General features: G+C 63.4%; 38 protein-coding genes and 1 tRNA gene. 15 read left to right on the forward strand and 24 right to left on the reverse strand.

What is annotated here, in order from left to right:
- The first annotated feature begins 479 nt into the window (after nt 1-479).
- The 3 genes from AB4Z38_RS20830 (at nt 480) to AB4Z38_RS20840 (ending at nt 3,683) form a co-directional block, all read left to right on the forward strand.
- Complete coding sequence (locus AB4Z38_RS20830) at nt 480-2,048, forward strand: NCS1 family nucleobase:cation symporter-1 (RefSeq protein ID WP_441431464.1); 1,569 nt, start codon at nt 480-482, stop codon at nt 2,046-2,048.
- Between the two features lie 90 nt (nt 2,049-2,138).
- On the forward strand, nt 2,139-2,897 hold the full coding sequence (locus tag AB4Z38_RS20835) for an aspartate/glutamate racemase family protein (protein ID WP_441431465.1): 759 nt from the start codon (nt 2,139-2,141) through the stop codon (nt 2,895-2,897).
- Nucleotides 2,898-2,918: 21 nt separating this feature from the next.
- The gene (locus AB4Z38_RS20840) at nt 2,919-3,683 is read left to right on the forward strand and encodes an SDR family oxidoreductase (protein ID WP_441431466.1); all 765 of its coding nucleotides are present in this window, start codon (nt 2,919-2,921) and stop codon (nt 3,681-3,683) included.
- Between the two features lie 40 nt (nt 3,684-3,723).
- Here the strand turns inward: AB4Z38_RS20840 and AB4Z38_RS20845 are convergent, their stop codons facing one another.
- Together AB4Z38_RS20845 and AB4Z38_RS20850 are read right to left on the reverse strand one after the other, a co-directional pair.
- Nucleotides 3,724-4,635 carry a glutaminase gene (locus AB4Z38_RS20845; RefSeq protein WP_441431467.1) on the reverse strand — a complete coding sequence of 304 codons (912 nt, stop codon included), beginning with the start codon at nt 4,633-4,635 and terminating at the stop codon, nt 3,724-3,726.
- 4 nt (nt 4,636-4,639) lie between these two features.
- Entirely contained in the window at nt 4,640-6,256 is a 1,617-nt protein-coding gene (locus AB4Z38_RS20850) for a PucR family transcriptional regulator (protein WP_441431468.1), read from the reverse strand.
- Between the two features lie 274 nt (nt 6,257-6,530).
- Here AB4Z38_RS20850 and AB4Z38_RS20855 point away from each other — a divergent pair, with 274 nt between their 5' ends.
- Nucleotides 6,531-8,126 (forward strand): amino acid permease, encoded by a 1,596-nt coding sequence (locus AB4Z38_RS20855; protein WP_441431469.1) that lies wholly within the window; start codon nt 6,531-6,533, stop codon nt 8,124-8,126.
- Nucleotides 8,126-10,951 carry an aminotransferase class I/II-fold pyridoxal phosphate-dependent enzyme gene (locus AB4Z38_RS20860; protein WP_441431470.1) on the forward strand — a complete coding sequence of 942 codons (2,826 nt, stop codon included), beginning with the start codon at nt 8,126-8,128 and terminating at the stop codon, nt 10,949-10,951. Before AB4Z38_RS20855 ends, AB4Z38_RS20860 begins: the two co-directional genes overlap by 1 nt.
- Here AB4Z38_RS20860 and AB4Z38_RS20865 read toward each other — a convergent pair.
- Entirely contained in the window at nt 10,941-11,339 is a 399-nt protein-coding gene (locus AB4Z38_RS20865) for a nuclear transport factor 2 family protein (protein ID WP_441431471.1), read from the reverse strand. The two genes, AB4Z38_RS20860 and AB4Z38_RS20865, sit on opposite strands and share 11 nt — an antisense overlap.
- 189 nt (nt 11,340-11,528) lie before the next feature.
- Between AB4Z38_RS20865 and AB4Z38_RS20870 the strand changes: the two genes are divergently transcribed.
- A complete protein-coding gene (locus tag AB4Z38_RS20870) occupies nt 11,529-13,019 on the forward strand; it encodes a cation:dicarboxylate symporter family transporter (protein ID WP_441431472.1) in 1,491 nt (496 codons plus the stop codon).
- A 307-nt stretch (nt 13,020-13,326) separates the two neighbouring features.
- Here the strand turns inward: AB4Z38_RS20870 and AB4Z38_RS20875 are convergent, their stop codons facing one another.
- Genes AB4Z38_RS20875 through AB4Z38_RS20885 form a run of 3 tightly spaced genes read right to left on the reverse strand, consistent with a single transcriptional unit; the run spans nt 13,327 to nt 16,384 of the window.
- Nucleotides 13,327-13,725 (reverse strand): sterol carrier family protein, encoded by a 399-nt coding sequence (locus tag AB4Z38_RS20875; RefSeq protein WP_441431473.1) that lies wholly within the window; start codon nt 13,723-13,725, stop codon nt 13,327-13,329.
- A 16-nt stretch (nt 13,726-13,741) separates the two neighbouring features.
- Nucleotides 13,742-14,758 carry an asparaginase gene (locus AB4Z38_RS20880; RefSeq protein WP_441431474.1) on the reverse strand — a complete coding sequence of 339 codons (1,017 nt, stop codon included), beginning with the start codon at nt 14,756-14,758 and terminating at the stop codon, nt 13,742-13,744.
- 36 nt (nt 14,759-14,794) lie between these two features.
- Nucleotides 14,795-16,384 (reverse strand): molybdopterin-dependent oxidoreductase, encoded by a 1,590-nt coding sequence (locus AB4Z38_RS20885; RefSeq protein ID WP_441431475.1) that lies wholly within the window; start codon nt 16,382-16,384, stop codon nt 14,795-14,797.
- Between the two features lie 137 nt (nt 16,385-16,521).
- Between AB4Z38_RS20885 and purD the strand changes: the two genes are divergently transcribed.
- A complete protein-coding gene (purD, locus tag AB4Z38_RS20890) occupies nt 16,522-17,832 on the forward strand; it encodes a phosphoribosylamine--glycine ligase (protein ID WP_441431495.1) in 1,311 nt (436 codons plus the stop codon).
- A 3-nt stretch (nt 17,833-17,835) separates the two neighbouring features.
- The gene (locus AB4Z38_RS20895; RefSeq protein WP_441431476.1) at nt 17,836-18,771 is read left to right on the forward strand and encodes a phosphoribosylaminoimidazolesuccinocarboxamide synthase; all 936 of its coding nucleotides are present in this window, start codon (nt 17,836-17,838) and stop codon (nt 18,769-18,771) included.
- A 62-nt stretch (nt 18,772-18,833) separates the two neighbouring features.
- Here AB4Z38_RS20895 and AB4Z38_RS20900 read toward each other — a convergent pair whose 3' ends face one another.
- Nucleotides 18,834-20,120 carry a helix-turn-helix domain-containing protein gene (locus tag AB4Z38_RS20900; RefSeq protein ID WP_441431477.1) on the reverse strand — a complete coding sequence of 429 codons (1,287 nt, stop codon included), beginning with the start codon at nt 20,118-20,120 and terminating at the stop codon, nt 18,834-18,836.
- 138 nt (nt 20,121-20,258) lie between these two features.
- Here AB4Z38_RS20900 and AB4Z38_RS20905 point away from each other — a divergent pair, with 138 nt between their 5' ends.
- Nucleotides 20,259-20,522 (forward strand): hypothetical protein, encoded by a 264-nt coding sequence (locus AB4Z38_RS20905; protein ID WP_059389476.1) that lies wholly within the window; start codon nt 20,259-20,261, stop codon nt 20,520-20,522.
- 280 nt (nt 20,523-20,802) lie between these two features.
- On the opposite strand, the gene AB4Z38_RS20910 is transcribed toward AB4Z38_RS20905, so the two are convergent.
- The 5 genes from AB4Z38_RS20910 to AB4Z38_RS20930 form a co-directional block, all read right to left on the reverse strand.
- Nucleotides 20,803-20,879 (reverse strand) — tRNA-Pro (locus AB4Z38_RS20910).
- Nucleotides 20,880-20,963: 84 nt separating this feature from the next.
- Nucleotides 20,964-22,781 (reverse strand): ABC transporter ATP-binding protein, encoded by a 1,818-nt coding sequence (locus tag AB4Z38_RS20915; RefSeq protein ID WP_441431478.1) that lies wholly within the window; start codon nt 22,779-22,781, stop codon nt 20,964-20,966.
- Nucleotides 22,778-24,607, reverse strand: a complete 1,830-nt coding sequence (locus tag AB4Z38_RS20920) for an ABC transporter ATP-binding protein (RefSeq protein WP_441431479.1) — start codon at nt 24,605-24,607, stop codon at nt 22,778-22,780. The genes AB4Z38_RS20915 and AB4Z38_RS20920 overlap by 4 nt, the downstream gene beginning before the upstream one ends.
- A 211-nt stretch (nt 24,608-24,818) precedes the next feature.
- Nucleotides 24,819-25,781 (reverse strand): metallophosphoesterase, encoded by a 963-nt coding sequence (locus AB4Z38_RS20925; protein ID WP_441431480.1) that lies wholly within the window; start codon nt 25,779-25,781, stop codon nt 24,819-24,821.
- Nucleotides 25,774-28,056, reverse strand: coding sequence for a transglycosylase domain-containing protein (locus AB4Z38_RS20930; RefSeq protein WP_441431481.1), 2,283 nt, complete (start codon nt 28,054-28,056; stop codon nt 25,774-25,776). The genes AB4Z38_RS20925 and AB4Z38_RS20930 overlap by 8 nt, the downstream gene beginning before the upstream one ends.
- A gap of 37 nt (nt 28,057-28,093) precedes the next feature.
- On the opposite strand from AB4Z38_RS20930, the gene AB4Z38_RS20935 reads away from it, so the two are divergent.
- The 3 genes from AB4Z38_RS20935 to AB4Z38_RS20945 are packed head-to-tail and all read left to right on the forward strand — an operon-like array spanning nt 28,094 to nt 29,717.
- Nucleotides 28,094-28,249 carry a DUF4177 domain-containing protein gene (locus AB4Z38_RS20935; RefSeq protein WP_009359196.1) on the forward strand — a complete coding sequence of 52 codons (156 nt, stop codon included), beginning with the start codon at nt 28,094-28,096 and terminating at the stop codon, nt 28,247-28,249.
- Between the two features lie 2 nt (nt 28,250-28,251).
- Entirely contained in the window at nt 28,252-28,788 is a 537-nt protein-coding gene (locus AB4Z38_RS20940) for a RidA family protein (RefSeq protein ID WP_234748685.1), read from the forward strand.
- A gap of 17 nt (nt 28,789-28,805) precedes the next feature.
- A complete protein-coding gene (locus AB4Z38_RS20945) occupies nt 28,806-29,717 on the forward strand; it encodes an NUDIX hydrolase (RefSeq protein WP_441431482.1) in 912 nt (303 codons plus the stop codon).
- 83 nt (nt 29,718-29,800) lie between these two features.
- Here AB4Z38_RS20945 and AB4Z38_RS20950 read toward each other — a convergent pair whose 3' ends face one another.
- Nucleotides 29,801-30,478, reverse strand: a complete 678-nt coding sequence (locus AB4Z38_RS20950) for a Crp/Fnr family transcriptional regulator (protein ID WP_011775987.1) — start codon at nt 30,476-30,478, stop codon at nt 29,801-29,803.
- Between the two features lie 247 nt (nt 30,479-30,725).
- Between AB4Z38_RS20950 and AB4Z38_RS20955 the strand changes: the two genes are divergently transcribed.
- The gene (locus AB4Z38_RS20955; RefSeq protein ID WP_441431483.1) at nt 30,726-31,910 is read left to right on the forward strand and encodes a MarP family serine protease; all 1,185 of its coding nucleotides are present in this window, start codon (nt 30,726-30,728) and stop codon (nt 31,908-31,910) included.
- An 84-nt stretch (nt 31,911-31,994) separates the two neighbouring features.
- On the opposite strand, the gene aroQ is transcribed toward AB4Z38_RS20955, so the two are convergent.
- The 5 genes from aroQ to AB4Z38_RS20980 all read right to left on the reverse strand — a co-directional run bounded on the left by aroQ (nt 31,995) and on the right by AB4Z38_RS20980 (nt 38,160).
- Nucleotides 31,995-32,459 (reverse strand): type II 3-dehydroquinate dehydratase, encoded by a 465-nt coding sequence (gene aroQ, locus AB4Z38_RS20960; RefSeq protein WP_441431484.1) that lies wholly within the window; start codon nt 32,457-32,459, stop codon nt 31,995-31,997.
- An 81-nt stretch (nt 32,460-32,540) separates the two neighbouring features.
- On the reverse strand, nt 32,541-34,730 hold the full coding sequence (locus AB4Z38_RS20965; protein WP_441431485.1) for an alpha-galactosidase: 2,190 nt from the start codon (nt 34,728-34,730) through the stop codon (nt 32,541-32,543).
- A 110-nt stretch (nt 34,731-34,840) separates the two neighbouring features.
- The gene (locus AB4Z38_RS20970) at nt 34,841-36,193 is read right to left on the reverse strand and encodes an ABC transporter substrate-binding protein (protein ID WP_284754116.1); all 1,353 of its coding nucleotides are present in this window, start codon (nt 36,191-36,193) and stop codon (nt 34,841-34,843) included.
- 53 nt (nt 36,194-36,246) lie between these two features.
- A complete protein-coding gene (locus AB4Z38_RS20975; RefSeq protein WP_441431486.1) occupies nt 36,247-37,206 on the reverse strand; it encodes a carbohydrate ABC transporter permease in 960 nt (319 codons plus the stop codon).
- A 12-nt stretch (nt 37,207-37,218) separates the two neighbouring features.
- A complete protein-coding gene (locus AB4Z38_RS20980) occupies nt 37,219-38,160 on the reverse strand; it encodes a carbohydrate ABC transporter permease (protein ID WP_234748694.1) in 942 nt (313 codons plus the stop codon).
- Between the two features lie 227 nt (nt 38,161-38,387).
- Between AB4Z38_RS20980 and AB4Z38_RS20985 the strand changes: the two genes are divergently transcribed.
- Together AB4Z38_RS20985 and AB4Z38_RS20990 are read left to right on the forward strand one after the other, a co-directional pair.
- Nucleotides 38,388-39,590: a Gfo/Idh/MocA family protein gene (locus tag AB4Z38_RS20985; protein ID WP_441431487.1), complete on the forward strand. Its 1,203-nt coding sequence runs from the start codon at nt 38,388-38,390 to the stop codon at nt 39,588-39,590.
- 14 nt (nt 39,591-39,604) lie between these two features.
- The gene (locus AB4Z38_RS20990; RefSeq protein ID WP_441431488.1) at nt 39,605-40,624 is read left to right on the forward strand and encodes a LacI family DNA-binding transcriptional regulator; all 1,020 of its coding nucleotides are present in this window, start codon (nt 39,605-39,607) and stop codon (nt 40,622-40,624) included.
- Nucleotides 40,625-40,816: 192 nt separating this feature from the next.
- On the opposite strand, the gene AB4Z38_RS20995 is transcribed toward AB4Z38_RS20990, so the two are convergent.
- From AB4Z38_RS20995 to AB4Z38_RS21020, 6 genes are all read right to left on the reverse strand, one after another.
- Nucleotides 40,817-41,596 carry a DeoR/GlpR family DNA-binding transcription regulator gene (locus tag AB4Z38_RS20995; protein WP_441431489.1) on the reverse strand — a complete coding sequence of 260 codons (780 nt, stop codon included), beginning with the start codon at nt 41,594-41,596 and terminating at the stop codon, nt 40,817-40,819.
- A gap of 29 nt (nt 41,597-41,625) precedes the next feature.
- Complete coding sequence (locus AB4Z38_RS21000; RefSeq protein WP_441431490.1) at nt 41,626-43,746, reverse strand: beta-galactosidase; 2,121 nt, start codon at nt 43,744-43,746, stop codon at nt 41,626-41,628.
- A 5-nt stretch (nt 43,747-43,751) separates the two neighbouring features.
- Nucleotides 43,752-44,663: a carbohydrate ABC transporter permease gene (locus tag AB4Z38_RS21005; RefSeq protein ID WP_441431491.1), complete on the reverse strand. Its 912-nt coding sequence runs from the start codon at nt 44,661-44,663 to the stop codon at nt 43,752-43,754.
- Nucleotides 44,660-45,664: a carbohydrate ABC transporter permease gene (locus AB4Z38_RS21010; RefSeq protein ID WP_441431492.1), complete on the reverse strand. Its 1,005-nt coding sequence runs from the start codon at nt 45,662-45,664 to the stop codon at nt 44,660-44,662. The genes AB4Z38_RS21005 and AB4Z38_RS21010 overlap by 4 nt, the downstream gene beginning before the upstream one ends.
- Nucleotides 45,665-45,678: 14 nt before the next feature.
- On the reverse strand, nt 45,679-46,995 hold the full coding sequence (locus AB4Z38_RS21015; protein WP_441431493.1) for an ABC transporter substrate-binding protein: 1,317 nt from the start codon (nt 46,993-46,995) through the stop codon (nt 45,679-45,681).
- Between the two features lie 198 nt (nt 46,996-47,193).
- The coding region (locus tag AB4Z38_RS21020) for an AMP-binding enzyme (RefSeq protein ID WP_441431494.1) at nt 47,194-48,024 on the reverse strand (831 nt) is incomplete at its 5' end.

Below are 48,024 nucleotides of genomic sequence, written 5' to 3' on the forward strand. Positions count from 1 at the left end.
CGCCCGCTCCGTGCCCTGCTCCCTGATCAACGCATCCAAAGACTCAACCCACTCGGCAGTCTCTTCCGGATCACGATCAGGCAGCTGGGAAGTCAACCCGCTAAGGATGTGTGAGGTCTCTTCTCCTGCAGCCACGTCCAACCTCTCTTCATTGAATGTCTGGGCGCTTGCACTGTAGTGCGCGCTGAAACGTGCATAGAAATTTCGTATTGTGAGAATAAAATTCTGTAATTCGAGATTAGCGACGCCTTCGCCAAGCGTCAATCCAGCAGGGCGGAGATTAGCTCCCACAAGGCCTCTCGGCCCCGATGCTGCCGTTTGTGACCGCCGTCGGGAGTGTAGGCCTTGACCAAAGGTGACCTAGCTCATACAGTTATTTCACTATTCAATAACTAGATTCCACGATGCGAAAAGCTTCAACTCCTCTCACAGCGTCTCGGAAGCCTAGTTGCAGCACCACAAAGAAGTGGAGATCCACGATGCAATCGACTCCCCCAGTCGGCGTCACAACGGCTCCGGAGCAGACCACGCTGCCAGGCAGTTCGGTCCATCCGTCAGTAGGAAATGAAACCCTCTGCGATGTAGCGTCCGATGCAGCAGGCCGCACCATCAGCCCCAGCCTCTATAACCTCGACCTCGCCCCCACCAAGAAAGAGGGTAGGCGCTGGACCAGCTACAGCATCTTCACCCTCTGGGCCAACGACGTCCACAGCCTTGGCAACTACGCTTTCGCCATCGGACTCTTTTCGCTTGGCCTGGGCGGGTGGCAAATCCTCGTGGCCCTTGGCATCGGCGCGGTCTTGCTGTTCACCCTCTTGACCTTCTCCGGATTCATGGGCCAGAAGACCGGCGTCCCCTTCCCTGTGATGAGCCGGATCAGCTTCGGTATCCGGGGCGCCCAGCTGGCCAGCCTGGTCCGTGGCGCGGTGGCCATCGCCTGGTTCGGAATTCAGACATACCTTGCCTCCGTGGTGCTCCGCGTCATGCTTGTCGCCATGTTCCCCGGACTCAAGGACATGGACGCCAACTCGATCCTGGGCCTGTCCACCCTTGGGTGGATCGCTTTCGTATCGCTCTGGATTGTCCAGTTGGTCATCGTCAGCTTCGGCATGGAAATGATCCGCAAGTATGAGGCCTTCGCCGGCCCCATCATTCTTGCCACCATGCTGGCCATTGCCATCTGGGTCTTCATGGAGGCCGGGGGAGCCATCCAGTGGTCCGGCATCAAGGGCCTCGAAGGAGGGGAGATGTGGCGCACGATCTTTGCCGGCGGCGCGCTCTGGGTCTCCATCTACGGCACTTTCGTCCTGAACTTCTGCGACTTCACCCGTTCCTCGGTGTCCAAGAAATCCATTGTCCGCGGCAACTTCTGGGGCATCCCCATCAACATGCTCTTGTTCGGCGCAATCGTGGTCATCATGGCAGGCGGCCAGTACAAGATCAACGGCAAGATCATTGAAAGCCCCTCGGACATCGTGCAGAGCATCCCCAACACGCTCTTCCTCGTCCTGGCTTGCCTTGCCTTGCTGATCCTGACCATCGCAGTGAACCTCATGGCGAACTTCGTGGCGCCCGTCTACGCGCTGACCAACCTCTTCCCCAAGCACTTGAACTTCCGCAAGGCGGCCTGGGTCAGCGGTACCATCGGTCTGGTCATCCTGCCGTGGAACCTCTACAACAACCCCTTGGTGATCGTGTACTTCCTGGGCGGACTCGGCGCGCTGCTCGGCCCGCTGTTCGGCGTCGTCATGGCCGACTACTGGCTCCTGCGCCGCGGCAAGGTCAACGTCCTTGACCTCTACACGGACCACCCTTCGGGCACCTATTTCTACAAGCGCGGCGTCAACCCCCGGGCGATCGCCGCAATGGTTCCGGCCGCCGTCGTCGCCATCCTCATCGCGTTCGTTCCCGCTCTGGAGGCCGCGGCACCGTTCGCCTGGTTCTTCGGCGCAGGCATCGGGGCGTTGTGCTACTACTTGTTCGCGGACAAGAAGCAGCAGCACACCGACGTCTCCGGCGAGCCGATCGCCGTCGTCAGCAACCACTAATATTCAAGTCACTCGCAGTTGTTGTCGTTTTCGCCCGTCAAAACGACAACAACTGCGAGCCAGTTGGGCGTACCAACCCAGGAGGAACACATGCGCATCCTCGTCGCAAACGTCAACACCACCCAATCCATGACCGACTCCATCGCAGCCCAGGCGCGAAGCGTCGCGGCTCCTGGCACCGAGATCATCGGCATCACCCCGCGGTTCGGCGCCGATTCCTGCGAAGGAAACTTTGAAAGCTACCTCGCCGCCATCGCCGTGATGGACCGCGTGGTCAACTACCCGGAACCGTTCGACGCCGTCATCCAGGCCGGCTATGGCGAGCACGGCCGCGAGGGGCTACAGGAGCTCCTTGACGTTCCGGTGGTCGACATCACCGAGGCCGCGGCCAGCACCGCGATGTTCCTCGGCCACAAATACTCCGTCGTCACCACTTTGGACCGCGCGGTCCCGCTCATCGAAGACCGCCTCAAGCTCGCCGGGCTCGACGCCCGCTGCGCCTCCGTCCGTGCGAGCGGCATGGCCGTCCTGGAACTTGAGGAGTACCCGGACCGCGCAGTCGAAGCCATCGTGGAACAAGCTGAACGCGCCGTGCGTGACGACAAGGCGGAAGTCATCGTCCTCGGCTGCGGCGGCATGGCCGGCCTCGACGAACAGATCCGCCAACGCTGCGGCGTTCCGGTGGTGGATGGGGTCGCCGCCGCGGTGACCATCGCCGAGTCGCTCGTCCGCCTGGGACTGTCCACGTCCAAGGTCCGGACCTACGCCACTCCGCGCCCCAAGACCGTCATAGGCTGGCCCCTGACCACAACGGATACGACGACGGCGGATGCTCCCGCCGCGCACTAACTCAACAAACAGGAGAACCGCGTGAGCGAAACCATCCCCACCCGGCCCCGGGTCGCCGTCGTCACCGGAGCCGGTTCCGGGATCGGGCGCGCGGTTGCCCGCCTTCTGTTGGCGGAAGGCTACCGAGTTACCCTCGCCGGACGGCGGGAAGCGCAGCTTCTCGAGACCGCCGACGGCCACCCCGAGGCGCTCGTGGTGCCGTGCGACGTGACGGTGCCCGACGACGTCGCGCGCCTTTTCGCGGCGGGCCGCCACCGTTGGGGGAGGGTAGATGTCCTGTTCAACAATGCTGGCATCTTCGGTCCTTCCGGCGGCGTGGACGAGATCAGCGTGGCCGATTGGAATGCCACCCTGGCCGTGAACGTCACCGGATCCATGCTGTGCGCGGCCGAGGCCGTGCGCACCATGAAGTCGCAGGAACCGCAAGGCGGACGCATCATCAACAACGGCTCCATCTCCGCCCATTCGCCGCGGCCATTGTCCGTCGCGTACACCGTGAGCAAGCACGCCATGAGCGGCCTGACCAAGAGCATTGAACTGGACGGGCGCCCGTTCGGAATCACTTGCGGTCAGATCGATATCGGCAACACCCGCACCGAAATCATGGACACCATCGGCGTGGGCTCGGGGGCGCTCCAGGCCGATGGCAGCAGGCGCGTGGAGCCCATGTTTCCCGTGGAGGACGCCGCCCGCGCAGTGTTGATGATGGCGAACATGCCGGCGTCGGCGAACGTTGGTTCGGTGGTGGTGACCGCTGCCGGGATGCCGTTCGTGGGCCGCGGCTAGCTGGCTGCGGCTAGCTCGCCGCAGCTAGAAGCCCAGCCACCTAGAAAATCGACCAGCCCGTGCGGGTGGTGAATTCATCGAGGGCGGCCACGCCTGCCAGCGAATTCCCGGATCGGCCCAGGCCGGGGCTCCAGACACAGATGGTGCATTTGTTGGGCACGACGGCCACAATGCCGCCACCCACCCCGCTCTTTCCAGGGAGTCCCACGCGGTAGGCGAATTCCCCTGCGGCGTCGTATGTGCCGCACGTGAGCATCACGGCGTTGATTCTCTTGGTCTGGGACGGGGACAGCAGCGCCGTGCCGTTCCCGCGCAGCCCGTTGTTGGCCAGGAACCTGCTCGCGAGGGCCAAATCAGTGCAGCTCATTTCAAGCGCGCACTGGTTGATGTATGCCTCGAGGACTGAGTCCACGGGGTTTTCGAGGTTTCCGTAGCTGGCCAGGAAGTGCGCCAGCGAGGCGTTGCGGTGGCTGTTCGCCGCCTCTGAAGCGGCCACTACAGGGTCGGTATCAACGGAGCTATTGCCGCTTTCTTGCCGGAGCAATTCCTGGACGGGAGATGGTGAGTTGCCCGCGATGCTGAGCAGCCTGTCGGTGACAACCAGGGCGCCGGCATTGATGAACGGATTCCGCGGAATTCCGTCTTCGTGTTCCAGCTGCACCAGGGAATTGAACGGATTGCCGGAGGGCTCCCGGAACACGCGCTTCCAGATCCGGTCGCCATCCCCGGCCAGCACCAGGGCTAGGGCGTAGACCTTCGAAATGCTTTGGATGGAGAAGGGCACGTCGGCGTCTCCGGAGGAGAACACGTCACCGTTGGCGGTTGCCACGGACATGCCGAATTGCTTGGTATCCACCGCCGCCAGGCTCGGAATGTAGTCCGCAGGCGCTCCCTGACCGAGCAAGGGCTGAACGGTGCCGACGATGTCGTCAAGGAGATTCTGGAGGTCCATGGTCTTAGCGCCGTCCTTCGGAGTGGGTCCACAGCCTGAGCTGAAGATGCGCGAGCAGCCGCTGCTCTGCGGAGTAGAGGTCGATGCCGGCCACTTCGCAGGCCCGCCGCAGCCGGTAATGGACCGTATTCCGGTGGACGGCCAGTTCTTCCGCGCACCGGTTCACATCACCGAAGAATTCAAGGTAGGTCAGCAGCGTACTGGCGAACTCCGGGTACTTGCTGCAAAGCACGGTGATGCCTCCGTGCCGAAGGTCGGTCCTCGACGCCAGAAGCTCCAGCAATTCCTGCGTCAGAACGGTCGTTTCCACATCTGCGTAGGACGCCACGTGGATCGAGGGCGTGCTTTCCAGGACCCTTAGTACGCTGCGGACGTGCTCGAGTGTGCCATGCAATGCGTCCAGGCGTTCGACGACGGGCCCGACGGCGGCCTGCACCTGGCAGTGCAGGTGCACCCTTGCGTCCCGGACAATGACGTTGATGAGGCGGTTGATGGCCGGCGGGGACTTTATGGGGTCAAGGTCAGGAAGAATCATGGCTATTTCCAAGCCGATGGCTCCCACCACGGCGCCGGGACGGTAGGCGGCCGCATGGATCGATGCCACATTGGCCAGCTCGCCACGCCGCAGTTGCAAGCCCGCTGCCGTCTCGTCGTCGCCCTGGGCTGAAATGAGGACGAGGGCTGCCGGCTTGGAGGGATCGATACCCGCGGACTGAGCCTGGGAGTGGATCTGGGGAGTGCCGCTCAGCAGGCTGGAGATCCTGTCGCGCCGCAGTGCCTGGGACTGCTCGTTGCGGTGCCGGACCAGTTCTATGGCTGCGTGCCGTGCCGCTCCAACCATGAGCTTGTCCGTGTTGGGAGCGAGGGGTTCCTTCCCTTCCTGAAGCCAGATGTACCCCAGGATCCGGTTGCCCGCGTGGATACCGATCGCCACCCGTTCCCGGAGACCTTCCGCCGGGTTGGCTTCCATGTGGATGGGAGCCTCGGCCGCCTGCAGGTGCTTGTAGACCCCCGACTCCTTCAACAGTTTTTGGTAACGCTCCGGTCCGCGCCGGGCCAGGATGGAGAGCCTGCGGAGTTCGTCGACGTCGTTGGAGGCCGGCGAGTATGCCAGGACGCGGTTTGCCGGATCCTCAATGACCACGTGGCCGTTGGCCAGGGTCGCGGTGGTCTGGGCGATCGCAAAAAGATCCCGGTGAATGATCGTGGACGCGTCGGTGGAAAGTGCAGGCTCCTGGATGCGGTTATTGGCGATGCCCGCCAGGGTGCCCCAGTTCATTGCCGGAGACACTGCGATCAGGGCGATTCCGGTGGGAAGCAGCACTTCCCGTACGGCGTCCAGTTCCTCCTCGTTCCCTTTCACCGCAACGGCGGCGGGGTAGTCCGGAATCAGCTTCCGGATGCCGGGTAATGCCGCGCGACCCCGGACTCCGATCAGCAGGACCAAGCTCCCGCGTTGGACCGGCGCCTCATCCTCGGCGTCCACGATCACCGTTTCACGAACCGTGCCGTTGTCCGTTCCGGGAGGAACCAGCAGTTGCCCGTTGTCGACGCCAATGTCTTCAAGTATGTCGCTGAGCATGGCGCCAATGACATGCTCGGCAGATTCCTGGGGTGCCACCCGTATTCACTTCCTCTAAGCGGCTTAGCCGCGCTCACAGCCATGAACACTACTCGCACTCTGGCGGAACGGAGTTGTCCTTCAAGCACAACGGGGATCGGACGAATTTAGCTGGCCAGACAATTCGCTCTGTTCCGCAGGAACCTAGAGTTGTTTCCCGTCCCCTTCGCTGACAATCCAGCAGTGCAGCTGGTGATTCCACAGGTCAGCAGGGGGACAAGTTCTGGAGTATGCAGCCGCACCCGCGGAACCGGAGTCAAAGGAGACCCCTGGAATGAAACGCACACTGAACCGGCCTGCGCCGGGCCCTGCACCGCTTACGGTCGCCGGGCTTGATCCCGCTGATTCGCTGGAAAGCAACCGGGAGCTTCTTGGCGACCGATCTGCGGCTGCGCAGGATTTTTCAAGCGAGGACGCCGGCTACCACAAGACCCTCAAACCCCGGCAGATCCAAATGATAGCGATCGGGGGCGCGATCGGAACGGGCCTCTTCATGGGAGCGGGTGGCCGATTGAACGGTTCCGGTCCGGCCTTGATCTTCGTCTACGCCCTTTGCGGCTTCTTTGCGTTCCTGATTCTGCGGGCCCTTGGCGAACTGGTTCTCCACAGGCCGTCCTCCGGCTCGTTCGTGTCCTATGCCAGGGAGTTCTACGGCGAGAAGCTGGCCTATGCCGCCGGTTGGTTGTACTTCCTGAACTGGGCCATGACGTCGATCGTGGACGTCACCGCCGTCGCGCTGTACGTCAAATTCTGGGGACAATTCTGGGAGCCGCTGCAAACAATCCCACAGTGGCTTATCGCACTCTGCGCCCTCGTCATTGTCCTGGCCCTGAACCTCGTCTCCGTGAAGATCTTCGGCGAGATGGAATTCTGGTTCGCACTGATCAAGGTGACCGCGCTGGTGGCCTTCCTCGTCGTCGGGGTCTGCTTCATCGTCTTTGGCGGGAAGACCGACATCGGCGTTCCAGGGCTGGGCGTGATCCTGGACCACGGCGGAGCCTTCCCGACGGGAGCCGTGGCGCCCCTGCTCGCGATCAGCGGCGTCGTGTTCGCGTATGCGGCGATTGAACTTGTTGGTACGGCTGCAGGCGAAACTGCCAACCCGGAAAAAGTGATGCCCAAAGCCGTCAACACGGTAATCTTCCGGATCGCACTCTTCTATGTCGGTTCCGTGCTGCTCCTCTCGTTGCTCTTGCCGTTCACGGCGTACAAATCCGGCGAATCGCCCTTCGTCACCTTCTTCTCCCATCTCGGAGATCCCCATGCCGCGGCTGTTTCGGCATCAGTGATGAACTTCGTTGTCCTGACCGCGGCTTTGTCGAGCCTCAACGCCGGCCTCTATTCCACGGGCCGGATCTTGAGGTCCATGGCGGTCAATGGCTCGGCGCCACGGTTCACCGCAAGGATGAGCAAATCGGGGGTGCCGTACGGCGGCATCCTGCTGACAGCGGTGATCACTCTGCTTGGCGTCGGCCTGAATGCCCTGGTGCCGTCCCAAGTGTTCGAGATTGTTCTCGAGGTGTCCGCCATCGGGATCATCGGCGGCTGGGCAACCATCATCCTGTGCCACATCAAGCTTCAGGCCTGGATCAGGCTCGGGAAGGCAGTCCGTCCGTCATTCCGGCTCTTCGGAGCCCCCTTCACCTCGTACCTCACGCTCGCCTTCCTTGCCTTCGTTCTCGTCACGATGGGCTTCTCGGAGACCGGGCGCTGGGTGCTCGCTTCCCTGCTGCTCCTGATACCCCTGCTCATTGCCGGCTGGTTCGCTTGCCGTAAACGCATCCTGGAGGCAGCAGAGGCCCGACGCGGCCACACTGGCGACCTGCCCGTCGTCGCAGGCTCCTTCTCCCAGGGCGGCCAACGCTCCTGATGCACAACGAATTGATGGAAAGCGGAACCACCTTGCCCGGCATGACGTCCCGAAACAACAGCGACACCCTGACCAAGGAAACCACCCTGACCAAGCGAAGCCAGCGGGACATCGGCACGCCCAGCAGCGCATGGCGTTCGCGCGCCGATGCGTGGGAGTTTCTCGGGTACGCGTTCAAGCAGCTGGCAAAGGGCCGCCCGGGAACGCCGTCGCGTTCCGGACTGCAGGACCAAGCCGTTCAGGCGCTGCGCCTGCTTCAGGCCATGGAACTGTATTGGGCGGCGCCGGGGCTCGCCTCGGTGGCGCGGCTACTCGGCTGCGTGGATTCCGGTGATTACGACGCCGGACTGGAGATGATCCGCGGAATGTCCCACCTGATGCCTTCCGCCAGTCCGGGACCAGCCAGTCCGGCGCCAGCCTATCCGGGCCGAGTGGGCCCGGAACCAGGGCAGCCCGGGGCCGGGCGCTCCATTTCGGGTCTTCCGGACGAAGGCTCCAGGGAGCCGCAGCCGGCGAGCGAGCGGCCCCGGTTCGAGGTCCTGTTTGTCGACGACATCACCGAACAAGAAGCCGAGACCCTGAAAGCGGAAATGCTGGCCCAGCGGAGGCCATCCGATGCCTTCGCCTATGAACTCATCGTGGTTCCCAGCTACGAGGATGCACTGGTTGCCTTGGTCCTGAACCCTGCCATCCAGGCGTGCATTCTCCGCCCGGGATTCACCATCGGCAGCAGCCAGCCGCTTGGCCGCGACCTGAAGAAATACCTTGGCGGCCTAGTGAGCCCCGAACTTGCCGGAATGCCGCCGCTGGGCAGGTTCCTTAGCCTGGCCGAGCAGATCTCCGAGTTACGCCCCGAACTGGACGTGTACCTGGTGGCCGGTGTCGCCATGGAGAGCCTCGCGGGTTCACTGACGAAGCGGTTCCGGAGGATTTTCCGCAGGCAAGACAATCTCGACCTGCACCTATCGCTGCTGTCGGGTGTCGCTGAGCGGTACAGGACACCGTTTTTTGCCGCGCTACAGGAATACAGCCGGCGGCCGGCCAGCGTCTTCCACGCCTTGCCGATCTCTCGCGGCGGCTCGGTGGGCAATTCGCCCTGGATCCGCGACATGGTTGATTTCTACGGGATGAACCTTCTCTTGGCCGAGACGTCCGCGACGTCGGGAGGCCTCGATTCGCTGTTGGACCCGCACGGATCGCTCAAGGAGGCCCAGGACTTGGCGGCGCGGGCTTTCGGTTCCCAGAAAACCTTCTTCGTCACCAATGGAACATCCACCGCCAACAAGATCGTTCATCAGTCCATCCTTGCTCCGGGGAATGTGGTCCTCGTCGACCGCAACTGCCACAAATCCCACCACTACGCTTTCGTCCTCGCCGGAGCCCAGGTTTCCTACCTGGACGCCTACCCGCTGGACAAGTTCGCGTTCTACGGCGCTGTACCCTTGGCCACCATCAAGGCCCGATTGCTGGCCTACCGACGTGCCGGGCGCCTGGACGAAGTCAAGATGATCACGCTGACCAACTGCACCTTCGACGGCATCGTCTATGACGTGGAACGCGTCATGGAAGAATGCCTGGCCATCAAACCGGACCTCGTCTTCCTTTGGGACGAAGCCTGGTTCGCCTTCGCCCGGTCCCACCCCGTCTTCCGGCGCAGGACGGCCATGGCCGCAGCGAGGAAGCTTGAGGCCTCCTTCACTGATCCCGGCTATGTCGCCAGGCACGCCGAACAAGCGGCATCGCTCCACGACGCGGTGACGGGCGCGCCCGCCGATGATGAACTCTGGCTGGAGACCCGGCTTATCCCGGATCCGGCGAAAGCGCGGCTGCGGGTATACGCCACGCAGTCCACCCACAAGACCCTCACCTCGCTACGTCAGGGATCCATGATCCATGTCTTCGACCAGGACTTCAGCGAGCATAACCAAGAGTCATTTCGCGAAGCATATATGACCCATACCTCCACATCGCCCAATTACCAGATCCTTGCTTCGCTCGACATCGGGCGCCGCCAGGTGGAGCTTGAGGGTTTCGGCCTGGTTCAGAAACAGGCGGACCTGGCAACCATCGTTGCCCAGGCTGTGGCCCGCCACCCCTTGCTGAAGAAGTACTTCCGGGTCCTCACGTCGAGGGACCTCATTGCGGCGCCCTATCGGGAAACGGGCAGCGCCATGCCGCTCCGGGATGGGCTGGCAGCACTGGCGGACGCCTGGCAGCATGACGAGTTCGTCGTCGACCCCAGCCGCCTCACGCTGGACATCAGCCGGACAGGCGTCGACGGCGACACTTTCCGGCACCGCTATCTCGCCGACAAGCACGGCATCCAAGTCAACAAGACCTCGCGTAACACCGTGCTCTTCATGACCAACATCGGCACGTCCCGGAGCGCCGTCGCCTACCTGATCGAGGTCCTGGTCAAGCTGGCCGAGTCTTTCGAGGAGGAATGGCCGGCGCGGAAAACGCCAGACGCCGGTCTCGCGGCGGGCCTCACGGGAGCCACTCCGCCCTTGCCCGATTTCAGCAGCTTCGCAAGGCGCTTTCGGCGGGATCCGCTCAGTCCCGATGGGGACCTCCGGGCCGCCTATTTCGAGAGCTACAAGGATGGAGCAACCACTTACCTGTCGGCCGGCGACCTCAAGGCCCGGATTGCGCAAGGCGAGGAAGTTGTTTCGGCGGGATTCGTCACACCCTATCCTCCGGGCTTCCCCATCCTCGTCCCCGGACAGGTGATCACGGGTAAGGCGCTGGAGTTCATGGCCGCACTCGATACCCGGGAAGTCCACGGCTTCGACTCAGGGCGCGGGTACAGGGTGTTCACTCGGTGACAGTGTCGGCATGCCGGTGGGCAACCCGCCATTCGCCCTCTTCTCGGCGATACACCTGGGTAGCCCGGAGGGTGTAGCTCCGCGCCGCACCGTTGATCGAGGCCGAGATGTGCTCCAGGCCGGCGGTGTAGGCCATGCCATCCACCACGTCATAGGCCTGCAATTCGAAGTTGTAGGACATGCAGTCGGAGAAAGTCTTCTCAAGGCTCGTGAAGACCGCATCCACTTCCTGCTGCCCATAGGCGTTGCGCCACGCACCCAGGATGCTCACGGGCTCCTCGCGGGACCAAATGACCCGGCGTGGGGCCGAGTTGCCGTTGTGCAGTGCCAGTTCCGCTTGGTACAGCGAGGACTTCACCCAGTCCAGGAAGTCGTCACGGTCGGTCATGCCCTCAGTATGCTCTTGGCGCGGGGCTTTGCACAGGCACAAGTAATCCATTCATGATGGGTCAGGAAGAAGGTGCGTTTTCCACGATATGAAAATTAGATTCCCTCTTGTGGAATGAAGTGATCGGGATTACATTTGAAAACAACCCCCGAAATCAGGGGCTGTTCCCAAACTGATTGGTTCAGATCAATGAAGATCCCAGACTCTGCGGCGCTGAAGGCGAGTTCGGCTCCGCGGAAGAAGAAGCCACTGTACAAGTCGCTCTTCTTCCAAATCCTGATCGCCGTCGTCGCAGGTGTACTCATCGGCCATTTTTGGCCGAACATTGGGTCTACCCTCCGGCCACTGGGCGATGGTTTCATTCAACTCATCAAAATGATCATCGCTCCGCTGATCTTCCTCGTGATCGTCACGGGTATCTCGGCAGTGGGCGACGTCAAGGCGGTCGGAAGAGTCGGGGTCAAAGCCCTCTTGTACTTCACCGGCGCCACGCTTTTCGCACTGGTTTTCGGCCTGATCGTTGGAAACCTTGTCCAGCCGGGTGCCGGACTGCACATCGATCCCAGCACGCTCTCCCAGGACGCGCTGAATGCCAAGACCGGGACTGCGCCGCCCAAGGACGCGGCTTCCTTCCTCCTGGACATCATCCCCACGAGCGTCATTGGCGCTTTCGCCAGCAACAGCCTTCTCCAGGTCCTCTTCTTCTCGGTCTTCTTCGGCGCGGCAATCGTCGTCATCGGTCGCGAGCGCTGCCTACCGGTCATCAGCCTCATGGAAACCGTCCTGGAACTGATCTTTAAGATCATGTCCTGGATCATGAAAGTGGCGCCCATCGGTGCATTTGGCGCCATGGCGTTCATCATCGGCCAGTACGGCCTCGACACCCTGGGGACCTATGCGCTCCTGATCGCCTCCTGTTACGGGGCGGCCATCGTCTTCATCGGCCTGCTGTTCCTTGTCGCATGGAGCTTTGCCCGGGTGCCCCTGTGGCAGTTCCTGAAGTACACCCGTGAGGAATTCCTCCTCGCGCTGGGTACGGCGTCGACCGAAGCTGTCATGCCCCGGATCATGACCAAGCTGACCAACGCTGGGTGCTCCCGTGCCACCACAGGCCTGGTTGTTCCCACGGGCTACTCCTTCAACCTCGACGGCGCCGCGATCTACCTTTCGATCTCGCTGTTGTTCCTGGCCCAGGCCTTCGGCCACCACCTCGACCTCGGGCAGCAGTTGGCAGCCCTGGGTGTCTTGCTCCTGACGTCCAAGGGGATGGCGGGCGTACCGGGATCGTCATTCCTGGCTCTCTCGGCCACGGCCGCTGCGCTGGGCATCTTCCCGGTTGCCGGCGTCGCGCTGCTCCTGGGTGCCGACCGCCTCATGGACTCCATGCGCGTCGTCGTCAACCTCCTCGGCAACTGCGTGGCCACGTTTGTAGTCGCGAAATGGGAGGGCCAGTTCGACCGTTCCGTCATGCTCCGCGCCTTCAGCGGTGAAATCACCAACGAGGACTCCGCCATCATGCTCGGAGCCGAAGCCGTCTTCGAGGAACAGGAAATCGAACGCATCAGCGAAGGGCGGGAGCCCTCGCCGAAGTTCCGTGGCGGGCCGAGTTCGGATGAGATCCCGCAGTTCGAAATGATCAAGCCGGGCCAACACCGGAGCCCTTCGGTCAGTCCCGACTAAGATTGCCACGTTCCACTTGCAGTTGAGCGCCCCACGACACCGTCGCGGGGCGCTCAACTGCATACAGGGGATCGAGCCTGGGCTAGGCTTCCTCGCAACCGCTAAGCGACTACACCTGCAAGGAGCCCCGGATGGCTATCCCGGTCACAATCACTGACTTCAGCATCACGCACACCCGCCTTGAAGGCGGGGCGGAGTGGAAGTCGTAAAGCCGGCCGACGGTGCGAAGTACCTGCGCACGTCCGACCTTCCCGACGGGGGGTCTACGAGTATGACCTTCTTCTGGCCCTGCCGCGGCGCTGACGGCTCAGAACAGCGGGAGCAGCTCCGACAAATCCGCGCGCAGACCCGACGCGGCTACCCGGCCGGCGTCGACGGCTGCGGACCACGCCAAGCGGCCGGTGACCATCGAGAGCCAGGTGGCGGCGTCGCACTCAATGACGTTAGGCGGGGTGCCGCGCGTGTGCCGGGGGCCCTCCACACACTGGGTGACGCCGAACGGCGGAACCCTGACTTCTACCGAGTTGCCGGGGGCGCGGGCGGTGAGTTCCTCCAGCGAGTAACGCACGGCGGTCGCCATCACAGTGCGCGACGGCGGCGTCACCGGACCGGGTTCGTGCCCGGCTTCTTGCCCGACGGCGGCCCGCCATGCGGTCAGTGCCGCGCGGCCTTCTTCAAGGTCGATCCGGCGTCGTGCAATTGCCATAGTTCGCAAGTTCCAATCAGTCCAGCAGCGCCGAAACGGCGTGACCCAGGCGGATCCTGCCGACCGAGTGGCCACCGCCGAGAACGGGCTCAACGACCTTTTCGAGCACGCTCGAGACGCCGGGAATATCCACGGCGCCCGCAACCGCGAGGAGCGTGAGTCCAACCAGCGTGGCAGCGCGGGGGTTCCCGTCCAGGATCTTCACTGCGACAGAGGCACCTGTGGGGGTTGCCAGGACCAGGACACCTTCCGCTCCGCCCTTGGCAAGCACTTCGAGTTCGTCCATGACGATGGTGTTTGCCTCGCCGCGGCCCTGCACTGCCCACGGGTAGTCCAACATGGACGTGGCAATGGTTGCCGCGCGGGCGTTGGAGCTCCGGTCCCGCGGGGCCTGCGCCAGACGCGAGTAGGCCCGCGCCAGCCCGGTCAGGGAAAGCGCAGCCACAGGTGCTCCGCATCCATCAATGCCGAGGTGGGCGATTTTCTCGCCGCTGTATTCCTCGATGACGGTCCGCACGCGCTGTTGCAAGGGATGGTTGGGCTCCAGGTAACTGTGCGTGTCCCAGCCGTTCTCGGTGCAGGCCCAGAGGAACGCAGCGTGCTTGCCTGAACAATTGGAAGCCAACTTGGTCTTGCCGTGCTCGGAACGGATCAGCCAATTGCGGGCGACTTCGTCCTGCGGCCATGCCGAGGGGCATTGCAGCTGTTCTTCCCGGACGCCGGCGGCTTTCAGCATGCCTTCCACCACGTCCATGTGATCGAGCGAGCCCACATGGCTGGCACACGCCAAAGCCACCTGGGCGCCGCGGAGTGGCACGCCCGACTGCATTGACGCGAGGGCCTGGAAAGGCTTGAGCGCGGAGCGGGCGTAGATGGGCGTCGTGATGTCGCCGAGCTGGGTCACCACGGAGCCGTCACCGGAAAGAACCACTGCGGAACCGATGTGACGTGATTCGATGAAACCGCTGCGTTCGATCACTGCCAGTTCGACGGCGGACTCAACGCTGAAGGTTTCATGCGAACTCAATGGCATGATGCAAGTCTAGGGTGAAGGCACCGTCTTCCCGGGCTACTCCACGGTCACCATAACGGACTGCCATCCCGAGGCGCCGTCAGGCACGGGATCCGCCCTCTTTTCAGTCTGCAGTTCGCCGGTTCCGTCCGTGGCCCGGACCTTGATGTAGTGGGGTCCAGGAGTGGCGTCCCAATTGAAGGACCACTGCCGCCACGTGACGGCAGATGCCTCCGCGGCAAGGATGACTTCGACCCATGGGCCGCTGTCTATCTGGACCTCCACCTTTTTGATGCCACGGGTTTGGGCCCAGGCGGTGCCGCCCAAGGCGACCCTGCCGGCAGGAACTTTGGCGAAGGATTTGGGTACTTCAAGCCGGGCCATGGTCTTGATGGGAGCCCGCTCGGACCAGCCGCGGGTGGTCCAATAGGCTTTCTTGTCGGCGAATCGGGTGACTTCCAGATCCACCACCCATTTGGTCGCGGAGACGAAACCGTAAAGACCCGGAACCACCATGCGTACGGGGTAGCCGTGTTCCAGCGGGAGGGGTTCGCCGTTCATGCCGATGGCCAGGATGGCATCCCTGCCGTCCTGGAGCACTTCCAGCGGAGTGGAGGCGCTGAACCCGTCGATCGAGGTGGAGAGGACCATGTCCGCTCCCGTCTTGGGACGCGCTTGTTTGAGTGCGTCACGGATGGGCATGCCCAGCCATTTGGCGTTGCCGGCGAGGTTTCCGCCCACGGGGTTGGACACGCAGGTGAGCGCCACGTGGGTTTCGATCAGTTGGGCGTCGAGCAGGTCCTGAAAGGTCAGCCGGACCTCTTGTTCCACCAGCCCGTGGATCCTCAGCTCCCAATCCTGGGCGTTGATCTCCGGCACGCTCAAGGCGGTGTCGATCCTGTAGAAGTCCTTGGCCGGGGTGAGCCAGGGGGTGACTCCCGGCGTCGGGGACTGGACGCCCTCGGGGACGGGAACAGCCGCCCGGGCCGGAGCCGGGAGCTTCAAAGAATCCCGTGCCTTGGCCACATTGCTGCGTGCGGCACTTAGGAAGCGACCGCCGCCGGCTGCGATGGCGGCCGCCGCAACGGTGATACCCGTGGCGGCGAAGAAGGTTCGGCGCGTCGTGGCGGGACGCTCGACGCCTTTGGCCGCGGTGTCGGCAGGGGCGTCAGGGAAGGACTTCAGCCGCCAAAGCCGGGCCACCGAGAGGCGGAGGACAACGAGCCCGGCCACTATGCCGATCAGGCTCGGTATGGAATCGACGGGCTTCACGCTGGCCCGGGTCACGACGGCGGCCACAATCACCGCACCCATGCCGAGAACGCCCAACACACCGAGCGCCCAATTGCGGAAGGCCACGACACCCAGCACGCAAGCCAGCACGAAGATGGTCAGGCCCATGCCCACAAACAGCGCGGCCTTGTCATTGGTGCCGAACGTGGTCACGGCAAAGTCCTTCATCCACGGCGGCGTGAAGTCGATGAACGTGGACCCCAACGCAATCACCGGAGTAGCCCGGGCCGTAAAGAAGGCGCCGATCAGTTCCGCGACGGAAAGTACGACGGCGGCGGCGGCCACCCCGGCCAGTGCAGCCAATGCGGTGGGTCCCCTGAGCCAGTTCCTGAGCTTGTTACCGAGCTTGTTCATGCAGGTTGTTCGGAGCCGGAGGGCCCCGGGATGGCTTGGACATGCTCAGCGCTTTGGTGCCCACGGTGCGGGTGGGCATGTCCAGTGGTGGAGACAGCTTAGGAGTCCTGCCCCCGCACAAAGTACCCTTGAAGACTGTGAAGGTACTCGTCATTGGCCCCGGCGGCCGCGAACACGCAATTGTCCGCTCCTTGCTCAAGGATCCCAACGTTTCCGAGGTCCATGCGGCTCCGGGAAACGCGGGCATCGCCAAGCTGGTCCCCACGTACGCGATCGACGGGAACAACCCCGGCGCCGTCGCAGCGCTTGCGACAAAGCTGGCGGTTGACCTGGTTGTCGTCGGCCCTGAAGCACCACTCGCGGCGGGTGTATCCGACGCAGTCCGCGAAACCGGCATTCCGGTCTTCGGCCCAAGCAAGGCCGCGGCGCAGCTCGAAGCCTCAAAAGCGTTCGCCAAGGAAGTCATGGCCGAGGCCGGCGTGCCCACCGCCATGGCCCGCGTGGCAACAAACGCTGCGGAGGCAGCTGACGCGCTGGACACGTTCGGCGCTCCGCATGTCGTCAAGGATGACGGACTGGCCGCCGGCAAGGGCGTAGTGGTCACCAATGACCGCGAGGAAGCACTCGCCCACGCCCAGTCTTGTTTCGACGCCGGAGGAACCGTTGTCATCGAGGAGTTCCTGGACGGGCCCGAGGTCTCCCTGTTCGTCCTGTGCGACGGCCGCACCACGGTGCCGCTGTCCCCGGCACAGGACTTCAAGCGGATTTTCGACAATGACGAAGGCCCCAACACCGGTGGCATGGGCGCCTATACCCCGCTTGACTGGGCACCTGTTGGACTGGTCCAGGAAGTCATCGACCGCGTGGCGCAGCCCACCGTGGACGAGATGGCCAGCCGAGGAACTCCATTCGTCGGCGTCCTTTACTGTGGCCTGGCGCTGACTTCCCGGGGCACGCGCGTCATCGAATTCAACGTCCGTTTCGGCGATCCCGAAACGCAGGCCGTCCTGGCCCGGCTCAAGACCCCGCTCGGCGCCCTCATGCTGGCAGCGGCCAAGGGCGAACTCGACCAGGCCGAAGAGCTGCGCTGGTCGAAGGAGTCGGCCGTCGCCGTCGTCGTCGCCGCCGAAAACTACCCGGACACGCCCCGCACGGGGGACCGCATCCGAGGCCTGAACAAGGTTGACGCGCTGGAAGGCGTCCACGTCATCCACGCCGGCACCAAACTGGACGAAGAAGGCCGGATCGTCTCCGCCGGCGGCCGCGTGCTGGCCGTCGTGGCTTTGGGGACGGACCTCGTGGAGGCCCGCGAGCGGGCTTACGACGGCGTGGAGCTGGTCCAGCTCGACGGCGGACAGTTCCGTACCGATATCGCCGGCAAGGCAGCCCGCGGCGAGATCCACGTGGTCTCCCCGGCCACCGGCTCCATCCCGAATGTGAAGGCTTGAACCATGCCTGAAAGCAACGCAAACGGCCTGCAGACCGAAACCCTCGACCTCCCGGGGTGGAAACACTTCTACTCGGGCAAAGTCCGTGACCTCTACGTTCCGGCGGATGATGTCATCGCGGACGAAGCCGGCCAGGACCGAGTCTTGGTGGTGGCCAGCGACCGCATCAGCGCCTTTGACCATGTCTTGAGCAGCGAGATCCCGGACAAGGGCCGGGTCCTTACGCAGCTGAGCCTCTGGTGGTTCGAGCAGCTTGGCGTGGAGCACCACGTCCTGGCGTCCACGGTCGCCGAGGGTGTGCCCGCGGAAGTCGAGGGCCGCGCGATGATCTGCAAACGGCTGGAGATGTTCCCCGTGGAATGCATCGCCCGCGGGTACCTCACGGGATCCGGGCTCGCCGAGTACCGCCAATCGGGCACCGTCTGCGACATCCCGCTGCCTGAGGGCCTCGTTGACGGCTCGCGGCTTGAGCACGCCATCTTCACGCCTTCTGCCAAGGCTGAGGTCGGCGAGCACGACGAGAACATCACTTATGACGACGTCGTCGCGATGGTGGGCGACGACATCGCCGCACGCCTGAGCGAACTCACGTTGAAGATCTACACCCGCGCGGAAGAGATCGCCCGCGGCCGCGGCATCATCCTGGCCGACACGAAGGTTGAGTTCGGCATCGACGTCACCACGGGTGTCATCACCTTGGGCGATGAGGTCCTGACTCCGGATTCCTCACGTTTCTGGGACGCGTCCACCTACGAGCCGGGCAAGGCGCAGCCTTCGTTCGACAAGCAGTTCGTGCGTGACTGGCTGACCTCCGCGGAATCGGGCTGGGACCGCTCGAGTGACACCCCGCCGCCCGCACTGCCGGCCGACGTCGTGGAGAAGACGCGTGTCCGCTATGTGGAAGCCTACGAGAAGCTCACCGGCAGGACGTTCGTCTGACTCGCAGTTGTTGTCGTTTAGCGGTGGCTAAACGACAACAACTGTCAGTCAGTTGGGCGCCATTAGCTTGCGCGGGAAGACTGCGCACTCGCGCTATGGCCCGACGCCGCCCGACGTTCCGCCAGCCGGATCTCCAGTACGGAGTCCATGGCCTGTTGGACGCGGTCGGCTGCTCCGGCGGCCGTGAAATCGCGTTGGGCCTCTTCGAGGTGGACCAGCGCGTCCGTGTTTTCACCGGCCGCCTTGAGTGCCTTGCCGAGGAGGAAAGCGACCTCGCCTGCGGTGTGCCGGGCGAGGACATCGCGGTCCGCGTGGATTTCGCGCAATTTGGTGATGGCGGCCGGAATATCGCCCGTCAGATAGAGCCAGCGGGCGCGGATAAAGGCAACTTCAAGCTGGTCCGTCTTGTTTCCGCCCACAATCGACAGGGCGAGTTCAGCGCGTTCGATGGCCGAGAGCGTCTCCGGCTCCACGATTCCCGAGGAGAGCCGGACGGCTGCCGATGCCTTGTTGAAGCGGGCCCACAGCTCAATGTCATTGGCGGGGGAGAGCAGCTTGGCGGCGCGCTCGTGATGCTTGATGCCTTCCACATAGTCGTGGCGCATGAAGGCCACGTTTCCCACCACCCAGGCCACTTCGCCTGCGAGCTGCGACATTGAATGGTCGTCCATCTGGTTGTTCATGGCCTGGCAATATGTCCAGGCTTCGTCCAACCTGCCACTCTCGGCCAATGCTCCGATCAGTGCCCGGTGCGCCCCGATGATGAGGGTTGAGCCTTTGGGCAGCTGCTCGGAAAGCCTTACGGCTTCCTTGGCGTGCTCGACGGCGGTGGCCAGCTGCCCTTGTCCGTGGCAGACGGCGGCAAGCATCTGCCGGGCACGGACTCCCAAGCCCGCAGATTCCGTAGCCATGGGATGTTCCAGGAGATGCTGGATGATCTGCTGGCATTCCTTCAACTGACCCTGCTTCATGAGGCATTCGGCCTGCATGTAGGTCATGTTCCACCAGGCGCTGGTGTTCTTTGCCTCGAGCGCGATCTGGGCGGCGGTCGCTGCGTGGCTTGCGGCAAGCGGGTAGTCCCTGAGGTCCCAGGCTTGCCTGGCGTACAGCCCCGCGAGCACGTATTCGGCGTCACTGACGGATATGGGCTGGCTCCAGGCTTCCAAGGCTTTTGGTGCCAGTTCCAGACGGCGGGCGAGTTCTTCAATGACTTCTGCCGTGGGCTCCCGCCGGCCGGTTTCAAGAAGTGAAATGTAGCTGGGTGAGTAAAGGTCCCTGCCCAATTCAGCCTGGGTCAGCCCACGTTCGAGCCGTTCGGCACGGAGCTTTTCTCCGAATCCGTTCCCCACAGGTTCCTCCTAGAGGCTTGGCTTTGCGCTGTCTTTACGCCTAAGGCTTGACAGTCGCTGTGGAAAACATTTTACAATGAATGTCAACAGGGACCGCGAAATTTCCGTAACGAATCCGACTCGCATTGAGGAAAAATTATGTTGAAGAAGATTGCTGCAGCAGTGGCCTTGGCCGGCGCTCTTGCATTCTCCGCCGCGGCACCAGCCGTCGTTTCCGCAGCCCCTGTGGCAGACACCGTCAGCACGGTGCTCAGCATTGGTAACTGGCCTGATCCGATGAGGGTCTCGCAGGCTATCGGCAACTGGCCCGATCCGATGGGTGTGGTCTCGCAGGCTATCGGTAACTGGCCTGATCCAATGAGGGTCTCGCAGGCTATCGGCAACTGGCCCGATCCCGTGTAACTGAGGCTCGACGGCGGCTCCCGGAGATCCCGGCAGCTGCTGGATAATTCAAATGAAGTGAAGAAGTCCCCGGTTGTCGGATATCGACACACCGGGGATTTCTTTTGTGCGAAGATCCGCGCGGGTCGTGATATACCCCGAGTTGTTAACAACACTTGTCTCTAAACCTTGGGCAAGCGAGGAAAACCGGTCAGGGGAATGTTTTTCCGGTTTTCGGGGACCGCCGAAAAGCTCGTTAAATAAAGTAGAAGACCTTCCGAGTGGAAGGTCTTCTACTAATTGGTCGGGATGACAGGATTTGAACCTGCGACCTCTTCGTCCCGAACGAAGCGCGCTACCAAGCTGCGCTACATCCCGATCCGCTGCGAAAGCAACTGTTCAAGAATAGCCGATCCCTCCCCGGATGCGAAATCGAAGGAAGCCCCCCCGGGGACAACAAGCTCAGACCAGCGAGTCCTTCCAGGCGCCGTGTAAGCGGGCGAAGCGTCCTCCTCGGCCGATGAGCTCGGCCGGTGTGCCGTCTTCCACGATGCGTCCCTCGTGCACCACCAGCACCCGGTCTGCGGTCTCCACCGTAGAGAGCCGGTGGGCGATGATAATCGCGGTGCGCTCGGAGTCCGTTCCGGATAGCAGGCTGCTGAGGCCGGCCTGCACCAGCCGTTCGGAGGGAATATCGAGCGAAGATGTCGCTTCATCCAGGATGAGTACTGCCGGGGCCGCGATGAATGCCCGGGCAAAGCCGATCAACTGCCGTTGCCCGGCGGAGACCCGGCCGCCTCGCTTGTTAACGTCGGTATCGTAGCCGTCAGGCAAGGCGGAGATGAAGTCATGTGCCCCTACTGCCCGGGCAGCTTCTTCAATCTCCGCGCGGGTGGCCCCAGGCCGCCCCAAGGCGATGTTGTCCGCCACGGAACCGCTGAAGAGGAACGCTTCCTGGGTGACCATCACGACGGCGCGGCGCAGGTCCGCCGTCGAGAGCTCCCGGAGGTCGACGCCGTCGAGGGTCAAGGATCCTTCGGTGACGTCGTAGAAGCGGGCGATGAGCTTGGCGAAGGTCGATTTGCCGGCACCGGTTTGTCCGACGAGCGCTATGGTCTGTCCGGCGGGAAAATGGAGGTCCAGCCTGGGGACCACTACCTTGCCGTTGCCGTAGCCGAACTCCACCCCACGGAAGTCGATTTCGCCGCGGGCATGGGGCAACGGCACGGGGTTCTTCGGCGGCCGGACAGTAGGAACTTCTTCGAGCAGTCCGGACACCTTCTCGAGCGCAGCCTGGGCGCTCTGGAAGGAGTTGTAGAACATGGCCATCTGGTCCACGGGCTGGAAGAAGCGCTTCGTTGAAAGGATCAGTGCCAGCAGCACGCCCACCGCCAGGTCTCCGGAGAGCACCCGGAAGCCGCCGAACAGCAGGACCACTGCCACGCAGACGTTGCCGATGAGGACCAGGCCCGGTTGGAAGACGCCGTTGAGGTTGATGGAGCGGACCGTGACTTTGCGGTAGTCCTCGGAGAGTTCGGCGTAGCGCTGGGCGTTCTCCGGCTCCTTGCGGAAGGCCTTGATGGCCCGGATGCCGGTCATGGTCTCCACGAAGTGCACAATCAGCCTCGCGGACACCACCCGTGATTCGCGGAAGGCGATCTGCGAGTGCTTCTGGTACCAGCGGGCCAGGAAATACGCGGGCACGCCCGTGGCCAGCATGAGCAGCCCGCTGCGCCAGTCGAGGGCAAATACCGTGAACGCCGTGAAAAGCATGAACAGGATTCCGGATGCCAGCGAGCTGACGCCCGAATCGAGGAGTTCACGCAGCGCCTCAAGGTCCGAGGTCTGGCGTGCGATGATCCGGCCCGAGGTGTACTTCTCGTGGAACTCCAAGCTGAGACGTTGGGTGTGCCGGAAGACCCGCAGACGCAGGTCAAGGAGCATGGATTGGCTCAGCTTCGCCGTGGAAGTGACGTAGAGGGCCGTCAAAATCGCCGTTGCGACGGCCGCCGTCAGATAGAGGAGGCCGGCCAGGACCACCGGCATGTTGTTCCCGGCGAGCAGCGAGGGCAGTGCGTGGTCGATGCCGAAAGCGATGATCGCAGGCCCGGCTACCCGGGTGGCCTGGGAGAGCACCACCATGCCCAGCGTCAGCCAGAACCGCAAGCGCACCGGGCGGATAAGGGACCCCAGCAAGGCGACCGACCGCCGTCGTACGGCTTTGCTGTCGCTGCGGCTCAGGTGGGCGTTGTCTTCATTTGCGGTACCGAACGTGCTCATCGGCGGCCCTCCCCGGCTTGGTCCATGTGCTGTTCCGAATCCAGCTCGTGTTCCAGTTCGTCGAGTTCGAGGTCGAGGTCCTTCGGGCCGGCGTCGAGGCTCGCGATCACGTAGCGGTAGTGCGCGTTGTTGGCCAAGAGTTCCGTATGGGTCCCGACGGCGGTGATGCTTCCGTTTTCGAGCAGCGCCACACGGTCGGCCAAGGCAACGGTCGAGGGCCTGTGCGCGACGATGAGCGTGGTGGTGTCCCGGAGGACTTCGCGGAGCCTGGACGTGACGAGTTCCTCGGTGTTGACGTCCAGGGCCGATAGCGGGTCATCCAGCACGAGGACCCTGGGCTTGGCCGCGATGGCCCGCGCAAGGGCGATCCGCTGCCGCTGACCGCCGGAAAGGCTCAGGCCTTCTTCTCCGATGAGGGTCCCGACGCCGTCGGGCAGCGAATACGCGAAGTGCGCCTGCGCGACGTCGAGCGCTTCCTCGAGGGCTTCCTCGGAGGTGTCGGGCGCGCCGAGCAGCACGTTGTCCCGGACCGAGCTGGAAAACAGGGTGGTGTCCTCGAAGGCGACCGCCACGACGGTCCTCAGCTGCTCGACGCCGAAGTCGCGGACATCCACGCCGTCGATGGTCACGGATCCTTCGCTCACGTCATAGAGCCGGGGGACCAGCTGGAGCAAGGCGCTCTTTCCGCTGCCCGTAATGCCCACGAGAGCCATGGTTTCGCCGGGTCTGATGTCCAGGGTGATGTCGTGCAGGAGCCGGGCGCCGTCGTCGAAACCGAAAGCGGCGCCCTTGAAGCTCAAGGCCCCGCGCAGTTCCTTGGGTGTTCTGGGGTTCGCCGGACTGGTGATGGTATTGGGCGTATCCATGACCTCGAAGTGGCGGTCGAGCGCGGTCTTGGCCGTCAATGCCATGGCCAGGAGGGTCCCTGAGAATTCCACCGGCGCCGCAACAACCGCTGCGGTGCCGAAGAACGCAACGAGGGAACCGATGCTGAGTTGGCCCGTGGAGACGAGCAGGACCCCCGCCACGAGCCCGACGCCGAGCGCCAGCTCGGGCAGCAGCGTCACCACCAACGTGAAGGTGGCTTGGTGCTTGGCCTTGGCGATCTCGGTCTGCCTCAGCTCCTCGGCCTGCTCGTTGAAGCTCTCCAGCGCTTCGCGGCTGCGACCGAATGCCTTGAGCACGCGGATGCCGTGAACGGACTCCTCCACCGTGGTGGCGAGGTCGCCGGCCTGATCCTGGCTGAGCCGGGTTACCAGGCTGAAGCGGCGGCGGAAGCGGAAGGAATAGACCATGATGGGCACCGCGGCGGCCAGGAAGATCAAAGCCAGCTGCCAGCTCATCGCGAACATCACCACGACGCCGATCACTACGGTCAAGGTGGTCACCACCAGCATGATCGCGCCGAACGCCATCCAACGCCGCAGGAAGTTCAAATCCGTCATCGCGCGGGACAGGAGCTGCCCTGAGCCCCAACGGTCGTGGAAGGAAACGGTGAGGTCCTGCAGATGCCCGTAGAGGGACACCCGCATCCTCGATTCCACTGTGGTCGCGGGATTGATGACGAACTGGCGCCGCAGCGCCACAAGCCCGGCTTCTGCAATGCCGAGTCCCAGAACCACGACGGCGGCAATCCAGACAGCGTTAGTAGGGCCCCCGGGGTGGAGGGATCCGTTGATCAAAACCCGCAGCACCTGAGGGATGGCAAGCGCCATGATGCTGGCCAGCAAAGCGCTGAGGAGCCCCATGAAAAGCCGGGGGAGGATCGGTTTAACGTGCGGATAGAGACGTTTGACGGAGGTGAAGAATGAAGTCTGTTTGGCCATGCCCGCTTCTCAACAGCTTTGTTCCGGCGTTCCGCGTCTTTTTCGTACGGCGCGCGGAGGTAGTTTCCTGTAGCAACTACCCTATGCCATCGCGTAACGGGATTGACAGTACCATTGCGTTGCGTGATACGAGGTATTCGGAACTGCAGCTTCCCCGGGACATGCCCAGCTTAGGAAGGGAAGGATGGACATGCTCTGTGGTGGGTGCTGGCTATTGAGTGGCCGTCAGTGTCAGCAGCACGGCTTCCGGCTTGCAGGCGATCCGGACCGGGGCGAAGCGTGAGGTGCCGATGCCGCCCGAGACGTTGACCGGCGTCGTGCGTCCGTTGTTTTCCCAGTCATGCAGGCCTTTGGCGCGCCAGGTGGGGAGATCGCAATTGGCAACCAAAGCACCGTAACCGGGGATGCAGATCTGGCCGCCGTGGGTGTGTCCGGCGAGGATGAGGTCTGCGGAGTCGTTGGTGAAATGATCCAGGACCCGTTGGTAAGGGGCGTGGATGACGGCAACGCGCAGGTGTGGGCGGGAGTCCTGTCCGGCTGTGCCGCGTGGCCAGCCAGCGTAGCGCTCCCGATTCAGATGGGGGTCGTCCACTCCGGAGAAATCGAAGCGGATTCCGTTGATGGGCAGGGACTGGTGCCTGTTGGTGAGGTCGATCCAGCCGGACATCCCGAAACCTGAACGCAGGCGCGGCCAATCAAGCTCGACCTGTTTGTTCTTGACCCGCGACGGGCCGCGCAAATACGCTGCCGGGTTCTTGAACCGCGGGGCGTAGTAGTCGTTGGAGCCCGGGACGAAGACGCCGGGGAACTTCAACAGTGGCCGCAATGCATCCAGCAGCGGAACGACGGCGTGCGGGTGGCTGAGATTGTCACCCGTGTTCACCACGAGGTCAGGCTCAAGCGCCGCGAGCGAACGCAGCCATTCGGCCTTCCTGCGTTGGCTTGGCACGAAATGGATGTCGCTCAAGTGCAGCACGCGGAGGGGAGCCGAGCCTTCGGGCAGGATGGGAACGGTCTCCTCCCGGAGCACGAACTGGTTCTTTTCCCAGAGGCCATAAGCAAAGCCGGCAACGCCGGCAGTTGCGCCCGCCGCTGCGGTGACGGCAAAGCCGCGTCCGATGCTTCGGACGCGGCTTGCCAGCGATTCAATGGCGGGCCTGGAGCCTTTAGCCATTCTTTTTTCCATTGCCGTTCCCGTTGCTGCTCGGCTGGGTGCTCGGAGTCGTGCTGCCCGGAGTGGTGTTGCTCGGCGTCGAAGGCTTGTACCCCGGCGGATCGAGCAGGTTCGACGGCGGGGCCGGGAACGGGTTGGTCCCGTAAGCGGGAGCAACCTGGGACATGTAGTTGGAGAACTGCGGACCGGCGATCATGTAACCGTCGATGCTGGGATAGAACTTCCCGTTCACGGTAATATTTCGGCCCGGGCGGAGCTGATTACCCAGCGGGTCTCCGAACCAGCTGGCCGTCGCGAGGCCGGAAGTGTAGCCGACAACCCAGGTGGAGCCGTTGCTGTCATTGGTGCCAGTTTTGGCCGCGATCGGGAAACTGGTCTTGGTGGAAATCCTGGGCTGGATCAGCGAACCGGAGCCTTGGTTAAGAACCTCTTGCATGGCGTATGCGACACCGTGGGCAACCTCCGGGCTGACGGCGTCCTTGCAGTTGGGAGACTGAGCCGGCAACTTTGCGCCCGTCTGGTCCGTCACCGAAGTGATGGCGATGGGCTCGCAGTACTTGCCGTTGTTGGAGAACGTTGCCATCGCACTAGCCATGGTGAGGGGCGCGGTCTGGGTTGAGCCGATCAGGTTGCCCAGTGTGGTCATGGGAACCTTCGGATTGGGATCCGTGATCGCCCCGGACTGGTCACGGGCAGGGTTTCCGCCGTGGATGCCCACGGCGTCGACGATCTTTTGGATGCCACAGAGGTCCAGTTGAGAGGCCGAGGCAAATGTTGCCGTGTTGATGGAGTTCATGAGGCCGTACAGGACGGTCATGGGGCGGTAGTAGCCTACGTCCGAGTTTTGAAGGTCATAACTCCCGGCGACATTGCCGTCATAGAAACCATTTTCGGGCGTGGGACAGGTGTTCCGCCAAGGGAAATTCTGCGGGTACTTGCGGACCGTTGCGTTGATGGTCGTGTTCATCGATTTACCCTCATTGAGCCATTCGGCAAAAGTGAAGGGCTTCATGGTGGAGCCGGGCTGGAAGCCACCCAAGCCGTTAAGGTCGTTGCCTTGCGGATCAACCACATCCACGTTGAAGTTCTGTGTCTGTTCGAACTTCCCGTCCGCGGGCAGCCACACGGTGTTCTGAGCCATGGAAACGATCTTTCCGCTGCCCGGTTGGACCGAGACGATGGTGGCGCCCCATTTGTCCGGATTGGCGCCAGTGGTGGCATCTACCTGGGTTTGGGCCGCGTTCTGGGCCTTGGGATCGAGCGTGGTCTGGATGGTCAGGCCGCCGCGCGAGATGCGGTTGACGCGCTCGTCCTGGGTGGCGCCGTAGGCAGGGTTGTTGTAGAGCAGGTGCAGCACGTAGTCACAGAAGTACGGGGCCGTAGCGGCATATGCACAGCCTTGGCGAGGTTGCGTGACCTTGGTGGTCACCGGCGTCGCGATGGCGGCGTCGTAGTCAGCCTTCTTGATCTTTCCCTGGTCCAGCATGAGGCCGAGCACCAGGTCGCGGCGCTGCTTCGCGTGGTCCGGGTTCGTGACCGGGTCGTAGTAGGACGGGCTGTTGACCACGCCGGCCAGCAAGGCGGCCTGCGGCAAGGTGAGGTCCTTGGCGCTGGTGCTGAAGAAGAGCCTCGATGCGGCCTCGATGCCGTAGGCGTCCTTGTTGAAGAAGACAATGTTGAGATAGCCCTCAAGGATCTGCTGCTTGGAGAACTTCTTCTCCAGCGCGATGGCCAGCTTCATTTCGCGGAGTTTGTCGCCGACGCCCTTGTTGACGCCGTTGAGCTTGACGTCGGAAGCCTTGTTCTGGGAAACGAGGGACTCGTTGATGACGTTGTTCACGTACTGCTGGGTGATGGTGGAGGCACCCTGCTGTTTTCCGCGCGCTGTGCTGACGATGGCGCGCATGATGCCGGTGGCGTCGATGCCGCCGTGCTCATAGAAGCGGCTGTCCTCAACCGAGACGATCGCGTCCTTGATGAATGGGCTCATCTGGTCGAGCGAGACCCGCGTGCGGTTCTCAGAGTAGATGGAGGCGATCTGGCTGCCGTCCGCGGCCAGGATGGTGGTCGCCTGGCTGGGCGGGTTCACCTGAAGCTCCGCCGGCAGCGTGTCAAAGAACTGAATGGACCCACTCGCCGCACTGCCTGATACGGCGGCCGCGGGGACGAGCAGGCCCGCCACCAGGACACCACAAATAGCGCTCACACCGAGGAATCCGAGGATCTTTCCAAGAGTGGTGGCAGTGTCGAATAGCGGGTTCCTACGAGTCACCATGTTCACCACTTTACCGGCAAGGGCTAGTCTTTCTTTCATGACCAAATGGGAGTACGCGACGATTCCGCTCATCATTCACGCTACAAAGCAGATTCTGGACCAGTGGGGAGAGGACGGCTGGGAGCTCGTCCAGGTTGTTCCCGGACCCGATGGAAACGGACTTGTTGCATACTTGAAGAGGGAGAAGCAGTAACTATGACAACCCCCGCAGAAGCCAGCGTTGGCGCGGATTCCACAGCTCCGGCATCCGCCGTCGAGCAGCGCCTTGCCGAACTGGGACTGACCCTGCCGGCTGTTGCAGCGCCGGTGGCCGCCTATGTTCCGGCCATCGTCTCCGGCAACCACGTCTACACCTCCGGACAGCTGCCCTTCATTAACGGCAAACTCGAAGCTACGGGCAAAGTCTCCAGCGGTGAAGAGGGCCTTTCGGAAGAGCCTACGGTGTCTCCGGAAGACGCGCAGATGTATGCAGCCGTCTGCGCGGTCAATGCCTTGGCTGCCGTCAAGAGCGTCATCGGGGACCTCGACCGCATCACGCGCATCGTGAAGGTGGTCGGCTTCGTGGCCTCCGATACCTCCTTCACCGGCCAGCCCGGTGTAATCAATGGTGCATCCGAGCTTCTCGGGCGTGTCTTCGGCGACAAAGGGCAGCACGCGCGTTCCGCCGTCGGCGTTGCGGTCCTTCCGCTCGACTCTCCCGTCGAGGTCGAGTTGATCGCTGAATTCAGCTAAGGAACCGGTTCACTCAATTGCCACAACTAGCCCGACGCCTGTTTGCGTTACCCCCTGAACTAGAAGGGGCTGCACGGAATTGGCTTGAGCTCGGCGAACGGGCCCCCCGCGCCGCGCGTTTTGCATCATCTGTTGTCCTGCTCCGCGATTCGCCTACCGGCCTGGAAACGTGGATGGGTTACCGTCCCGGTTCCTCGCCGTTGGGCGTTGTCGCGTTTCCCGGCGGCTCGCTGGAACCCAGCGACGAAGACGCCCTCGGCTGGCTTGGCCCCTCGCCTCAGCATTGGGCTGAGACGCTGGGGACCGCCGACGTCGGACTTGCCCGCCGCCATGTGGTGGGCGCGATCCGCGAACTGTTCGAGGAGACCGGCGTGCTGCTGGCCGGCCCCGACCTGTCCTCCACGGTGGAGGCGACATCCACTCCCGAGTGGATGAAGGCCCGCGAGGCCGTAGCAGCGCAGGACAAGTCATTCACGGATGTACTGGCGAAGCGTGGATTGTCGCTGCGGACGGACCTGCTCAAGCCGCTCGTCAACTGGCTCAGCCCGGACTTCGCGCACCGGCGCTTCAACACCCGCTACTTCGCGGCCACCCTTCCGGTTAACCAACAGCCCTCGCTGTTGGCCAGTAAGGGTGTCTGGGGGCGTTGGGTGTGCGTTTCCAAACTCATGGCCGAGCGCGAGACCACTGCGCTTGGGGACGAAATCGGCCAGGAAAACACGGTTGGCTTGCCATTGGGCCAATTGCTGGTGCCTGGCTCGGAGATCATCCTCGAAAAGATGGCCGCTGCCCAGGGCTGCATCGCTTACCTCAGCTACAAACGGAAGCCGCACATGTACCAGCCGCGGCTCATCGAAGAGGATGGCGCACTCATGCTCGAAGTCGAAGCGGCCCGGACAGTTTCAGGGGAGCCACAGCGGGAGCGCTGACGACCTACGACGCGGGCGACACAAAAAATGCCTGGCGACACCGGAATTCCGGTGTCGCCAGGCATTTTCTGTGTCGCTAGAAATTACCGGGAGCGCTGGCGGAGGCGCTGCATGTCCAGGATGACCACTGCGCGGGCTTCCAGGCGGAGCCAGCCGCGCTGGACGAACTCGGCGAGGGCCTTGTTGACCGTCTCGCGGGAAGCTCCGACCAGCTGGGCCAGTTCTTCCTGCGTGAGCTCGTGGGCGACCAGGACGCCGTCGGTGGCCGGTCGGCCGAAGCGGTCCGCGAGGTCCAGCAGGGCTTTGGCGACGCGGCCCGGGACGTCCGAGAACACGAGGTCGGACAGGGAATCGTTGGTGCGGCGCAGGCGGCGAGCGAGTGCCTGGAGCAATTGTGCGGACACCTCGGGGCGAGTGCGCAGCAAGGCGTTGAGGCTTTCGTTCTTCAAGCCTGCCAGACGGGTCTCGGAAACGGCTGTGGCCGTTGCGGTGCGCGGGCTGGGGTCGAACAGGGCCATTTCGCCGAAGAGCTCGCCCGGGCCGAGGATTGCCAACAGCGATTCGCGGCCATCCGGAGAGGTGCGGCCGAGCTTAACCTTGCCGGACACGATGAAGTAGAGCTGGTCACCCTGATCGCCCTCGCGGAAAACAGACGCTCCGCGTGAAAGGTCCACCTCTGTGAGTTCGTCCGTCAGCAGACGGAAAGCGTCGTCGTCAAGGGTGGCGAAGAGGGGTGCGCGGCGCAATACCTCGATATCCATGAAATCTCCTGAGTAAAAGTTCGGCTGGGGCGCTTCAGCCATTGTTTCAGAATTTTGTCGCGTCTGTGACGTACTTGGCAGCCGAAACGCCCTAAATCACGCGGAACAGGCCCAAAACCGCGCCCCAACTTGCCGGGATTGCCCTGCTGGGCGGCTCCTTCGCGATCCGGGCGACAGCTTGCTTCCGAAGGGAAGCTGTCAGTCTGTGCAACTACAATTGGGGCTTACTCGGCTGTGAGGAGCTTTGGTGTTCGGCTTGACCATATTGGACTTGGCGTTGATTTTGACGCTTCTTTCCTACCTGATCTACGGCCTGCGCAACGGCTTCTTCGTGACGCTCGGCGGAATCGCAGGCTTCGCCGTAGGAGCGGTGGCTGCCTTTATCGCGGTCCCGCTCGTCGGCGACTGGGTGAAGGACAGTGGCTGGAGGCTGACCGCCATTATCGGCTCGGCCGTAGTGCTCATTGTCCTAGGGCACGGGCTCGGTACCTGGATCGGCCAGAGGGTCCGCAAAGCCGTGCGCATCCAGCCATTGCACGCACTCGACCGCGTGCTGGGTGGTTTCGTCAGCTTGGTTGTTGCCGCGCTGGTCATGTCCATGTTGGCGTTCAGCATCGGTTCCTTGGGTGTGCCGTTCGTTTCGCAGCAGCTGGCCGATTCCAAGGTGATCCGCTTCATCGACACCATGACGCCCACACCCGTCAAGGCCAGCGTGGCGCAACTGCGTTCCACGGTCATGGGCAACGGCATTCCGCAACTCATCGAGGGGATCGGCCCCGTTGCTCCTGTGCCCATTCCGAACACCAGCACGGACACTCCCGCACTCAACAACGCGGCCCATTCCGTGCTGAAGATTGCCGGCACGGCCTACCAGTGCGGCCAAAACCAGACGGGCTCTGGCTTCGTTGTCTCCCCCGGCCGCGTGGTGACCAACGCGCACGTCGTGGCTGGCGTGTCGCAGCCTGTGGTGGAAATCCCCGACGGCGGTGCGTTGCCTGGTCGCGTGGTCTACTTCGACAGCCAACGCGACTTGGCCGTGGTCGCCGTCGACGGTCTCCCGACGGCGCCGCTGCAGTTGAGCGCCGACCTTCCGGCCGGTTCACCCGCCGCCTTCGCCGGCTACCCCCACGGTGGTCCGTTCCAGTCCAAACCGGCCGCGGTGGAGGGCATCTCGACCTTGCTGGTCCCGGACATTTACGGCAACAACCCGTCCCCGGAACAGGTCTACAAGCTGGCCGGAGACGTGCAGCCGGGCAATTCGGGCGGTCCGCTGCTGACGATCCAGGGGCAGGTTGCCGGCGTGGTCTTCGCCAAGACCACTTCGGATGTGGCAGTGGGCTACGCCCTGACAATGGACGAGCTCTCGCCGGTGGCCCAGCAAGCACCATCCTTGAGCGAGGCAGTGTCGTCAGGCCAGTGCACCAAGAAGTAACCCTGCCCACCGAGGGACATGCTCTGCGCTTGCCCTGGCCACTAAGAATGAGCATGTCCCAAAGAACCTGCCCAGTCCGAGGATCTAGACCGCGGTGGCGAGGTAGTCGATGGCCAGCTTGTAGCCCTGGACTCCCGCGCCGACGATCACCGCGGAGCACACCGGGGACAGGTAGGAGTGGTGCCGGAATTCCTCGCGCCGGTGCACATTGGTGATGTGGACCTCGACGGCGGGAATCTGCACTGCTGCGAGAGCGTCCCGCAGCGCCACGGAAGTGTGCGTGTATGCACCCGCGTTGATGACGATCCCGACGGCGGTTCCGCGTGCACCGTGGATGGCGTCCAAGAGGTCGCCCTCATGGTTGGACTGGACGCAGTCCACTGTGAAGCCGTGGGCCCCGGCGGCTGCCATGGCGAGCTGTTCGACGTCGGCCAAGGTGGAGGTGCCGTACTTTTCCGGTTCGCGCGTGCCCAGCAGGTTCAGGTTGGGGCCGTTGAGGACGAGGATGGTGCCGCGACCGGCTTCGGTGGCGGTGGGAGCTTCAGTCATAACTCCCAATCTATCGGTGTGCGGAGACGGTCCGGCGTTTCTTACGCTGCCGTGGACTGCGTAAGAAACGCCAAACGGCAGCTACACCGCGGTGATGCGGAGCAGCAGGGCGTGCTCCGGGTTCAGGACCGGCATGGGAAGACCCACCTCCGCAAAGAAGCGGCCGCTTGCCTGAGCCCGGGATGGCAGCCAAGCCGGCGGTTGCACCTGGGTGAACGTGCGGGCATAGTCGGCGTCGCCGGGGGCCGGGAAAATGGCCTGAACCATGTAGGAACGCTGGGGGTCGAGGCCCGGAACAGCGACGCGCCCGGGTTGTTCGGCGAACGACGTGCGCGTGCTGACGACGGCGAACAGCGCGGACCCGCCGTCGTCGGACACCACGCCGTGCAGCATCAGCGAGTCGTCCGGAACGTCCGCACGGACCATCCGCCCGCTGTGGATGAGCCCGCGGTGCTCCTTGTACAGGCCGATGAAGCGCTTGAGCTCCTCGCGTTCGGCGCCCTGCACCTGGCGGACATCCCATTCCATGCCGAAATGCCCGAACATCGCGGTGATGGCGCGGAAGGAGAGATCATGTGTTCGGGCCGTGGTGTGCGAGGTGGTGGGGCCGATGTGCCCGCCCACGAGTTCCGGTGGAACGACGACGCCGGTCCAGCGCTGGATGGTCTGCCTTTCGAGGGCGTCGTTGCAGTCCGATCCCCAGATACGGTCGGTCCGCTCAAGGATGCCGAGGTCCACCCGCGCCCCGCCCGAGGAGCAGCTTTCGATTTCGACGCCGGGGTGGGCCTCGCGGAGCTCGTCGAAGAGCCGGTAGGCGGCCAGCGTTTGCGCATGTACGGATGCGCGGCCTGCATGGCCGTGCTCGCTGAGGTCCCGGTTCTGGTCCCATTTGAGGTATTTGATGTTGTTTTCCCCGAGCAGGGTGTCGATCCGCTCGAAGACGTACTGCCAGGCCGCGGGGTTGACGAGGTCGATGATGTGCTGGTGGCGCCATTCCACGGGGAGGCGGCCGCCGTCCTTGTGAGAGAGGGCCGCGGGGCCAACGATCCAGTCGGGGTGCGCCCGGGCAACATCGGAATCCAGGTTGATCATTTCCGGTTCCACCCAGAGCCCGAATTCCATGCCATGGGAATTCACGGCCTCGATGAGCGGCGTCAGGCCATCGGGCCACAGGGTTTCGTCGACGTACCAATCGCCCAGGCCGGCATGGTCGTCGCGGCGCCCGCGGAACCACCCGTCGTCGAGCACGAAGCGCTCAACGCCGAGCTCCGCGGCGGACTCCGCGAGTTCGATCAGGGTGTCCAGCCTGTGGTCGAAGTACACGGCCTCCCAGGTGTTGAGGACCACGGGGCGGGGTTTGCCGGCAGGGAGCCCTGTGGAGGCCGCGGGAAGGACGTGATGCGGGCGGGACCGGAACCAGCTGTAGAAGGCTTCGCTGATGCCGTCCAGGCCGCGGTCCGAGTAGGCGGCAAACAGCACGGGCGTGGTGTAGCCCTCGCCAGGCTGGAGCACTACTTCCGCCGGGCCCAGGAGCTCAGAGCCGCCGATCATCGTGCGGCCATCGGCCACGGTGTCGGCGAATTGTTCGTGGTTGCCGCTCCAGGCCAAGTGGGTGGCCCAGACCTTCCCGTTGCGGTTTCCGAATCCGGCGGTACCCGCCGCGAAAAGCAGCGAGGAATCGTGCCCCGTGCGGCCGTGGCGTCCCGTGCGTACCCACGTCCCTTGCTGGACGGGCCGGCGCTGTGGGTGCCGTTCGCGGCACCAGCGCCCGGTGAGGTCAAGGAGCTCGACGGCGTCCGACCCCACCGGGAGGACGGTGGCCAGCTCGTCGAGCTGGAAAGGGGACGTGCCGTCGTTGACGGCGGTATGGCGCAGCTCGAGAAGGCCGCCGGGGTGAAGCGTGAGCTTGGACGTCACGGAGATTCCGGCGTCGGGATCCTTTTGGACAATCGCTGCAGAGGCGACGGCGGAGTTGCCGTCAGCCTGCACGTCCACTACGCGGAGCCGGAGCGAAAAGTCGAGCCCCGGGGCGCCGTCGGCGATTCGCTGGCCGCGCAGGCCCGGGCGGCCCCGCCATGCGGAGGAGCCTTGGGGGAGGAGAGCCGCCGGTACGGTGGCGTCGACGGCGGAGTGCGGGATGGGTTCGCCCAGGATGGCGAGGTCCGGGAGGGTGTTGCCGAGATCGGCGCCCCAGTGGATGACTTCGGCCTCTCCGTTGTAGAAACTGACCACCAGGCTTGTGCCGGCGGAACGGAGGTGGAGCGGGTCCATGGGCTGTTCACTTTCAGAGAGTCGGAGTGCGTTGCGAGGGAGTGGAGAGTCCGGGCGCCGCCGTCAAAGGAGTGAAGCGGCGGCGCCCGGACTGGTTTCAGGGGCTGGTGTTACTTGAAGAGGTTATTGACCTGGTTGTTGGCATCGGAGAGGGAGCTGGCCGGCTTCTTGCCGCTCAGTACTGCGTCCATTGCGGGCTTCATGATGCCGTCAACTTTTGCAGCCTTGTCCGCGATGGGGAAGAGGAACGTGGTGCCGTCTTTGACCTGCTGGGTGAAAGCGGAGACGTCAACACCCTTGGCCGCGAAAGCCTTGGCGGCCAAATCCGAGGACGTGCTGATCGCCGGGAACACGACGGCCTTGTTGGCGACGACGTCCTGGCAAGCTGAGGAGCCGAGGTATTCGACCCACTTGGTGGCTGCTGCCGGGTTCTTGGTGCCGGCCCAGATGGAGTCGGCCAGGCCGTTGAACATGGACGCGCGCTTGCCGTCCGGTCCCGTCGGGGTGGGGGCGATGGCAGTCTGGATACCCTTGTATCCGGTGTACTGGCCGATCATCCACGAGCCGCTGGTGTTAATCGCGGCCTTGCCTGCACCGAAGTTGTCCGACACGCTGGCGCCAACCGTTGTCTCAAGTTTGGGCATGTAGCCCTTGTCCGCCAGTCCGGCCCACCAAGAGATGGTTTCCTGGAACTTGGGGTCGTCGTAGTTGAACTTGGTGCCCCACGGGTTCTTGTCGGTAGCGGTCCAGCCGGTAGTGGCCGCGAGGAAGCTCCACTGGGTCTGGCCCTGGCCGGAGCCGGAGGACTCCAAGCCCAAGCCGTAGACGGCCACGTTGTTCTTGTCGAAGCCGGCTTCGTCTCCGCGCTTGCCGTTCTTGTCTACAGTCAGGTGGGCGATGGTCTTTTCGTAGCTGCCGCCGTCCTTGGGGTTCCAATCCAGCTTGGCCATCTGCTCGGCGGTGATGCCGGCGGAGTCGGTCATGGCCTTGTTGTAGAAGAGGCTAATGGTGTCCCAGTCCTTCGGGAGGCCGTAGCGCTTGCCGTCCTGGCCCACCCAGAGATCGGCCAGGCCCTTGTTGTAGCTGTCCAGTTTGACGCCGTCCTTGGCTACGGCGTCGTCGAGGGCCAGCAGTTGCTTCTTGGAAGCGAACTCCGGGTACTTGGACAGGTGATCGGTGAAAACGTCAGGAGCGGTACCGGACACGAAGCCGTTGGTCAGGGTGGTCCAGTAATCGTCCCAGCCGCGCTGGGTGATTTTGACCGTGATATTCGGGTTGGCCTTGGTGAAGTCACTTGCGCACTGCTGGTAGGCCGGGAGCTGGTTGGCGTCCCAGAGCCAGTAGTTGATCTCGCCCTTGGCTTCGCTGGAGGCGGGGGCGGAGCCGCCACAAGCGGAGAGTGACAGCGCGGCCGCGACAGCGACGGTGACGGCAGCTGCGACGGTGCCAATGGATTTCTTCATGGTGGACCTTTCAGGGGTTGCGATGGAACGGGGCGGTGCTGGGGGAGAAAGAGCTACTTGATGCCGGAGAAGCCGATGGAGTTGACCACCTTCTTGCCGAAGGCGATGAAGAGGATCAGGACGGGCAGCGCTGCCACCAGGGTGGCGGCCATGAGTCCGCTCCAGTCCGGTGCACCTTGCGGGGACTGGGACTTGAAGACACCCAGGCCCACGGTGAGGACGCGGACGTTCTCGTCCTGGCCCACCAGGAGCGGCCAGAAGTACTCGTTCCACTGACCGATGAAGGTCAGCAGCGCCAGGGTGGCGAGGGGGGCTGCGGCGTTGGGGATCACAATCTGGAAGAAGATCCGGAGGTGCTTGGCGCCGTCGAGCATGGCTGCCTCTTCGACTTCACGGGACATGCTCAGGAAGAACTGGCGCAGGAAGAAGATGGCAAAAGGCGTCATGAACATGTAGGGCAACGCAAGGCCGGCGAAGCTGTTGAGCAGGCCCAGGTTCTTGATCATCAGGAAGTTGGGCAAGGCCGTGAAGATCGGCGGGACCATCATCGTGGCCAGGAAGATCGCGAAGACCTTGTTCCGCCCGGGCCAGCGCAGCCTGGAGAAGGCGTAGGCTGCCATCGCACTGAAGAACACCTGGCCTGCCGTGGTCATGGTGGCAAAGATGATTGAGTTGCGCAGGTACAGCCAGAAGTTGATGGCGGCGCCGGAACCGCCCTCGGCAATGGCTTGCTCGGGGCTTTGGAGCCCCAGGACACGCTGGAAGGCGCCCCAGCTGAAGTCTGCAGGGAGAAGGTTGCCGGCGTTCGAGGCCAGTGAATGATTGCTGGACAATGCCGTCCGGATCATCCAGAGGAAGGGGGCAACCGTGACGGCGACGGCGATGACGACGAGGGTCCAAGCGCCTGCGCGGCGCCAGTTGAAGGGTTTCGTGCGGGTGCGGCGCGACTGCGGGGAGCCGACAACGGCGGTGGCGGACTCGCGCAAACGGCGGGAATTGGTGGAGGTACTCATGGCAGGGTTTCCTTAGTCCAGGTCCGTCTCGTTGCCCTTGAGGAACTTCATCTGGATGAAGGCCACCAGGGCGAGAATGATGAAGAGAATCACGGACAGGGCTGATGCGTAGCCGAAGTCGGACTCGCCGAAGGCCTTCTGGTAGATGTACATCTGGATCACCCGGGACGCGTTGATCGGTCCGCCGCCGGTAGTCACGGCCACGGTGTCGAAGACTTGGAAGGAACCGATGACGGTGACCACCAGGACCAGGACCAGCACGGGGCGCAGGAGCGGCATGGTGATGCTCCAGAAGGTCCGGGTGGGGGACGCGCCGTCAAGGTTGGCTACTTCGTAGACGTGGTTGGGGATGGACTGGAGCCCGGCGAAGATCAGCAGGGCGGTGTATCCCATGTGCCGCCAGACGTTGACGAAGGCGATGGTGGGAATGGCCCACTGTTCGCTGCCGAAGAAGGCAACGCGGGGAAGGCCCAGCCAGCTGATGACCTCGTTGACGATGCCTAGTTGGTAGTCGAGCATCCAGAACCAGAGCAGCGCAACGATGACGTTGGCCACAAGGAACGGGAGCAGAAGCGCGCCCCGGATGAAGGTTGATTTGGCCACGCGATGCATAAGCAGCGCGAGTCCGATGGCGATGACGGTCTGGAATCCGATGTTCAGTGCCACGTACTGGACCGTGACGGCCATGGCGTTCCAAAACAGATCGTCGCTGAAAATTGCTGTGTAGTTCTTGATGCCGATCCAGGTGGGATCACCCAGGATGCTGTACTCGGTGAAGCTGAGGTAGATGCCCCGGATGGTGGGGATGAGGAAGAAAACTACAAAGCCGATCAACGCCGGAAAGATGAAGAGCAACGCGATCTTCAGGTCACCGATACGCCGAATGCCGAACCTGCTTGGTTTGCCCGATTGGGGCGGTGCGGCATGCGCCGCTGGTTTGGTAAGGGTGGTCATCTTCGACCCTTCCTGACTGTGATGTGGGTTACAACTGATGAGAATCTACACGAGTAGATATGAAGGGGTCAAGTAAATCTGTGAAGTTTTGTTCGATTATTTTGGATTTCTTGCGTTTTGTTGACTCGAGTAGATCCCGGTGATTCACTGGCCTGAGTCACTCGTCTAGCCGCTCCCGGCGCGGCGAGGACATTCTGAAGCCACCTACATGAATCGAAGGGCTAACAATGACGTTTTCAATGGGAGTAGTAGGCCTTGGCCAGTTCGGCGGCCAATTTGCCCACCTCTTCAAGCTCCACCCCGGGGTTTCCGCCGTCTACGCGGTGGACGAACTCCCGGAACGGGCGTCCAAAGCCGTTGAACAGCTGGGGCTCGACGGCACCATGGGCAGCTTCGACGAGTTGCTGGCCTCCGACGTCGACGCCGTCGCCATCTTCACGCAGCGCTGGACACACGGGCCGTTGGTAATCAAGGCGCTGCGCGCCGGGAAGCACGTCTATTCGGCTGTTCCGATGGCAATCTCCGAGGAGCAAATCGCCGGAATCATCGACGCCGTGCGTGAAACCAAGCTTGTTTATGCCATGGGAGAGACCAGCTTCTACAACCCCGCCACCGTCTATGCCCGCAAGCAGCACGCCGCCGGCAAGTTCGGCCGCATCTTCTACACCGAAGGCGACTACGTCCACGACATGGACCTGGGCTTCTACGAGGCCTACCAATACAGCGGCGGCGAAAACTGGAAAGCAACCGCCAGCTACCCGCCCATGCTGTACCCCACGCACGCCATCGGTGGCGTGCTGGGTGCCGTGCCTGGACATGCCGTGAGCGTCAGTTGCATCGGCGTCAAGGACGATCGCGGCGACGGCGTCTTCGACAAGGAAGTCAGCATGTTCGACAATGACTTCTCCAACGCCACGGCGCTGTTCGAAATGAACGACGGCGGCGTGATGCGGACCAACGAGATGCGCCGCGTGGGCTACCCGTCGCACATCCGTGAATCGCGCTTCCGCTTCTTCGGCACGGAGGCAAGCTTTGAACAGTTGGCCACCACCACGCTGTGGCAGGACAAGACGGGGGTCCTGGATGTCTCGGACCAGGTGGAGACCAAGCCGAGCATGTCGGCCGATGACCCCTCGTTGGCGGATGTCGCGCCGGAGCTTCGCGGCGCGTTCATCTCCGGCCTCGCTCCGGTGCACGACGCCGGCCGGCTCCCCGTTGAATTCGAGGGAGCTCCCACAGGGCACGAAGGCAGCCACCAGTTCCTGGTGGACGACTTCGTCACGGCCGTGAACAAAGGAAGCCTTCCCCCGGTCAACGCCTGGGTGGCCGCGCGCTTCACACTCCCCGGCGTCGTGGCTCACGAGTCCGCGCTCCGCGGTGGCGAACGGCTCCCCATCACGGACTTTGGAGATGCCCCCGAGGCTTTGTAGCTAGCATGATCACCATGACTACTTCGGCAGTGCACACCCCGCGCGGACCGGTGACGCGCAAAGACGTGGCCCGGTACGCCGGGGTGAGCACCGCCGTCGTGAGCTATGTGGTGAACGGCGGCCCCAAGAAGGTGGCCCCGGCGACGGAAGCGAAGGTCCAGGAAGCCATCCGGATCCTGGGGTACCGGCCGAATGCCGCCGCGCGTGCGCTCAAAATGGGGTCCAACCAAACCCTCGGCCTCGTGATTCCGGACTCCAGCAATCCGTTCTGGGCGCTGCTGGGACACGCCGTCGAAGTGGCTGCCGCCGAGCGCGGATATGCCCTGTTGTTGACGAACTCCGACAACAAGCTGGACTCCGAACGTCGCCACATCCGTAACCTCGCCGCCCGTCAGGTAGATGGCGTGGTCCTGGCAAGCGTCATGTTTGAACCCGATTTACTGGAGCTCTTCGGCGCGGAAATCCCCTCGGTCCTGTTGAACCATGCCTCGATTGCTCCCGGGTTCAACAGCGTAGGCGTGGATCTTGAAGCCGGAGCCCGCCTGGCCGTGGAACATTTGATCGGCCACGGCCACACCAACATCGGACTCGCCATGGGCATCACGGCCGACAACGAGGCCGATGGGCGCGAGGAGGGGTGGCGGCGGGCGCTCGAAGCTGCCGGACTCCCTGTTGGGCCGCTCGCCCGCGGCGGGTTCGACCGCCCCGGGGGCTACGCTGCCGGACAACGCCTCCTGGCCGCGGACAACCGCCCGACGGCGATCTTCGCCAGTTCGGATATGCAGGCAATCGGGCTCCTGCGGGCAATCCGCGAGGCCGGCTTGTCCGTTCCGGACGATATCGCCGTGGCGTCCTTCGACGGCTCTGTCGAGGCCGAATACAGCTGGCCTGCCCTGACCACCGTGGAGCAGCCGGTCTGGGAGATGGCAGAGGCCGCAGTGTCCGCGCTGGTGGGCGAGAATCGAAACGAACCCCCGCAGCACAGGGTCTTCCCCACCCAGCTCCGCATCCGGCAATCGTGCGGGTGCCCGTAGGCCGTTCCCAGCCCAACTAGTCCCCACCGCCACCCTCGCCTCGCAAGTCCCCACCGGCTCCCAGCCTTCGCAAGCTCAGGCAGGGACCCTCGCCGATGGGGCCCCACGGCCAGGGAACCCTGGCGGCGTGGGCCCACGCATTTGTTGTCGTTTTGAGGGCTCATAACGACAACAAATGCGAGCTAGTTGGGCTCAGGGCGTGGCGATCCTGAGCTTCCCGACGCCGTCAGCGAGAATGCGCCGGGCATCCTCTCCGAGATGCGAATCCGTCACGAGCACGTCAGCTTCCTCCAGCTGGGCAATCGAGGCGATGCCCACCGTTCCCCACTTGCTGTGGTCCGCCAAGACCACTACGTTGCGGGCCGCACTGATGAAGGCCCGGTTGGTTTCGGCTTCCTGCAGGTTTGGCGTGGTGAATCCGGCGTCCGCATCCATGCCGTGGACACCCAGGAACAGGGTGTCCAAGTGCAGTTGCTTCAGTGCGGCCGTGGCGATGGGACCCACCAAAGCGTCCGACGGCGTGCGCTCTCCACCCGTCACGATGACCGGGAAACCCTCCCGGGAACCCGAGGCATTGTGGAAGAGATCAGCAATCCTGATGGAGTTCGTCACCACGGTGATCCGCGGGCCCTCCAGGAGTACCTTGGCGAGCTCGTAGGTGGTGGTTCCGGCGCTCAAGCCCACGGCCATGCCCTCATGGACCAAGGTGGCCGCCTCGACGGCGATCGCGTGCTTTTCCTCGATCAACTGGGTCGATTTCAGCTCAAAGCCGGGCTCGTGGGTCCGGGCATCGCCGGGTATCTTGGCACCGCCATGGATACGCTCGACGAGTCCGGATTCCTCAAGCGACTCGATGTCGCGCCGAACGGTCATGGCTGAGACGCCCAGTAGTTGCGCGAGGTCCGAGACACGGACAACCCGTTCACGCTGGACGGCGTCGACTATGGCGGTGTGGCGGGCTGCCTGAAGCATCGGAGCCTTTCTGGAGGGACGGCGGGTGGTTAGGCGGGAGTGGCGACGACGGCGACGCCTCCGGCAGTAAGGTTTAGCGTACCTCCGGTGGCGGTTCCGCTCAGGAGCTCGACGCCGTCGAGCGGCACCTCCACGTCCTGCGCGCTGTGGTTGATGACGAAAGTCCAGTCCTTGGTGCCGTTGCTCCGGCGGACGATTTCCACGTCTTCCGGAGGCTGAACGCCCATGACCGCCTCCACCCCGGCGTCCGAGCAGAGGAGCTGGACCAGTTCGGCCAGTCCCGCGCGGCCCAGACTCGTGGCGACGTAGTAGGCGGCACCGCGTCCGGCGGAACCCGCCCGGCGGGTCACTGCCGGCGAGCCGTCGACGCCGGTGCCCGCGCCGCTTGTGCCCGCGCCGCTTGTGCCTGCGCCGCTTGTGCCTGCGCCGCTTGTGCCTGCGCCGCTTGTGCCTGCGCCGCCGTCGAACGTGGCCAGAACCTCCGCCCCGGTTGCCTTACCCAGCTCGCTCCAGACCGTCCCGGAGCCGAAGCGGCTCAAGCCCACGGCATCGTCGGAACGCAAGGGGAAGAATTCCTCAATGCTCACGCCGAGCAGTTCAGAGAATGCCCCGGGATAACCGCCTCCGTTGACCGGGTCCATGCGGATGTGGTCGTTTTCGTCAACGATTCCGGAGAAATAGGTGATCACCAGGGTTCCGCCGGCTTCGACATACTCGTGGAGCTTTGCCGCGCCTTCATCCGTGACCAGGTACAGCATGGGCGCGATCACCAGTTTGTAGCCGGAAAGGTCATCGGTGCTTTGCCGGATGTCCGTGGTGACGCCGGCCCGGTAGAGGGCGTCGTGCCAACGCCTCGTTTCGGGCACGTTCCGTGCGTCCTCGCTGGGGTGCGAGTCCAGTTCGGTGCCCCAGCGGGCGTCGGTGTCGTGGATGATGCAGGTTTCGGCCTGGACCGTTGAGCCGGCCACCTCCGAAATGCTCTCGAGCGCACGGCCCAGCTCCACCACTTCGCGCCACACTTTGCTGTCGCGCCCGGCATGGGGGACCAGCCCGGAGTGGTATTTCTCGGCCCCGGCGCGGGAGGCCCGCCATTGGAAAAACAACACACCGTCGGTTCCGCGCGCCACGTGCTGCAGGGAGTTGCGCAGCATTTCGCCCGGCGCTTTGGCCACGTTGCGGGGTTGCCAGTTCACTGCCGAGGTGGAGTGTTCCATCAGGAGCCATGGCTTGCCCTGTGCCCAGCCGCGGGTGAGGTCCGCCGTCATGGCCAGTTCCTGGAAGTTCCGTTCGTCGGCGGCAATCAGATAGTGGTCATTGGACACGACATCCATGTGCCCGGACCAGCGCCAGTAGTCCACAGGGGCGTTCAGGCCCATGTTGAAGCCCATGAAATTGGTGGTCACCGGGTGCTTCGAATTGGCCTTGATGATGTCTGCTTCTGCGGTGAAGCACTCAAGAAGGGCATCGGAGGAGAACCTCGCGAAATCCAGTTGCTGCGTGGGGTTCACCCACGTTCCGGAGCGGCGCGGCGGCAGGATCTCGGCCCAGTCGTAGTAATGCTGGGACCAGAAGGCCGTGCCCCAGGCCTCGTTGAGCGCGTCCAGCCCCCCGTACCTGGCCTGGAGCCATTCCTGGAAGCCACGCTCCGCGTGGGGGCCGAAGTCCGGTTGGTTGTGGCAGCCGTACTCGTTATGGACATGCCACATCACGACGGCGGGGTGCCCCGCGTAGCGCTGAACGATCGCCGTCGTCAGGGCTGCTGCCGCCCGGCGATAGTCCGGCGAGCACGCCGCGAAGGCCTGGCGCGAACCATAACTTTGCCGGACGCCGTCGGCATCCACCGGGAGTGAATCGGGGTACTTGCGGCTGAACCAGGGCGGGGGAGAAGCGCTCGCGTTCGCGAGATCCACACTGATGCCGTTCGTGTGGAGCAGGCCAAGGATCCTGTCCAGCCAGCCGAACTCATACCGTCCTTCTTCGGGTTCGAGGAGGGCCCAACTGAAGATGCCGACACTGACGAGGTTCACTCCGGCTTCCTTCATGAGGGCGACGTCGTGTTTCCAGACCTCTTCGGGCCATTGTTCGGGGTTGTAGTCACCGCCGAACGCGATCCGGCCGCCCAACTTGTCGACGATGTAGTCCATTGCCATGCGTTTTATCCTTTGCTGGAACCGAGGGTGAGGCCGGCCACGAATTGGCGCTGCAGCACGAGGTAGATGATCAGGGTGGGAATCACAGTGATAGTGGCGCCGGCCGCCAGGAGGTTGTAGTTGCTGAGGAACTCGCCCTGCAGGTTATTGATGGCGGTAGTGATCGGCAGCCGGCTACCGCTTTGGATGAAGAGCAGCGGCCAGAAGAAATCGTTGTAGATGAAGATGACTTCGAGGGTTCCGAGCGCCGCGAGGGCGGGCCGGCACAGCGGCAGGATGATGTTCCAGTACTGCCGCCAGATCCCGGCGCCGTCCACCAGTGCGGCCTCCGTCAGGTCGGACGAGAGGGCCTTCATGTAGTTGGAAAGCACGAACGTGCAGAAACCGATCTGGAACGCCGTGTCCACGGCGATCACCGAGATGTAGGTGTTGAGCAGGTTGCCGGAATCGCTGAATGAGTAGGGCAGCGTGACATGTTTGAACATCTCGAACAACGGGGCCGCCAGGACCTGCGGGGGCAGGAGGTTGCCGGCCGTGAACATGATCAGGAGGGTGACGTTGAACTTCCAGCTCACCCTGGAGACGGCAAATGCCATCATCGAAGCAAAGAACAGGGTCAGGAGCACCGAGGGGACAGTGATGATCACCGAGTTCAGGAGGTACTTCGAGAATCCGCCTTGGGTCCAGGCCGTGATGAAGTTGTCGAAATTGAAGGTGCCGCCCAGGCTGAAGTAGCCGTACTTGTCCGTATCCGCTTTGGGACGTAAAGCCGTGAACAAGGACCAAACCAGCGGAATCAGCCACATGATTGCCATGACGGTCAGGAAGATATGGGTCCCGTAGTGGCGCTTGCCGGAGTTCACGTTGACGGCCGCGGCTCCGGCGGTGCTTGGGATGGGGTTGGCGAGGGTGCTCATGCCTTGCTCTCCTTGCCGAAGGTGCGGATGAGGTAGAAGACGATGGGGATCAACGAGATGACCAGGAGAATCACTGCGAGGGACGAGCCGACTCCGATTACTTGGCCTTCGCCGATCAGGTTCTGGATCACCAGGGCGCTGATCAATTCAAGGCCGTTGGTCCCTCGGTTGATGACGTACACAATGTCGAAGGCGCGCAGTGACTCGATGATCGTGATCACCACGATCACGATGTTCACGGGGCGCATTGCAGGGAAGACGATGCGGAAGAACGTCTGGGCCGCGTTGGCGCCGTCGATCGACGCCGCTTCCCTCAGCGAGGGGTCAACGCCCTTGAGCCCGGCCAGGTACAGGATCATGACGTAGCCCGCGTGACGCCATGTTGCCGCAACCATGGCCGCCCAGATGTTGACGTTCGAGTCTCCGAACCAGTCAACGGCCTGCGGCGTGCCCGCTGTGCCCAGGAGGTAGTTCAGCAGCCCGCTGTCCCGATTGTAGAACAGCTGCCAAATGATGCCGATGAGGGCCAGCGACAACATGACCGGCGTGAAGAAGATGCTCTGGTAGATCTTGCTGCCGCGGATCTTCTGGTCCAGGAGCACTGCCAGCAGCAGGCCGAGGGGTGTTGCGATCAGGGCCAGGAAGACGAGCCAGAGGACGTTGTGTTGGATGGCGGGCCAGAACGGGGGATAGTCCTGGACCACATAGTGGTAGTTGTCCGTCCCTGCGGCCTTGATGTCCTTCAGGTCCAGGCCGTTCCAGCGGGTGAAGCTCAGGGCAATGGAGAAGAGCGTGGGCAGCCAGACCAGCAGAAGTTGGATCAGGGTAGGCAGGCCGACCATGATCGCGAGGATGAATTTGTCGCGGCGGGTGAGGCGGCGGACCCTGCCTGCTTTGCCGGTCCGCCTGCCGGTGCCGGGCTGGCTTTTTCCGGCCGTGGTTCGTCCGGCAGCACCGGGTTCGCTGTCCGGTGCTGCCGGTTTCTCGGCGGTAGTACTCATGGGGATTCCTTCAGCTACTGGGCTGCGTAAAGGGTCTTTGCCTGCGCTTCAAGGTTCTTGACGTCCACGGAGCCGTCCTTGATGAAGGACTGCAGCGCGGGGATCATCACGTTGTTGGCCATGGCAGGGAGTGCGTCCCGGTCCAGGAACTGGCTGATGTACTTGGCATTGGCGATGGTGTCCGCGCACTTCTTGTTCAGCGGGGTGAACTTTGACGTGTCCGCGCCCTTGACGGTGGCGATGTTGGAGCCATCCACGGCCGAGTAGGCGTTCTGCCCGTCGGCGGATCCCATGAACGCCAGGAAGTCGTGTGCTGCCTTGTTGTCGCCGCCCTTCTTGGAGAGGAGCAGTCCGTCGATGGGGGCTTCGACGGCGTCGGTGCCTTCCACGGCGATTTCCGGGAACGGGAAGAAGTCGATGTCCGCCAGCACAGCGGGATCCGTGAATTGCTGGGTCACAAACGAACCCAACAGGTACATGCCGGTCTTCTTGGCTTCGAGGGCCTTGGCCGCGTCCTGCCACGTCTGGCCGAGGGCATTGGGGTCTTGGAACGGCAGGAGGGCCTTCCAGGTGTCGAAGACGTCGCTGACCTTCTTCTGGTCCCAGCTTTCCTTGTGGGCGGTAAGGTCCACGTGGAATTGGTAGCCATTGAGGCGCATGTTGATGTAGTCGAAGGTGCCCATGGCCGGCCAGCCGTCCTTGTCCGCGAATCCGATGGGGATGATGCCGTCGGACCTCATCTTGGTGGCCAAGGTCTTCAGCTCATCGAACGTCTTGGGGACTGCGTAGCCCTTTTCGGCCCAGAAGCTCTTCCGGTAGAAGAATCCCCAAGGGTAGTTGTAATTGGGGACCAGGTACATCTTGCCGTCCGGCCCGGTGGAGGCCTTCTTCATTGCGTCGGAGAAGTTGCTTCCGATCGTTGCCCACACGTCATCCACGGGAGCCAGGAGGCCCTTGCCCGCGTAGTACTGCATGCGGTAGCCGGCGAACCAGGTGAAGGCATCGTCGGGGCTGCCCTGGAGGTAGGAGTTGATCTTGTTCTGGAAGTCGTTGTGGGGAACGACGTTGGTGGCCACCGTGATGCCGGACTTTTTGGTGAAGGCATCCGTGACGGCTTTGTAGGCGGCCTTGGGAACATCGTCCGAGGAACCCGAGCCGAAGGTCAGGCTGCTCGAGGAGGCTCCGGGAGCCGGCCCGGATCCTCCGGTGCAAGCAGCCAGCAGCGGAATGCCGGCGAGCCCTGCGGCACCGATACCGAGTGTTTTCAGGATGGTGCGGCGTCCAGGGCCGGCATTGTGGGCCGACTGGAACGGGTCAAGATTCGCTGCCATGTTCTCTCCCTTGAAAGCGTGGTGCTTGTGAGTTTTCTCACGTAGAACTCGACTATAACCGCTCAAAAGAGAACATGAAAGCACTAAATATAACATTCTTGCGACGGGGGGGTTTAAGACAGAAGCGGCGGTCCTCCGTGGAGAGAACCGCCGCCTTAGCCTGCTGGCCTGAGGGGCTTTGCTTGTTTGGGGCAGAGCCTACTTCTTCAGCGACTCGGCGATCCGGGCCATGATGGTGGGGTCGGAGAGGGTGGTGGCGTCGCCGGGGTCGCGGCCTTCGGCGACGTCTTTGAGGAGGCGGCGCATGATCTTGCCCGAGCGGGTTTTGGGCAGTTCGGGGACCACGAGGATGTGCCGGGGTTTGGCGATGGGCCCGATTTCCTTGCCGACGTGGTTGCGGAGTTCGGCGATGGTGGCGTCGCCGCTGTTGACGGCGTCCCCGCGCAGGATGACGAACGCGACGACGGCCTGGCCGGTGGTTTCGTCGGAGGCGCCGACGACGGCGGCCTCCGCGACGGACGGGTGGGAGACGAGGGCGGATTCGATTTCGGTGGTGGAGAGCCGGTGCCCGGAGATGTTCATGACGTCATCGACCCGGCCCAGGAGCCAGATGTCCCCGTCGTCGTCTTTCTTGGCCCCGTCGCCGGCGAAGTACATGCCCTCGAAGCGGGACCAGTAGGTTTCCTTGAACCGTTCCGGGTCCCCCCAGATGCCGCGCAGCATCGCCGGCCAGGGTTCGCGGACCACGAGGTAGCCGCCGTGCCCGTCCGGGACGGAGGCCCCGGCCTCGTCCACGACGTCGATCGCGATGCCCGGCAGCGCCACCTGCGCGGAGCCCGGCTTGGTCGCGGTGACCCCGGGCAGGGGGGCGATCATCTGGGCGCCGGTCTCGGTCTGCCACCAGGTGTCCACGATCGGGGCAGGGTGTTCCTTCTTTTCCCCGTTGTTGCCGGCGTTGGAGCCGATGACGTCCCGGTACCACATCCAGGCCTCGGGGTTGATCGGCTCCCCCACCGAGCCCAGGACCCG

Origin of the sequence: Arthrobacter sp. 2RAF6 (assembly GCF_052115205.1) — a bacterium.
In the GTDB taxonomy this organism is placed as follows: domain Bacteria; phylum Actinomycetota; class Actinomycetes; order Actinomycetales; family Micrococcaceae; genus Arthrobacter.

Coding starts and splice junctions, on each gene's coding strand:
- AB4Z38_RS21000 (WP_441431490.1), bottom strand. CDS start 43,746: ATGGCAATGGACTACATCGTCGACAAGTTGGGCGGCCGGATCGCGTTC.
- AB4Z38_RS21005 (WP_441431491.1), bottom strand. CDS start 44,663: ATGAGCACCCTCGCCAACCCCATCCCAAGCACCGCCGGAGCCGCGGCC.
- AB4Z38_RS20895 (WP_441431476.1), top strand. CDS start 17,836: ATGCCTGAAAGCAACGCAAACGGCCTGCAGACCGAAACCCTCGACCTC.
- AB4Z38_RS20915 (WP_441431478.1), bottom strand. CDS start 22,781: ATGAGCACGTTCGGTACCGCAAATGAAGACAACGCCCACCTGAGCCGC.
- AB4Z38_RS20860 (WP_441431470.1), top strand. CDS start 8,126: ATGCACAACGAATTGATGGAAAGCGGAACCACCTTGCCCGGCATGACG.
- AB4Z38_RS20920 (WP_441431479.1), bottom strand. CDS start 24,607: ATGGCCAAACAGACTTCATTCTTCACCTCCGTCAAACGTCTCTATCCG.
- AB4Z38_RS20880 (WP_441431474.1), bottom strand. CDS start 14,758: ATGCCATTGAGTTCGCATGAAACCTTCAGCGTTGAGTCCGCCGTCGAA.
- AB4Z38_RS20930 (WP_441431481.1), bottom strand. CDS start 28,056: ATGGTGACTCGTAGGAACCCGCTATTCGACACTGCCACCACTCTTGGA.
- AB4Z38_RS20995 (WP_441431489.1), bottom strand. CDS start 41,596: ATGCTTCAGGCAGCCCGCCACACCGCCATAGTCGACGCCGTCCAGCGT.
- aroQ (WP_441431484.1), bottom strand. CDS start 32,459: ATGACTGAAGCTCCCACCGCCACCGAAGCCGGTCGCGGCACCATCCTC.
- AB4Z38_RS20990 (WP_441431488.1), top strand. CDS start 39,605: ATGACTACTTCGGCAGTGCACACCCCGCGCGGACCGGTGACGCGCAAA.
- AB4Z38_RS20835 (WP_441431465.1), top strand. CDS start 2,139: ATGCGCATCCTCGTCGCAAACGTCAACACCACCCAATCCATGACCGAC.
- AB4Z38_RS21010 (WP_441431492.1), bottom strand. CDS start 45,664: ATGAGTACTACCGCCGAGAAACCGGCAGCACCGGACAGCGAACCCGGT.
- AB4Z38_RS20940 (WP_234748685.1), top strand. CDS start 28,252: ATGACAACCCCCGCAGAAGCCAGCGTTGGCGCGGATTCCACAGCTCCG.
- AB4Z38_RS20980 (WP_234748694.1), bottom strand. CDS start 38,160: ATGACCACCCTTACCAAACCAGCGGCGCATGCCGCACCGCCCCAATCG.
- AB4Z38_RS20965 (WP_441431485.1), bottom strand. CDS start 34,730: ATGGACCCGCTCCACCTCCGTTCCGCCGGCACAAGCCTGGTGGTCAGT.
- AB4Z38_RS20830 (WP_441431464.1), top strand. CDS start 480: ATGCAATCGACTCCCCCAGTCGGCGTCACAACGGCTCCGGAGCAGACC.
- AB4Z38_RS20935 (WP_009359196.1), top strand. CDS start 28,094: ATGACCAAATGGGAGTACGCGACGATTCCGCTCATCATTCACGCTACA.
- AB4Z38_RS20970 (WP_284754116.1), bottom strand. CDS start 36,193: ATGAAGAAATCCATTGGCACCGTCGCAGCTGCCGTCACCGTCGCTGTC.
- AB4Z38_RS20975 (WP_441431486.1), bottom strand. CDS start 37,206: ATGAGTACCTCCACCAATTCCCGCCGTTTGCGCGAGTCCGCCACCGCC.
- AB4Z38_RS20865 (WP_441431471.1), bottom strand. CDS start 11,339: ATGACCGACCGTGACGACTTCCTGGACTGGGTGAAGTCCTCGCTGTAC.
- AB4Z38_RS20925 (WP_441431480.1), bottom strand. CDS start 25,781: ATGGCTAAAGGCTCCAGGCCCGCCATTGAATCGCTGGCAAGCCGCGTC.
- AB4Z38_RS20855 (WP_441431469.1), top strand. CDS start 6,531: ATGAAACGCACACTGAACCGGCCTGCGCCGGGCCCTGCACCGCTTACG.
- AB4Z38_RS20845 (WP_441431467.1), bottom strand. CDS start 4,635: ATGGACCTCCAGAATCTCCTTGACGACATCGTCGGCACCGTTCAGCCC.
- AB4Z38_RS20950 (WP_011775987.1), bottom strand. CDS start 30,478: ATGGATATCGAGGTATTGCGCCGCGCACCCCTCTTCGCCACCCTTGAC.
- AB4Z38_RS21015 (WP_441431493.1), bottom strand. CDS start 46,995: ATGGCAGCGAATCTTGACCCGTTCCAGTCGGCCCACAATGCCGGCCCT.
- AB4Z38_RS20875 (WP_441431473.1), bottom strand. CDS start 13,725: ATGGCAATTGCACGACGCCGGATCGACCTTGAAGAAGGCCGCGCGGCA.
- AB4Z38_RS20870 (WP_441431472.1), top strand. CDS start 11,529: ATGAAGATCCCAGACTCTGCGGCGCTGAAGGCGAGTTCGGCTCCGCGG.
- AB4Z38_RS20905 (WP_059389476.1), top strand. CDS start 20,259: ATGTTGAAGAAGATTGCTGCAGCAGTGGCCTTGGCCGGCGCTCTTGCA.
- AB4Z38_RS20985 (WP_441431487.1), top strand. CDS start 38,388: ATGACGTTTTCAATGGGAGTAGTAGGCCTTGGCCAGTTCGGCGGCCAA.
- AB4Z38_RS20885 (WP_441431475.1), bottom strand. CDS start 16,384: ATGAACAAGCTCGGTAACAAGCTCAGGAACTGGCTCAGGGGACCCACC.